Source organism: Streptomyces sp. iso_384, from assembly GCF_056172905.1.
Genome location: NZ_JBWBTT010000001.1, coordinates 2,104,462 through 2,160,933, shown reverse-complemented (window position 1 = coordinate 2,160,933; position 56,472 = coordinate 2,104,462). Strand labels below are relative to the sequence as shown.

49 protein-coding genes (2 of these 49 cut by a window edge) are annotated in these 56,472 nt (G+C 71.8%); 23 read left to right on the top strand and 26 right to left on the bottom strand.

Annotated features, from left to right (window positions below; all coding sequences use genetic code 11):
• Positions 1–73, top strand: the end of a protein-coding gene (locus tag AC0VY3_RS09425; protein ID WP_103508287.1) for an FAD-dependent oxidoreductase. 1,307 nt of this gene lie to the left of the window's left edge; the window shows 73 of its 1,380 coding nt (coding positions 1,308–1,380); the start codon falls outside the window, past its left edge; it ends in the stop codon at positions 71–73.
• 51 nt (positions 74–124) lie between these two features.
• Here the strand turns inward: AC0VY3_RS09425 and AC0VY3_RS09420 are convergent, their stop codons facing one another.
• A complete protein-coding gene (locus AC0VY3_RS09420; protein ID WP_475549406.1) occupies positions 125–1,705 on the bottom strand; it encodes a regulator in 1,581 nt (526 codons plus the stop codon).
• Positions 1,706–2,083: 378 nt separating this feature from the next.
• On the opposite strand from AC0VY3_RS09420, the gene lipB reads away from it, so the two are divergent.
• From lipB to AC0VY3_RS09400, 4 genes are all read left to right on the top strand, one after another.
• Complete coding sequence (lipB, locus tag AC0VY3_RS09415) at positions 2,084–2,923, top strand: lipoyl(octanoyl) transferase LipB (protein WP_103509092.1); 840 nt, start codon at positions 2,084–2,086, stop codon at positions 2,921–2,923.
• Between the two features lie 221 nt (positions 2,924–3,144).
• Positions 3,145–4,122, top strand: coding sequence for a lipoyl synthase (lipA, locus tag AC0VY3_RS09410; RefSeq protein ID WP_103509091.1), 978 nt, complete (start codon positions 3,145–3,147; stop codon positions 4,120–4,122).
• A 269-nt stretch (positions 4,123–4,391) separates the two neighbouring features.
• Complete coding sequence (locus tag AC0VY3_RS09405; RefSeq protein ID WP_096631684.1) at positions 4,392–4,592, top strand: SCO2195 family GlnR-regulated protein; 201 nt, start codon at positions 4,392–4,394, stop codon at positions 4,590–4,592.
• Positions 4,593–4,660: 68 nt separating this feature from the next.
• Positions 4,661–5,368, top strand: coding sequence for a DUF4191 domain-containing protein (locus AC0VY3_RS09400; RefSeq protein ID WP_103509090.1), 708 nt, complete (start codon positions 4,661–4,663; stop codon positions 5,366–5,368).
• A gap of 233 nt (positions 5,369–5,601) precedes the next feature.
• On the opposite strand, the gene AC0VY3_RS09395 is transcribed toward AC0VY3_RS09400, so the two are convergent.
• Positions 5,602–6,009 (bottom strand): RDD family protein, encoded by a 408-nt coding sequence (locus tag AC0VY3_RS09395; protein ID WP_170994575.1) that lies wholly within the window; start codon positions 6,007–6,009, stop codon positions 5,602–5,604.
• 294 nt (positions 6,010–6,303) lie between these two features.
• Between AC0VY3_RS09395 and glnA the strand changes: the two genes are divergently transcribed.
• Entirely contained in the window at positions 6,304–7,713 is a 1,410-nt protein-coding gene (gene glnA, locus AC0VY3_RS09390; protein WP_030080762.1) for a type I glutamate--ammonia ligase, read from the top strand.
• Positions 7,714–7,875: 162 nt separating this feature from the next.
• Here glnA and AC0VY3_RS09385 read toward each other — a convergent pair whose 3' ends face one another.
• Together AC0VY3_RS09385 and AC0VY3_RS09380 are read right to left on the bottom strand one after the other, a co-directional pair.
• Positions 7,876–8,268, bottom strand: coding sequence for a cupin domain-containing protein (locus AC0VY3_RS09385; RefSeq protein WP_103509088.1), 393 nt, complete (start codon positions 8,266–8,268; stop codon positions 7,876–7,878).
• Between the two features lie 151 nt (positions 8,269–8,419).
• Positions 8,420–8,836, bottom strand: a complete 417-nt coding sequence (locus tag AC0VY3_RS09380; protein WP_475549405.1) for a hypothetical protein — start codon at positions 8,834–8,836, stop codon at positions 8,420–8,422.
• Between the two features lie 188 nt (positions 8,837–9,024).
• On the opposite strand from AC0VY3_RS09380, the gene AC0VY3_RS09375 reads away from it, so the two are divergent.
• Entirely contained in the window at positions 9,025–9,441 is a 417-nt protein-coding gene (locus AC0VY3_RS09375) for a hypothetical protein (RefSeq protein WP_475549404.1), read from the top strand.
• A 48-nt stretch (positions 9,442–9,489) separates the two neighbouring features.
• On the opposite strand, the gene AC0VY3_RS09370 is transcribed toward AC0VY3_RS09375, so the two are convergent.
• From AC0VY3_RS09370 to AC0VY3_RS09350, 5 genes are read right to left on the bottom strand one after another with little or no spacing between them, the layout of a single operon-like run.
• Positions 9,490–10,056, bottom strand: coding sequence for a GNAT family N-acetyltransferase (locus AC0VY3_RS09370; RefSeq protein ID WP_103509087.1), 567 nt, complete (start codon positions 10,054–10,056; stop codon positions 9,490–9,492).
• Positions 10,057–10,111: 55 nt separating this feature from the next.
• Positions 10,112–10,645, bottom strand: a complete 534-nt coding sequence (cpt, locus tag AC0VY3_RS09365; protein ID WP_475549403.1) for a chloramphenicol phosphotransferase CPT — start codon at positions 10,643–10,645, stop codon at positions 10,112–10,114.
• Between the two features lie 57 nt (positions 10,646–10,702).
• Entirely contained in the window at positions 10,703–11,533 is an 831-nt protein-coding gene (locus AC0VY3_RS09360) for a M55 family metallopeptidase (RefSeq protein ID WP_475549402.1), read from the bottom strand.
• A gap of 35 nt (positions 11,534–11,568) precedes the next feature.
• Positions 11,569–11,880, bottom strand: coding sequence for a hypothetical protein (locus AC0VY3_RS09355; RefSeq protein WP_475549401.1), 312 nt, complete (start codon positions 11,878–11,880; stop codon positions 11,569–11,571).
• 47 nt (positions 11,881–11,927) lie between these two features.
• Entirely contained in the window at positions 11,928–12,233 is a 306-nt protein-coding gene (locus AC0VY3_RS09350; protein WP_030080781.1) for a hypothetical protein, read from the bottom strand.
• Positions 12,234–12,352: 119 nt separating this feature from the next.
• Here AC0VY3_RS09350 and AC0VY3_RS09345 point away from each other — a divergent pair, with 119 nt between their 5' ends.
• Positions 12,353–12,718 (top strand): ArsC/Spx/MgsR family protein, encoded by a 366-nt coding sequence (locus tag AC0VY3_RS09345; protein WP_103509084.1) that lies wholly within the window; start codon positions 12,353–12,355, stop codon positions 12,716–12,718.
• Positions 12,719–13,386: 668 nt separating this feature from the next.
• Here the strand turns inward: AC0VY3_RS09345 and AC0VY3_RS09340 are convergent.
• Positions 13,387–13,911 (bottom strand): carboxymuconolactone decarboxylase family protein, encoded by a 525-nt coding sequence (locus AC0VY3_RS09340; RefSeq protein ID WP_475549400.1) that lies wholly within the window; start codon positions 13,909–13,911, stop codon positions 13,387–13,389.
• A gap of 47 nt (positions 13,912–13,958) precedes the next feature.
• Between AC0VY3_RS09340 and pdxR the strand changes: the two genes are divergently transcribed.
• On the top strand, positions 13,959–15,431 hold the full coding sequence (gene pdxR / locus AC0VY3_RS09335; RefSeq protein ID WP_475549399.1) for a MocR-like pyridoxine biosynthesis transcription factor PdxR: 1,473 nt from the start codon (positions 13,959–13,961) through the stop codon (positions 15,429–15,431).
• Between the two features lie 22 nt (positions 15,432–15,453).
• Here pdxR and AC0VY3_RS09330 read toward each other — a convergent pair whose 3' ends face one another.
• Positions 15,454–16,368 (bottom strand): Gfo/Idh/MocA family protein, encoded by a 915-nt coding sequence (locus AC0VY3_RS09330; protein ID WP_103509081.1) that lies wholly within the window; start codon positions 16,366–16,368, stop codon positions 15,454–15,456.
• A 295-nt stretch (positions 16,369–16,663) separates the two neighbouring features.
• Between AC0VY3_RS09330 and AC0VY3_RS09325 the strand changes: the two genes are divergently transcribed.
• The 4 genes from AC0VY3_RS09325 to AC0VY3_RS09310 all read left to right on the top strand — a co-directional run bounded on the left by AC0VY3_RS09325 (position 16,664) and on the right by AC0VY3_RS09310 (position 21,551).
• Positions 16,664–18,184 (top strand): hypothetical protein, encoded by a 1,521-nt coding sequence (locus AC0VY3_RS09325; protein ID WP_475549398.1) that lies wholly within the window; start codon positions 16,664–16,666, stop codon positions 18,182–18,184.
• Positions 18,181–19,320 carry an ARPP-2 domain-containing protein gene (locus tag AC0VY3_RS09320; protein WP_475549397.1) on the top strand — a complete coding sequence of 380 codons (1,140 nt, stop codon included), beginning with the start codon at positions 18,181–18,183 and terminating at the stop codon, positions 19,318–19,320. Before AC0VY3_RS09325 ends, AC0VY3_RS09320 begins: the two co-directional genes overlap by 4 nt.
• A gap of 164 nt (positions 19,321–19,484) precedes the next feature.
• A complete protein-coding gene (gene glnII, locus AC0VY3_RS09315) occupies positions 19,485–20,519 on the top strand; it encodes a glutamine synthetase (RefSeq protein ID WP_103509078.1) in 1,035 nt (344 codons plus the stop codon).
• Positions 20,520–20,891: 372 nt separating this feature from the next.
• On the top strand, positions 20,892–21,551 hold the full coding sequence (locus tag AC0VY3_RS09310; RefSeq protein WP_475549396.1) for a winged helix-turn-helix domain-containing protein: 660 nt from the start codon (positions 20,892–20,894) through the stop codon (positions 21,549–21,551).
• Positions 21,552–21,651: 100 nt separating this feature from the next.
• Here the strand turns inward: AC0VY3_RS09310 and AC0VY3_RS09305 are convergent, their stop codons facing one another.
• Positions 21,652–23,769, bottom strand: coding sequence for an MMPL family transporter (locus AC0VY3_RS09305; protein ID WP_475549395.1), 2,118 nt, complete (start codon positions 23,767–23,769; stop codon positions 21,652–21,654).
• A gap of 244 nt (positions 23,770–24,013) precedes the next feature.
• On the opposite strand from AC0VY3_RS09305, the gene AC0VY3_RS09300 reads away from it, so the two are divergent.
• The gene (locus AC0VY3_RS09300; protein WP_475549394.1) at positions 24,014–25,282 is read left to right on the top strand and encodes a sensor histidine kinase; all 1,269 of its coding nucleotides are present in this window, start codon (positions 24,014–24,016) and stop codon (positions 25,280–25,282) included.
• Positions 25,267–25,914 carry a LuxR C-terminal-related transcriptional regulator gene (locus AC0VY3_RS09295; RefSeq protein ID WP_103509075.1) on the top strand — a complete coding sequence of 216 codons (648 nt, stop codon included), beginning with the start codon at positions 25,267–25,269 and terminating at the stop codon, positions 25,912–25,914. The genes AC0VY3_RS09300 and AC0VY3_RS09295 overlap by 16 nt, the downstream gene beginning before the upstream one ends.
• 33 nt (positions 25,915–25,947) lie before the next feature.
• On the opposite strand, the gene AC0VY3_RS09290 is transcribed toward AC0VY3_RS09295, so the two are convergent.
• Positions 25,948–26,442 (bottom strand): MarR family winged helix-turn-helix transcriptional regulator, encoded by a 495-nt coding sequence (locus tag AC0VY3_RS09290; protein ID WP_103509074.1) that lies wholly within the window; start codon positions 26,440–26,442, stop codon positions 25,948–25,950.
• 32 nt (positions 26,443–26,474) lie between these two features.
• On the opposite strand from AC0VY3_RS09290, the gene AC0VY3_RS09285 reads away from it, so the two are divergent.
• Both AC0VY3_RS09285 and AC0VY3_RS09280 read left to right on the top strand, forming a co-directional pair.
• Positions 26,475–27,017, top strand: a complete 543-nt coding sequence (locus AC0VY3_RS09285; RefSeq protein WP_103509073.1) for a carboxymuconolactone decarboxylase family protein — start codon at positions 26,475–26,477, stop codon at positions 27,015–27,017.
• Positions 27,018–27,138: 121 nt separating this feature from the next.
• Entirely contained in the window at positions 27,139–28,674 is a 1,536-nt protein-coding gene (locus AC0VY3_RS09280) for a DUF1996 domain-containing protein (RefSeq protein ID WP_103509072.1), read from the top strand.
• A 33-nt stretch (positions 28,675–28,707) separates the two neighbouring features.
• Here the strand turns inward: AC0VY3_RS09280 and AC0VY3_RS09275 are convergent, their stop codons facing one another.
• Both AC0VY3_RS09275 and AC0VY3_RS09270 read right to left on the bottom strand, forming a co-directional pair.
• Positions 28,708–29,196, bottom strand: coding sequence for a hypothetical protein (locus AC0VY3_RS09275; RefSeq protein ID WP_103509071.1), 489 nt, complete (start codon positions 29,194–29,196; stop codon positions 28,708–28,710).
• Between the two features lie 27 nt (positions 29,197–29,223).
• A complete protein-coding gene (locus AC0VY3_RS09270) occupies positions 29,224–29,976 on the bottom strand; it encodes a class I SAM-dependent methyltransferase (RefSeq protein ID WP_103509070.1) in 753 nt (250 codons plus the stop codon).
• A gap of 90 nt (positions 29,977–30,066) precedes the next feature.
• Here AC0VY3_RS09270 and AC0VY3_RS09265 point away from each other — a divergent pair, with 90 nt between their 5' ends.
• Genes AC0VY3_RS09265 through AC0VY3_RS09255 form a run of 3 tightly spaced genes read left to right on the top strand, consistent with a single transcriptional unit; the run spans position 30,067 to position 32,813 of the window.
• Positions 30,067–30,972: a metal-dependent hydrolase gene (locus AC0VY3_RS09265; protein WP_103509069.1), complete on the top strand. Its 906-nt coding sequence runs from the start codon at positions 30,067–30,069 to the stop codon at positions 30,970–30,972.
• 3 nt (positions 30,973–30,975) lie between these two features.
• A complete protein-coding gene (locus AC0VY3_RS09260) occupies positions 30,976–32,052 on the top strand; it encodes a PDR/VanB family oxidoreductase (RefSeq protein ID WP_475549393.1) in 1,077 nt (358 codons plus the stop codon).
• A 35-nt stretch (positions 32,053–32,087) separates the two neighbouring features.
• Positions 32,088–32,813: a TetR/AcrR family transcriptional regulator gene (locus AC0VY3_RS09255; protein ID WP_475549392.1), complete on the top strand. Its 726-nt coding sequence runs from the start codon at positions 32,088–32,090 to the stop codon at positions 32,811–32,813.
• Positions 32,814–32,826: 13 nt separating this feature from the next.
• On the opposite strand, the gene AC0VY3_RS09250 is transcribed toward AC0VY3_RS09255, so the two are convergent.
• The 9 genes from AC0VY3_RS09250 to AC0VY3_RS09210 all read right to left on the bottom strand — a co-directional run bounded on the left by AC0VY3_RS09250 (position 32,827) and on the right by AC0VY3_RS09210 (position 49,635).
• Positions 32,827–33,531, bottom strand: coding sequence for a DUF2470 domain-containing protein (locus tag AC0VY3_RS09250; RefSeq protein ID WP_103509066.1), 705 nt, complete (start codon positions 33,529–33,531; stop codon positions 32,827–32,829).
• A 115-nt stretch (positions 33,532–33,646) separates the two neighbouring features.
• Positions 33,647–35,842 carry an ATP-binding protein gene (locus AC0VY3_RS09245; protein WP_475549391.1) on the bottom strand — a complete coding sequence of 732 codons (2,196 nt, stop codon included), beginning with the start codon at positions 35,840–35,842 and terminating at the stop codon, positions 33,647–33,649.
• 181 nt (positions 35,843–36,023) lie between these two features.
• Entirely contained in the window at positions 36,024–41,342 is a 5,319-nt protein-coding gene (gene pulA / locus AC0VY3_RS09240; RefSeq protein WP_475549390.1) for a pullulanase-type alpha-1,6-glucosidase, read from the bottom strand.
• An 83-nt stretch (positions 41,343–41,425) separates the two neighbouring features.
• Positions 41,426–43,159: a carbohydrate-binding module family 20 domain-containing protein gene (locus AC0VY3_RS09235; RefSeq protein ID WP_475549389.1), complete on the bottom strand. Its 1,734-nt coding sequence runs from the start codon at positions 43,157–43,159 to the stop codon at positions 41,426–41,428.
• Between the two features lie 459 nt (positions 43,160–43,618).
• A complete protein-coding gene (locus tag AC0VY3_RS09230; protein WP_181010863.1) occupies positions 43,619–44,680 on the bottom strand; it encodes a LacI family DNA-binding transcriptional regulator in 1,062 nt (353 codons plus the stop codon).
• Complete coding sequence (locus AC0VY3_RS09225; RefSeq protein ID WP_103509062.1) at positions 44,665–46,341, bottom strand: glycoside hydrolase family 13 protein; 1,677 nt, start codon at positions 46,339–46,341, stop codon at positions 44,665–44,667. The genes AC0VY3_RS09230 and AC0VY3_RS09225 overlap by 16 nt, the downstream gene beginning before the upstream one ends.
• Positions 46,342–46,449: 108 nt before the next feature.
• On the bottom strand, positions 46,450–47,328 hold the full coding sequence (locus AC0VY3_RS09220) for a sugar ABC transporter permease (protein WP_065489316.1): 879 nt from the start codon (positions 47,326–47,328) through the stop codon (positions 46,450–46,452).
• Positions 47,325–48,344, bottom strand: coding sequence for a carbohydrate ABC transporter permease (locus tag AC0VY3_RS09215; protein ID WP_103509061.1), 1,020 nt, complete (start codon positions 48,342–48,344; stop codon positions 47,325–47,327). Before AC0VY3_RS09215 ends, AC0VY3_RS09220 begins: the two co-directional genes overlap by 4 nt.
• A gap of 19 nt (positions 48,345–48,363) precedes the next feature.
• Positions 48,364–49,635, bottom strand: a complete 1,272-nt coding sequence (locus tag AC0VY3_RS09210; protein ID WP_475549388.1) for an extracellular solute-binding protein — start codon at positions 49,633–49,635, stop codon at positions 48,364–48,366.
• 365 nt (positions 49,636–50,000) lie between these two features.
• Between AC0VY3_RS09210 and AC0VY3_RS09205 the strand changes: the two genes are divergently transcribed.
• Together AC0VY3_RS09205 and AC0VY3_RS09200 are read left to right on the top strand one after the other, a co-directional pair.
• Entirely contained in the window at positions 50,001–51,044 is a 1,044-nt protein-coding gene (locus AC0VY3_RS09205) for a LacI family DNA-binding transcriptional regulator (protein WP_103509059.1), read from the top strand.
• Positions 51,045–51,120: 76 nt separating this feature from the next.
• A complete protein-coding gene (locus tag AC0VY3_RS09200) occupies positions 51,121–52,131 on the top strand; it encodes a phosphatase PAP2 family protein (protein WP_475549387.1) in 1,011 nt (336 codons plus the stop codon).
• 316 nt (positions 52,132–52,447) lie between these two features.
• Here the strand turns inward: AC0VY3_RS09200 and AC0VY3_RS09195 are convergent, their stop codons facing one another.
• Positions 52,448–55,444, bottom strand: a complete 2,997-nt coding sequence (locus AC0VY3_RS09195) for a bifunctional [glutamine synthetase] adenylyltransferase/[glutamine synthetase]-adenylyl-L-tyrosine phosphorylase (protein ID WP_475549386.1) — start codon at positions 55,442–55,444, stop codon at positions 52,448–52,450.
• Positions 55,445–55,614: 170 nt separating this feature from the next.
• Here AC0VY3_RS09195 and AC0VY3_RS09190 point away from each other — a divergent pair, with 170 nt between their 5' ends.
• Positions 55,615–56,151, top strand: a complete 537-nt coding sequence (locus AC0VY3_RS09190; RefSeq protein WP_475549385.1) for a pyridoxamine 5'-phosphate oxidase family protein — start codon at positions 55,615–55,617, stop codon at positions 56,149–56,151.
• Here AC0VY3_RS09190 and AC0VY3_RS09185 read toward each other — a convergent pair.
• Positions 56,136–56,472, bottom strand: the 3' portion of a protein-coding gene (locus AC0VY3_RS09185; protein ID WP_103509055.1) for a putative protein N(5)-glutamine methyltransferase. 491 nt of this gene lie beyond the right edge of the window; 337 of the gene's 828 nt are visible here — the last part of the coding sequence; its start codon lies off the right edge, out of view — the gene reads right to left on this strand; it ends in the stop codon at positions 56,136–56,138. The two genes, AC0VY3_RS09190 and AC0VY3_RS09185, sit on opposite strands and share 16 nt — an antisense overlap.

Sequence of the window (56,472 nt, the reverse complement as noted above, 5' to 3'; positions counted from 1 at the left end):
GGCGGCGGAGGCGATCCTCACCGACCTGGCCGTGCCCGGCGCCCATGAGGGGAGCCTGCCCCGGGCCGCGTGAGCCCCGGGCCGCCGCGTCCCGTGAGCCCTGGGTCGCCGTGTCCCGCGGGGCTCAGCCGAGGGCGGCGACCCGGTCGCGGTAGCCGCGTACGGCGACGGCGTCCCGGTAGGGCTCCAGGCTGCGCTCGAAGACGCGTACGTACTCCGTGGCGCGCACCGAGCGCATCTCGGCCGCCTGCTGGGCCGCCTCCGCGCCCAGCTGGCAGGCCTGGTCCAGCTCGCCCAGGCCGAGGCGGGCCGAGGCGAGGACCACCCGGCAGAACAGCCTGCTCCGGGCGTACGCCGGGGCGCGCAGCGCGAGCGACCGCTCGGCGTGCTGGGCGGCGGCCCGGTACTGCTGGAGGTCGCGGTGGCAGTGGCTCAGCTCGTCGGCGAGCTGCGCCTCGTCGAAGGTGCGGGCCCAGTGCGGCACCTCGTCGCCGGGGCGGGCGGCCTCCAGGGCGTGTTCGGCCCGGGTCAGGGCGGCGGTGCAGGAGCGCGCCTCGCCGAGCACGCCGTGGCCGCGCGCCTCCACCGCGTGCAGCAGCGCCTGGACGAGGGGCGGAGCCGCCGAGCCGACCCCCTGCTGGGCGACCCGGGCGAGCTGGACGGCCTCCCGGCCGTGCCCGAGGTAGACCGCCTGCCGGCTCATCGTGATCAGCACATAGGCGCCGTAACCGCGGTCGCCGGCGGCCTGGGCGAGCCGCAGCGCCTGGACGAAGTACCGCTGGGCGAGGCCGTGGGCGGCGATGTCGTACGAGGTCCAGCCGGCCAGCCGGGTCAGGTCGGCGACCGCGGCGAACAGCCGTCGCCCGGTGGCCTCGCCGTACGTGCCCCGGAGCATCGGCTCGGCCTCGTGCTCCAGATACCGCACGAGGGCCTGCCGGGCGTGGCCGCCGCCGTACGCGTGGTCGAGGGTGCGGAAGAGCTCGCCGACCGAGCGCAGCGCGGCGACGTCCCCGCCGCCGACCCGCAGCCCGGTGCCGCTGTTGGTCTGCCGCTGGCGCGGGACCACGGGCAGCGGCCCCGCGGTCGTCGGCGGGTGCGCGGCGGGCGGATGTGTGGCGGGCGGGCCCGGGGGCGTGGGCCGCAGCGGTCCGGCGGCCGGGCGCGGCAGGCCCCGGCCCTCGGTGCGCTGCGCCCCGTCCGTACGCCCGGACGCCCCGGCCTCTCCCCCGGCCCGGCGGGCGGCGCCGCCGTCCCGGGCCACCCATTCGTCGGCCCGGCCGATCAGCCAGTCCCGGCTGGGCACGACGAGTCCGGCGGGCGTGAAGGCGATCTTGCGAAACTCCGTGTGCGTACCGGAGTCCTTGCGCCAGAGGCCGCTGACGATGTCGACCGCCTCGGTGGGCGTGGCCGCGAACTCCAGCCCCGCGTAGACGGGGGCGCAGGCGTCGAGCCCGAGATCCTGCGCGGAGAGCCGTCGCCCGAGCCGCCGGGTGAACACCTCGGCGATCAGCGCGGGCGTGGTGCCGCGCGGCTGCTGTCCCCGGAGCCAGCGGGTGACCGAGGTTTTGTCGTACCGCAGGTCGAGGCCGTGTTCGAGGCCGAGCTGATCGACCCGGCGGGCCAGGCCTGCGTGCGAGAACCCGGCTTCCGCGATGAGTGAGGCGAGTCGGCGGTTGGGCGTGCGCTGCGGGGGTCGTTCCGACATCGCTGTACGGTCTCCTGCCTTCGGGGCCGGACGGGCAGCCCTCATGGGAACGGCGCGAATTTAGCGGCCACCGGGGCGGTCACCGCCACCCTTTGCTCCACGTTCATCCGATCGTGTGAGGATTCCGGACAGAGCTGACGGAAACGTCCGACACCTGAGTGCGGGGCCGGTGCGCCCAAGAGATCCGGGCCGGCGTGCCCGCGGGTGCGGGCCGACGTGCCCATGAGTGCGGTACGGCGTATCCCGGCTGCGGCCGTTCCACCTGCCGGGGGGCCGTTCGGGCGACGGCCGTACAGTGGATGCGGGCGCGATCAGTGCAGGGCGCCGTCATCCCGGGGACACCCCTCCGGGCATGCGGGGCCACCTAGGGAGGCATCGGTGAGCGAGCTGCGGTTCGTCCGTCTGGGCTTCGGCGAACAGGCCGTCGAATACACGGAGGCTTGGCAGAAGCAGCGGGAGGTGCACGCGGACCGGTTCGAGGACCGCGTGCCGGACACCTGTCTGCTCCTGGAACACCCTCCCGTCTACACCGCGGGACGCCGCACGGCGGACAGTGAGCGGCCGCTGGACGGCACCCCGGTCATCGATGTGGACCGCGGCGGGAAGATCACCTGGCACGGCCCCGGGCAGCTCGTCGGCTACCCGATCCAGAAGCTGCCGCGCCCGGTCGACGTCGTGGCGCACGTGCGCCGGCTGGAGGACGCGCTGATCCGCACGGCCGCCGACTTCGGCGTGGAGACCACCCGGGTCGAGGGCCGCAGCGGCGTCTGGGTGCTCGGCGACCCGGTCGAACAGCGCCAGGCGCTGGGCGGCCTCTCGCTGGACTTCGACCCGCGACTCCAGGACGAGGAGTTCGACCCGCGGCTGAACGGCCCGGAGTACGCCCCGTCCAACGCCGGCCAGCGCCGCGAGGACCGCAAGCTGGCCGCGATCGGGATCCGGGTCGCCAAGGGCGTCACGATGCACGGCTTCGCGATCAACGTGAACCCGGACAACACCTGGTTCGACCGGATCGTGCCGTGCGGCATCCGCGACGCCGGGGTCACGTCCCTCTCCAACGAGCTGGGCCGGGAGATCACGATCGAGGAGGTGCTGCCGGTCGTCGAGAAGCACCTGCGGGACATCCTGGAGAACGCGGAGCTCGCTCCGCGGGCGGTGGACCAGCCGAAGGCCGCGGCCCCGGCTCCGACGCCCGCCCCGGCGCCCGCGCCCGCCTAGGGCCGACCGGCCGTACCGGCCGGTAGCCCCGACCGCCGCCATCGGCCGGGGAATAGGCCCCGCCGGCCGCAGGTTGGGCAGGCGTAGGACCGTCTGATGTACGGGCGTACCCTGGTGTTAGCCAAAGAATCCAAAGCACATCCGAACCGCGGTTCGAACCGCGAAGCGAACCGCGAAGCGAACCGCGAATCCAACGCAGCAGATAGCAAAGGGGAGCCGGAGTGTCCGCTGTCGCACCCGACGGGCGCAAGATGCTGCGCCTGGAGGTCCGAAACAGCCAGACCCCCATCGAGCGCAAGCCCGAGTGGATCAAAACGCGGGCGAAGATGGGCCCCGAGTACAAGCAGCTGCAACAGCTGGTGAAGGGCGAAGGGCTGCACACGGTCTGCCAGGAGGCGGGCTGTCCCAACATCTTCGAGTGCTGGGAGGACCGCGAGGCCACCTTCCTCATCGGCGGCGACCAGTGCACCCGGCGCTGCGACTTCTGCCAGATCGACACGGGCAAGCCGCAGGCGCTGGACCGTGACGAGCCCCGCCGTGTCGGCGAGTCGGTCGTCACGATGGACCTGAACTACGCCACCATCACCGGCGTCGCCCGCGACGACCTGGAGGACGGCGGCGCCTGGCTGTACGCCGAGACCGTCCGCCAGATCCACGCGCTCACCGCGGAGCGGGAGGCCGGCGCGACCAAGGTCGAGCTGCTGATCCCCGACTTCAACGCGGAGCCCGAGCAGCTCGCCGAGGTCTTCTCCTCGCGCCCCGAGGTGCTCGCGCACAACGTGGAGACGGTGCCGCGGATCTTCAAGCGGATCCGCCCCGGCTTCCGCTACGAGCGTTCCCTGGAGGTCATCACCCGGGCCCGCGAGGCCGGTCTGGTCACCAAGTCCAACCTGATCCTCGGCATGGGCGAGACCCGCGAGGAAGTCAGCGAGGCGCTCCAGGACCTGTACGACGCAGGTTGCGAGCTCATCACGATTACGCAGTACCTCCGCCCCTCCGTACGGCACCACCCGGTCGAGCGCTGGGTGAAGCCGATGGAGTTCGTCGAGCTGAAGGACGAGGCCGACGCGATCGGCTACTCCGGCGTGATGTCGGGTCCGCTGGTGCGGTCCTCGTACCGCGCGGGCCGTCTGTTCCAGCAGGCGATGGAGGCGCGCGGCGTCGCCGCCGGGAGCATCCAGGCCGCACCGGCCGTGTGAATCCGCTCACGAGCGGCTACCGCGCCGTAACCGCGTGACCGAAGCGGTCCGGACGCTCCCCGCAGGTGGGGGACGCGTACGGACCGCTTCGGCGTGCGCGGCACCGGAATCAAGGCTTCATTGGTGTTTGACCGCCCGGTCACGCGCTGGTAACACCAAGCAGTGACCCTAGGTACACGTGCGGCAGCGACTCCGGCAGCCGCCGCCGTCACTGCTTCCCACACTCATCCGCGCCCCCGGGGCGCATCCTTCCGAGGGGGAACACCACGATGCAGGCCGCACCGGTCCGCGCCCACGCTCTTCCGTCCGTCACCACCGCCCTGCGCGCGGTCGAGTCGCTGCTGCTGAGCGGCGGCCAGCGCACCGCCCGCCGCAACGCCTGGACGGCCGTCCTGGAGGACCGCCGCCGCGCCAAGGACCGGGTGGAGGCCCAGCACGTGCTGGAAGCCGTGGCCGACCACCGTTCCTAGGTCGCTCCCACGTTCCTGGACCGCTCCCACGTTCCTGACTCGCTCCCTCGCCACGTAAACTTCGGTACATGGCGAGGAAGGCAAAAACTGAAGGCGCGGACAGCGCCGAGAACGCAGGGCGGCTCAAGCAGATCGCCCTGACCTACAAGATGACCAAGCGGACCGACAGCAAGATCGGTCTTGTCGTCGCGGGTGTCGGAATCCTCACGTTCGGTGTCCTCCTCGGCATCGGCTTCGCGATCGGCCACCCGGTCTATCTGGGCATCCTGGGCTTCGTCCTGGCCGTCCTCGCGATGGCGATCATCTTCGGCCGGCGCGCCGAGCGGGCGGCCTTCGGACAGATGGAGGGCCAGCCCGGAGCGGCGGCCGCCGTCCTGGACCGGATCGGACGCGGCTGGACCACCACCCCCGCGGTGGCGATGAACCGCAGCCAGGACGTCGTCCACCGGGCGGTCGGCAAGGCCGGCATCGTCCTGGTGGCCGAGGGCAACCCGAACCGGGTGAAGAGCCTGCTGGCGGCCGAGAAGAAGAAGATGGCCCGCATCGTGGTGGACGTGCCGGTGCACGACATCATCGTCGGCAACGGCGAGGGCCAGGTGCCCCTGAAGAAGGTCCGCACCAAGATGCTGAAGCTCCCCCGCGTCCTGACCGGCCCGCAGGTGACCGCCACCAACGACCGGCTGCGCGCGATGGGCGACCTGATGAGCAACATGCCGCTGCCGAAGGGCCCGATGCCCAAGGGCATGCGGATGCCGCGCGGCGGAAAGATGCGCTGACGGCGGCGGCCGACGTACGCACACGACGGGGCGGCCCCGGACCGGTGAACGGTCCCGGGGCCGCCCCGTTTCTCACGCCTCCGGGCGGCCGGGGTCCCATCCGGGCCGACCGCATCGGAAGGTCACACGCCTCGCACGGCCACACGCACCGGGAGGTCACACCCCTCGGAAGGTCACACTCCTCGGAAGGTCACACGCACCGGGAGGTCACACCCCTCGGGAGGCTACGGGGGTCACATCCGCACCTGTACGGAACGCGACAGCCGGTCGTGCAGCCCACGCCCGTCGCGGTCCCAGACCAGCGCGGGGATGACGAGCAGCAGCAGTACGGTCCGCACGGCCACGCGCACGAGCCCGAGCCGCCCGCCGCCCTCGGCGACCACCCGGACGCCCAGGAGGCGCTTGCCGGGCGTGCAGCCGATGGTCCCGACGGTCAGCAGGCTCATCACGAGGAAGATCCCGAGCGCCCAGTTCCCGGCCGCCTGCTGGTCACCGCGAGCGAACAGCCCGTATGCGATCACCATGCAGAGCGACCAGTCGATGAAGAGGGCCCCGAAGCGCCGCCCGAGCGGAGCGACCGAGCCGGGCCCCTCCTCGGGCAGCCCCAGCCCCTTGCCCCGGTAGCCGAAGTCGGCGCCCATCTGTTCGGCGGCCGCGCGGGGCCCCGAGAGCCACGATCCGATTGCTTGCCTGTTGTCCACCCGTCCACGGTACTGCGCCCATGTTTGCCCCCGGCCGGGCGGGGCACGGAAACAGCCGCGCGGAGACAGCCGCTGAGATGCCGCCCACCACCGCCCCGGTTAACTTGGGCGAAACAAATGGGTCACGCTTGAGAAATCACGCCTGCCTATGGTCGGGTCCAGCGTGCGCCACCGCACTGGCCGCACCACGAGCTACAACCCCGTCCCTCCCGGGCCGGGAGTAGGAGGAGTTGGATGTTCCAGAACGCCGACGAAGTGCAGAAGTACGTAGCGGACAACGACGTCAAGTTCATCGATGTCCGGTTCTGCGACCTGCCCGGGGTGATGCAGCACTTCACGATCCCGGCAGCGACCTTCGACCCGGCCGAGGAACTGGCCTTCGACGGTTCGTCGATCCGCGGCTTCCAGGCCATCCACGAGTCCGACATGGCGCTGCGCGCCGACCTGTCGACGGCCCGGGTGGACCCCTTCCGCCGCGACAAGACCGTCAACATCAACTTCTTCATCCACGACCCGATCACGGGCGAGCAGTACAGCCGTGACCCGCGCAACATCGCCAAGAAGGCCGAGGCCTACCTCGCCTCGACCGGCATCGCGGACACCGCGTACTTCGGCCCCGAGGCCGAGTTCTACGTCTTCGACAACGTCCGCTTCCAGACGTCGGCGAACGAGAGCTTCTACCACATCGACTCCGAGGCCGGCGCCTGGAACACCGGTGCGGTCGAGAACAACCGCGGCTACAAGGTCCGCTACAAGGGCGGCTACTTCCCGGCCCCGCCGGTGGACCACTTCGCCGACCTGCGTGCGGAGATCTCCCTGGAGCTGGACAAGAACGGCCTCCAGGTCGAGCGCCAGCACCACGAGGTCGGCACCGCCGGCCAGGCCGAGATCAACTACAAGTTCAACACGCTGCTCGCTGCGGCCGACGACCTGATGCTCTTCAAGTACATCGTGAAGAACGTCGCCTGGCGCAACGGCAAGACCGCGACCTTCATGCCGAAGCCGATCTTCGGCGACAACGGCTCGGGCATGCACGTGCACCAGTCGCTGTGGCAGGGCGGCTCGCCGCTCTTCTACGACGAGCAGGGTTACGCCGGCCTGTCGGACATGGCCCGCTACTACATCGGCGGCATCCTGAAGCACGCCCCGTCGCTGCTGGCCTTCACCAACCCGACGGTGAACTCCTACCACCGCCTGGTCCCCGGCTTCGAGGCCCCGGTCAACATGGTGTACTCGCAGCGGAACCGTTCCGCCGCGATGCGCATCCCGATCACCGGCTCGAACCCGAAGGCCAAGCGCGTCGAGTTCCGCGCCCCGGACCCGTCCTCCAACCCGTACCTCGCGTTCTCCGCGCTGCTGATGGCGGGCCTGGACGGCGTGAAGAACAAGATCGAGCCGGCCGAGCCGATCGACAAGGACCTCTACGAGCTGGCTCCCGAGGAGCACGCCAACGTCCAGCAGGTCCCGACCTCCCTCCCGGCCGTGCTCGACGCCCTGGAGGCGGACAACGAGTACCTCCAGGCGGGCGGCGTCTTCACGTCGGACCTGATCGAGACGTGGATCGACTACAAGCGCACGAACGAGATCGCCCCGATCCAGCTGCGACCGCACCCGCACGAGTTCGAGCTGTACTTCGACATCTAAGCCACAGGTCGCGCCGACCGTGGGCCGTCGGCCGTACCCCTTCGGGGGTGCGGCCGACGGCCTTCTTCATGGGCCCACACGGTGAACCCCGCCCATGGCAGGACGTCGGTCCGGGTGGCCGACGCGGTCCGCGGTTCCGCCCTGAGGTGTCCGACGGTGGAGTCAGTGGGAATCAGGCATCTTGTAGTCGCCGGGCATGACCGCATAGCCCGGCACGGACGGCCAGCGGACCGTCAGGACCACCGACTCCTCCTCCGCGAACCATGAGTGATCGACTCCGCGCCCCCACACGACGTAGTCGCCCTGCTCCGCCAGCAGGACGTCACGGCCCGGCAGTTCGACGCGGAAGCGCCCGCTGATGAGAACCAGGAGAGCCGTGCGTTCCTCGCCCCTCACCCACTGCGATCGCCTGTCGGCACGGGGGTGGACGCCCCATTTGATCTCCACGGCCTCGCTGTGGCGCGGGTCGCCGGCGTCCTTGAAGTGCCCGAGGAGCCATCCTCGGTCCAGTGCCGCATCCTTGCCCGCGTTGCCCACGTACACGCTGTCGTTCACGTGAGGGACGCTAGCAGCGCCGGTCATGCGGCGGCGCTGCGCCGGGGAGCCCGCCGAAGCACGCCGTCCGTGCCGACCACGAAAGTGAACTGTTCGGTCAGCTCTGCCGCTGCCCGCCTCACGGTTCGCCTGACGGTCCGGTCCGGTCCGGTCAAGAAGCGTACGACCCTGTCGACTTGGCGTCGCTCCGGAAGTGGAACTGGTACTGCGTGTTGTCCTTGACGTTCGTGGCGATCACTTTCCAGCTGCCGGCCTTCGCGAGCTTGTAGTCGGCCTGGCAGCTCCTGCCACCACTCCGCGGGAGGAAGCAGACCTTCACGTAACGGTCCGTGCCGGTCTTGATGTTGATGTCGGCGCAGCTGCTCGTCGTCTTGAGGTAGTTGAACGTGGGGTAGTTCGGGTAGATCTGCGTGCCCGTCGCCTTCGTGTAGGTCCTGGCGTTGCCGTAGCAGGACTGGGCGGCCACCTCCCCCGGGGTGGCCGCGGTGGCGCTTCCGGTGGCGAGCAGGCCACCGCCGATGAGTGCGCCGGTCATGACGACGGTGGCGAACCGCTTGTGGAGGTTCATGGAGGGCCCTTCCCCGTTGGGTGTGCTGACGTGCGTCTCCCGCCACTGTGGCGGGCGGGCGGAGCAGGCCGTACCTACAACATTCCAGGTACCGCGCCCGGGCGCGGTCCGCCATCGTGGTCGCCGGTGGTCTTCGGCCCGGTTCAACGGGGGTTGGGTCGCAGGCATCGACAACACGGGGGTTTCTCATGCAGATCCGCAAGCGTTTCCTCGCCGTCGCCATGACCGGCGCGCTCGCCGGGGCCGGTCTCGTCGGCGGCACGGCCGGCGCGGCCGGCGCGGCAGCCCAGGGCGATGCGGGCGCCCAGTCCTGCTACGGCAACGCCTGGAGCTACAGCAAGCCGTCGGGCGCCTTCCTCCAGCCGCAGAGCGTCACGTACTTCACGACCGGCAACTGCGCCGACATCAACATCAAGACCAACACCATCCGCAGGGTGCGGGTTTGCTTCTACAGCAGCAGCGGTGGCCTCAACTACTGCCAGAGCGCCTACAAGACCACCACGGCGGGCCAGTGGAAGGTCATCGCCAGCGACGTACTGGACGGCACCCACTTCACGTTCGAGTTCGCGAGCTCCGCCGCCTCGACGGGGCAGCGGGCCCACTGATCGCCAAGGGTCCGCACGGCGGGGCGTGGGCGGGACGTGCGCGTGGTGTCAGCGCAGCGAGGGCCGTGCCCGTCCCGCCCAGTACTCGTCCGCCGTGATGCCCAGCAGGACCACGTCGTGGTACGTGCCCGCGAAGAACTCGTGCTGGCGCAGGCGGCCCTCCTCCACGAAGCCGAGTCTGCGGTAGAGGGCCAGCGACGCGTCGTTGAAGGCGTAGACCTCCACCTCGCACTTGTGGCAGCGCTGTTCGGCGAACATGTAGGTGAGGATCAGTTCGGTGGCCTCGGCCGCGTAGCCCTGGCGGCGGTGTTCGCGGGTGACCTCGATGCCCGTACGGAAGCGGCCCGCCCTCGCGTCCGTCTCGCCGACCGACACCGCGCCCACGAAGGCGTGCTCGAAGCGGGTCTCGATGACCAGTTGGTACGAGGCCGGGTTCGGGGCGCGGCCGGCGCGTTCGGTGGTCCAGGCGCGGAAGCTCTCGTCCGAACGCGGAGGTTCCACCACGTCGGCGTTACGGGCGTCCACGGTGTGCAGGGCCAGGGCCCGGAAGCCCTCCCAGTCCTGCGGTTCGATGCCCCGCAGGCGTACCCTCTCGCCGGTCCACAGGTCGCTCATCGGGGCTCCAGACTGGTGTGTGTGCAGGCAGGGGGTATTCAGGTCGGGCGGGCGGTCAGGTTACGTGGCGTGCGATCGTTCTCGCGACGGTCAAGGACTCCGTGTGCGTGGTGTCCACCTCCAGGTCGTACGTCACGCCCCGGTGGACCGTCTCCGCCTGTGCCGCGGCCATGCCCCTCGGGCGGTCGCCCCGGGCGATGCCGCGGGCCTCCGCGACCGCGCCTTCGCAGTGGACGCCCACCCACAGGACGTTCAGGCCCGTCAGCGCCTTGCGCCACCCTTCCCGGGAGGCCGGGCCGCCGAGGAACACGTCGTCGATGATGACCTTCGCTCCCGCCCTCGCCATCGCGGCCACGCCCTCGCGCCAGGCCGCCTCCAGCCTGCGGAACTCCTCGCCGACCGCCACGCCGCCGTCCGCCGCGAACTCGATGCCCTCGCCGCCCGACCTCAGGGACGCGGGCAGCGCGTCGGCGAACGTGTCGATCGCGGCGGCGAGCCACGGGGTCGGCAGCTCCGCCTGGAGGCAGCGGACGATGCCGGACTTGCCGGAGCTGGAGCCGCCGTTCAGCACGATCACCTGGGTTGTCACCCGGTCACAGTAGAGGCAACCCGTGCGGTGTTCGACGCGTTTTCGGCGAGCCGCTCGCTAGGCGGGCCTGATCGTGGCCAGGTGCGCGAGCAGCAGGATCAGCCGGTACGCCGCCGCGTAGTCGGGGGCCGTGAAGGTGACCGTACGGGCGCCGCCGGTGCGTGTGACGCCCGGTACGAGGGTCGCCAGGTCGACCGTGTGCGCGCCCGCGAGGTCGACCTCCACGTCCAGCGGAGCGGGGGCGAGCGTCAGGGGCGGGATCTCCGCGCGGCGCGTGATCGCGTCCGCCGCCGCCCGGCGCAGCCGGTCCCGGGCCTCCTCCGGGTGCAGGGTCACGGCGGCCGCCGCGCCCAGCGCCTCCTTGACCGGGACCGTGACCGCCGCCGGGGCCAGCTCGGTCAGCTCGGCGCAGGCCGCGTCGTCGCCGCTGAGCAGGACGACCGGTACGCCGAGGTGGCCGGCCATGGCGGCGTTGAGCCCGATCTCGCCCAGCGAGCGGCCCGCCACCCGTACGTCGAGGATCTCGCCGTTCATCGTGTGCGCCAGCACGCCCGGGCCCTCCCCCGCGCGGACGTGATAGCCGACGAACAGCGCCGCGTCGGTCTCCGCGTCGAGCCCGGCGAGCATGTTCAACGCGCGCGGCTTGCCCCGTACCAGACGGGCACGGCGGTCGAGTTGCTCCGGCAGGAGGTTGCGGAAGGTGCCGTGCGCGTCCGCGACCAGGACATCGGCCGTGGGGTCGGCGTCCAGGACGCCCGCGATCACCGCGTTCGCGTCGGCCGTCATCAGCTCCCGGCCGCGCTGGTAGTCGTAACGCTCGGGGTTCGTCTCGGCCGGGTGGACGATGCCCGAGACGCCTTCCATGTCGACCGAGATCAGCAGCTTCATGGGCCTGGGAGCCTACCTCGCGGACGCGCGGCCGGTCAGGAGCCGGCGAGGCTCGCCCGTGCCGCGTTCATGGACGCCGTCGTGGCCTCCTCCAGGTGCTCGTTGACCTCGACGTCCCCGATATCGCGCCACACGGCGGCGTTCAGCGCGTGGCCGTACGACCTGACCGGCTCGCTCAGGGCCTCGTCGCACAGGAGCGTGACATTGCCGGACGCGGTCCACAGCGCGGTCATGACCGGGCCCGTCTGCGTCATCCAGCCGTCCTCGTCGTCGCCCCGCGGGTCGGGGCGGCGGTAGGCGGCCCGTTCCGCTTCGGCGGAGCCGGGCAGCCGGGCGCCCCCGGACACGTCGCTCGACGGTCCGGGGGCAGTGGTCGGGCTCCGGTCGGTTCGGGTCAGCGGCCGTAGCGGATCAGGGCGCGGACCATGCGGCAGGTGGTGTCGGACGGCGGGTGGATGCCCAGGCGCTCGGCGGTGATCCGTATCCGGTGGTTGCCGGCGCTGGAGGGCTGGTAGACCCCGCTGTCGAGCAGGGCGATGGCCAGGCGCATGGCCTTGAGGCGGCGGTTGTGGGAGACGTACCACTCGCGGGGGCGGCCCGCGGGCAGCCGCTTCTTCGCGGGCGGCGCGGGAAGCGGCGGGTGGAAGGGCATCGGGAGCTGTCGGTCGAGCGGCTCGGTCGTGACTGTGGCGACGGCCATCGGCATCCTCCTGGCAGCGTGGTGGAACCCTCACGAACTCCCTCCATTTTACTGCCCCCCACTGACAATCGCCCCTGGCCAGAGGCCATTTCGGTAGTCCCTCGCGTACCCTTGGCCCCATGGAGATCTGGATCAATCCCGCCTGTTCCAAGTGCCGCAGCGCGGTGACTCTGCTGGACGCCGAAGGGGCCGATTACACCGTCCGCCGCTACCTGGAGGACGTGCCATCGCCCGAGGAGATCCGGGCCGTGCTGGACCGGCTCGGTCTGGAGCCGTGGGACATCACGCGGACGCAGGAGGCGGCGGCGAAGGAGCTGGGTCTCAAGGAGTGGGCGCGCGACGCCGGTTCGCGGGAGCGGTGGATCGCAGCGCTGTCCGATCATCCCCAGCTGATCCAGCGGCCGATCATCACGGCCGAGGACGGCACGGCCGTGGTGGCGCGGAGCGAGGAGGCGGTGCGGGACGCGCTGGGGCGCGGCGCCTGAGGCGGTGGGCCCGCGGATCCGGCGGGCCTTCCCCGGGACGGGGTTCTTCACCGACTTCGTCGTCACCGGCACCGTGCGCGGCGCCGATGCCACGAATACGCCCTCCGAGGTGACCGGCCTCCTCGGTGACGGATTCGTCGAGAGCCGCACAGGACCGGGCGGCAGCCCGACGAGGCGGATGAAGCCGCGCGCTGGGGTGGTTCCTGTGGACCTCGTGCAGTCGGCTCCTGCCGGGCGAGGATGAGCGGAGATTCGGCCACGGTCGTTCTGTCCGGCAGGAGTTGGGGCTCTGGCTGCTCGGCGCGTGCGAAGGCTCCGGGAGCCTCGACCGGACGGACGCCGTCTGCGAGATCGTGCGGTACGGGCTGCTCGACCCGGATGCGGCCGTACGGGCCTGCCTGGACGCCGTCCCGGTGTCCCGGGCGGACGTGGTGACCCGGGAGTCGACTCCGTACGCACGGGGGAACCTGGTGGCGGAGTCAACGCGTCCCGGGCCGCCAAGCGGCTCTCCGTCGCGGCCGGCGAGCTGCTGCCCCGCGTACGGGACCGTGCGCTGCGGGCCGAGGTGGCGGCCTGGCTGGAGCTCCGGACCCGGCTGATGTGAGCCCCGGCCCGGTGAGCCCCTGATGCCCCCGGGCGTGAGCGCCGGCGGCGCATGCCGTACCGCCTCAGCGTTCGTCCGTGCCCGCGCGCTTGGCCGTGGACAGGGCGATGCGGTTCCACGTGTTGATCGTGAGGATCAGGGCCAGCAGGTGGGCCAGCTCGTCCTCGCCGAAGTGGGCAGCCGCCCGGTCGTAGACCTCGTCCGGCACGCCCGCGTCCGCGATCCGGGTGACCGCGTCCGTCAGGGCGAGGGCGGCCTGCTCCTTCTCCGTGAAGAAGTGGTCCGCCTCCTGCCACACCGCGACCATGTGCAGGCGCTCCTCGCTCTCGCCCGCCGTGCGCGCGTCCGTGGTGTGCATGTGCAGGCAGTACGCGCACCGGTTCAGGTGCGAGGCGCGGATCTGGACCAGTTCGACGAGGGTGGGGTCCAGGCCCTCGCGGGCCGCCGCGTCCAGCCCGATCACGGCGCGGAACGCCTTCGGGGCCGCCTTCGCGAAGTTCAGCCGGGGTGTGGTCGTGGCCGTGTTGGGCCGGACGGTGGTGGCCTCGGTGGTGGTGCGGTCGTTCGTCTTGATCTCCGTCGTCGTCATGGGTACGAATCTAGGGCTACCGGTGACTGGGCGTGGGGTGCATTTCTATGACGGATTCATGGGTCAATTCGGCGGAGATCCTGGGCAGCGATCTGCCGCTGGAGCTCTCCGGTACGGGCAATCGCCGGGCCCTCCTGATGGCCGCGCTGCGCGAGGCCGTGCGCAGCGGGCGGCTCGCTCCGGGAACCCGGCTGCCGCCCTACCGTTCGCTCGCCGCCGACCTGGGCCTGGCCCGCAACACCGTCGCCGACGCGTACGCGGAGCTGGTCGCGGAAGGGTGGCTCGCCGCCCGGCAGGGGTCGGGGACGCGGGTCGCGGAGCGGGCCGTCCCGGTGACCCCGGTGCATCGGCCGCGTACCCCCGAGCGCCCGGCCCGCCCGGTCCATGACCTGGTCCAGGGGCAGCCGGATCCCTCGGTCTTCCCGCGCACCGCCTGGCTGGCCTCGGCGCGGCGGGCGCTCGCCGCCGCCCCCGACGACGCCTTCGGGCCCGGTGATCCGCACGGGCGGCCCGAGCTGCGCCGGGCCCTGGCCGGCTATCTGGCCCGGGTGCGCGGGGTGCGGGCCGCGCCGGAGCGGATCGTCCTGTGCTCGGGGGCCGCGCACGGGCTGCGGCTGCTCGCGGAGGTGGTCGGCGGCCCATGGGCGGCGGAGGAGTACGGGCTGCCCTTCCACCGCGAGCTGCTCGCCTCCCACGGCGTCGGCACCCGGCCGCTCGGCGTGGACGCGGACGGCGCCCGGGTCGACGGGCTCACCCGCCGCGACCGCGCCGTACTCCTCACGCCCGCCCATCAGTTCCCGACCGGCGGACCGCTGCACCCCGCGCGGCGGGCGGCCGTGGTCGACTGGGCCCGGGGCACCGGCGGTCTCGTCGTCGAGGACGACTACGACGGGGAGTTCCGCTACGACCGGCAGCCCGTGGGGGCCGTCCAGGGGCTCGATCCCGAGCATGTCGTGTTGGTGGGATCGGTGAGCAAAAGTCTCTCCCCTGCGCTGCGGATCGGGTGGATGGTGCTGCCCCAGCGGCTCGTCGCCCCCGTCGTCGCGGCGAAGGGGGAGCGGGAGCAGTTCTCCAGCGCCACCGAGCAGTTGACGCTCGCGGACTTCGTCGAGTCGGGCGCGTACGACCGGCAGGTACGCCGGATGCGGCAGCGGCACCGTCGCCGCCGGGACCAGTTGGTGGCGGCGCTGGAGCAGCGGGCCCCGCACGTCCGGGTCACCGGGATCGCGGCCGGGCTGCACGCGGTGGTGGAGCTGCCGCCCGGCACCGAGCGGTCGGCGGTCCGGGCGGCGGCCTGGCAGGGGCTGGCGGTGGAGGGCCTCGCCGATTACCGGCACCCGGGGGCGGAGGCTGCGGGGCGGGCGGACGACCCGCGGGACGGGCTCGTCGTCGGGTACGCGACGCCCGCCGAATCCGCCTATCCGGAGGCGCTGGAGGCCCTGTGCCAGGCCCTGCCGCCGGGGCCCTCGCAGGAGGAGGGCCGGCGGCGTCCTCGGCGGCCGGCCCCGCCGCCGGGGTGAGCGGCGTGGACCCGGCGGGCTCTCACCCCGCCTGTGCCTGCTCCTCCGCCGCCGCCAGCAGTTCCGTGAGGTGGAGGCCGAAGCGTACGTCGCAGGCGTGCGGCACCCCCGTGCGTACCGCTTCGGCCAGGGCGTCCACCGCACCCCGGAACGCGGTCTCCGCGCCGGCCCAGCCGGGGATCGACGCCGTGCCCCGCTCGCCCCGGAACTCGATCTCGACGCCCGCCGCACCGGGCGGGGCGCTCAGCCCGAGCGTCACCGTGCTGGACGCGCCGGAGGTGTGGCGCAGGATCAGATGCGTGGTGTCGGCCGGCCCCCGGGCGGCGGTCAGGTGCTCGACGTCACCCAGGACCGGGATCAGCACGGAGAGCGCGTGCGGGCCGACGTCCCACAGGCCGCCCTTCTCGCGCCGCCACGGGGAGTCCGCGTACTCGCTGCTCGAACCCTCGGCGTAGAGCGAGCCGAGCCACTGGGCACGGGCCGTGAACCAGCCGTCCACCGCCGCCTGTTCGGCGATCCACACGGAGGTCTCGGGCGCGAACCGCAGCGTGCAGAAGACGACCGAGGCCACCCCTGACTTCTCCGCCGCCCCGGCCACCGCACGAGCCCCGGCCACCGTCGTGGCGACCGGCTTGTCCATCAGGAGGTGGCAGCCCGCCTCCGCCGCCCGGACCGCGAGCGGGGCCTGCACGTCCGGCGGCAGCGCGAAGGCCACCGCGTCGCTCGCCTCCAGGAGCGCGTCGATGCCCTCCTCACCGGTGTACGCGCGCGTCCCGTGGGCGGCGGCGAGGGCTTCCGCCGCCTCGGCGCGGCGGCCCCACACCCCGCTCAGCCCGACGCCGGGGTGGGCGGCGAGCGCGGGGGCCTGGGTGTTCCGCGCCCAGGGGCCGGTGCCGAGGAGGCCGATGCGCAGAGGGGTGGTGCCTGCAGTCGTCATGCGTGCCAGTGTGCCGGGTCCGGCGAGTGGTCGGGCAGGGGGCCGGGGCGTTCACGCGCCCGCTCGCCCGCCGGCCGGGGCAGGCACCGGGCCAGGATGCCCGGCCCGCACGCCGCCACGCCCCGGAAGGCACCCGGACCCCGAATGCGGTGGCGCGCGGCGACCTTGCCCCGCTACGTTTCCAGGGCCGGCCGCGGGACTCCGGCGCGACTCCCGAGACGTGCCTGTGAAGCGATGATTTCGTTGTTCGCGCCTCCATTCCCCGGCCGGCACTCCAGCCTCCCGGGGGACGACCATGAACACGCCCGAAAGCCGCGCCGACCGCGTCGCCGACCTCGTCGCCGCCGAGGACGTCCTGCTCTTCGTGAACGCGGCGATCACCGCCACCGGGCAGCGCGAGTTCCGCTCCGGCGCCGCCGACCAGCAGCTCTCCCTGGACTTCCTGCACACCTACGTGCGGGTCAACTACCGCCGGGTGTACGCGGCTTCGCTGGCCCTGGACATCAACCACCACAACGCGGCGCTCATCGTGCGCCGGCTGCTGGAGACGGCGGGTGAGGCGAGCTGCGAGGAGCGGCGCACCGAGGGCCGGCTCATCGCCGCCCGGCTGGCGCTGCTGCCGCCGCCGCGCGTCTACCGGCTCTTCGGCGAGCTGCGGCGGGCCGGAGTCAACAACCGGCGGACGCGCGCCATCATGCGGGACTGGCTGGCGGCCCGGCCGGATCTGGGCCATGACGCCGTGAAGTACCGGGCCGGGCTGAAGACCGCCGCCCGGCACATCCATCTGCCCTGCCCGGAGGGGGCCGCACCGCTCGCCGAGGTCGGGGCGTTCCTGTTCCGGCCGGGGCGGCTGCCCCGCTACGAGCACGGGCTGCTCGACGCCTGGCGGCGCGCCCACTACGAGCAGCGGGCGGTGGCCGAGCTGCCGTTCACCGTCGCGGAGGGGTTCGCCGCCAGGCACGGGATGAAGCGCGAGGTGTTCCTGAAGCGCGCCGCGCCCCGGATGACCCGGCTGGAGCGGCTGCGTACCCAGGAGCAGCGGGCGGCGGCCGACCGGCGGCCGAACGCTCCGGCGGCCACGCAGGTGGATCTGACCGTGATGCCGCTGACCCGGCTCGCGCTGTACGTGCTGTCGCTCGGTTTCGAGCAGCGTGCCGAGCGGCGCGCCGAGCTGACCGGCGCCCTGCGCGGGGCGGCCCGCCGGGTGGCGGGCGGACACGCGGGGAGCTGGGGGCGGGTGCACACCGTGCTGGACGACAGCTTCTCCTCGTCCGGGTCGGGGCAGAAGCGGCGGCGGCCGCTCGCCGTGGCGCTGGCCTGCCACCATCTGCTGGAGGCGCTCGCCGCGCCCGGCGCGTACCGGGGGCTGTGGACCTCGGGCGCGGGCGACGCCCTGCTCGTACGCCCGTGGGGGCCGACCCCGCTGGGGATGCGGGTGCTGGACGCGCTGGAGCCGGGTCCGGGCGGGGCGGCCCCGGACCGGCTGGTGATCGTCTCGGACGGCTGGGACAACGCCCCGGCCGGGCTCGCGGGCGAGGTGCTGCGGGTGTGGCGGCGCCGGCTGGATCCGGAGCGGCGGACGGCCGTGGTGCACGTCAACCCCGTATACGACGCCGAGGGTTTCGATGTGCGGCGGCTGGCGGCGGGGGTGGCGACGGCCGGGATCCGGGACGCGGAGGATCTGCCCGCCCTGGTGGAGATCGCCCGGTTCGCGGAGGGGCGTACGGGGCCGGCGGAGCTGTACGCGTATCTGGACCGGCGCGTGGCCCGGTTCACCGGAGAAGGAGAAAGCGGAGCGGAAGGGGTGGTCCGGTGAACCGGCTGGAGCTGACCGGGCTCACCGCCCGGCCCTCGCAGGTGTGGGGCGGCGTCCGGCTCGTCCCGCTGGTCCGTGCGGAGCCGGTGGAGGGACTGCGGCTGCACCGTGAGGTGTACGAGGGCCTGGGCGCGGGGATCGTCGAGCTCGGGCCGCGGGAGCACTATGTCTCGTACATTCCGCACGGTCTGGTCGCCGACTGGCCGGGCGAGGACGGCCGGGAACCGGAGGCGGGCCGGCAGTCGGCCGCGTACGGCACCCAGTTCGGCGGGGGCGGTGCGCCCCGGGCCGCTGTGCTGCCGCCGCTGCCGCATCACCGGATGGCCAAGCGGCGGCCCGGCGACCGGCTGCGGTTCCTGCCGCTGCATCTGGCGCTGGAGGGCTATCTCGCGCTGCACTTCGGCGGTCCGTCGACCGCATGGGAGGAGTGGTCGCGCACGGCCCTGCGCGACGGGCTCTCGCCGCGCGCCGAGGACGCCTACCTCGGGCGCTCGGTGCGCGGGCTCGCGGACGCGCTGCGGATCTTCGAGATCCACCCGGGCCAGTGCGGGGTGATGGTGTACGTCTCCGACGCGCTCGCCGCCGCCTTCGTCGTCCCGCACCCGGACGACTACCGCCTTCTGCACGCCTCGCTGGTGGAGGACCTCTACGGGGAGCTGGTGCACCAGTACGCGCTGTACGGGGCGCCGGTGCCGGAGCTGCCGGTGCGGATCGGGGGCGAGGAGCACATCCATAACCTCGGCGGGCTGCGGGCGGCCTCGCGGGCTCAGAAGCGGGTCTGGGAGGAGGCGCACGACACCGTGTTCGCGCGGGAGCTGCTGGACTCCTCGTACGCGTTCGACCAGGTGTACCGGATGAAGTCCTTCACCCTGTGGCGCTTCCTGCCGCCGTTCGTCCGGGACACGGGCGGGCAGCACATCGGGGAGACAATCACCGATCAGCGGGGGCAAGTCGCCTACCTCAAGACGTTCCGGCTCTCCGACGCGCAGATCCGCCGCGGCCATCTGCTTCGGACCGTGGCAGGGGCCGACTGGCACCTGGACACGGCGGCCGCCGTGCTGGGGTCGAGCCGGGAGGAGCTGGTGCGCCGGCTGCGGGCGGCCGGGTTCTCCGCGCTGCTCAAGGGCCATGTGTGAGCGGTCGCGGCGGCCGGTGACGGGGTGGGTCGGGAGCCCCGTTCGACATGGGCAAAACAGAGGAAACCTCGGTAACACGGGGTTCACATCCGGGCAACGGACGGGAAATCGCCTCTTGCCAAGCTGCGCTGCATAGACCGCTGCACCCGCAAAGGATGGCGTCCGTGACGTTCAAGGCTGAGTACATCTGGATAGACGGCACCGAGCCGACCGCCAAGCTTCGCTCCAAGACGAAGATCATGGACGGTACGCCGTCGGGTGACGTGGCGGATCTGCCCATCTGGGGGTTCGACGGCTCCAGCACCAACCAGGCCGAGGGCCACGCGTCCGACCGGGTGCTGAAGCCCGTCTTCACCTGTCCGGACCCGATCCGCGGCGGCGACGACGTCCTCGTGCTGTGCGAGGTCTTCAACATCGACATGACGCCGCACGAGTCCAACACCCGTGCCGCGCTGCGTCCGGTCGCCGAGCAGTTCGCGGGCCAGGCCCCGATCTTCGGCATCGAGCAGGAGTACACCTTCTTCGACGGCCACCGGCCGCTCGGCTTCCCCGAGGGCGGTTTCCCGGCCGCGCAGGGCGGCTACTACTGCGGGGTCGGCGCGGACGAGATCTTCGGCCGCGAGATCGTGGAGAAGCACCTCGACAACTGCCTGGCCGCGGGGCTCGGGATCTCCGGCATCAACGCCGAGGTCATGCCCGGCCAGTGGGAGTTCCAGGTCGGCCCGCTCTCCCCGCTGGACGTCTCCGACCAGCTGTGGGTGGCCCGTTGGCTGCTCTACCGCACCGCCGAGGACTTCGACGTCTCCGCCACCCTGGACCCGAAGCCGGTCAAGGGCGACTGGAACGGCGCGGGCGCGCACACCAACTTCTCCACCAGGGCGATGCGCGAGGGCTACGACGCGATCATCACCGCGTGCGAGTCGCTGGGCGAGGGCTCCAAGCCGCTGGACCACGTGAAGAACTACGGCGCGGGCATCGACGACCGGCTCACCGGTCTGCACGAGACCGCCCCGTGGAACGAGTACAGCTACGGCGTCTCCGACCGCGGCGCCTCGGTCCGTATCCCGTGGCAGGTCGAGCAGGACCAGAAGGGGTACATCGAGGACCGTCGTCCGAACGCCAACGTCGACCCGTACGTCGTCACGCGGCTGATCGTCGACACCTGCTGCACCGCGCTGGAGAAGGCCGACCAGGTCTGATCCCGCCGCCGGTCACGTACCGGACACGCCAAGAGGGGCCCGCCGGTTCGCCGGTGGGCCCCTCTTTCGTGGGCCGCGGCGGCCGGGCGTGAGGAACGTGACGCCAAGGGTCCGTATCGACGGGTGAGAGGAGTCTGATGCACAGCCGCAACGTCTGCTTCAATGGAGCACATGGTCGGCTACCAGCACATCGCGTCGGGTCGCAGCGACCTCGAACCGTTCTGGCCTTCCCGTCAGCACCATGATTTCGACCGGGTGTGTTGCCGCGCGTGGAACGCGCAGGCCCACTGAAGCCGCTCACCCCGGCCTTCGGTCCGCGCGCACGACGCAAGTCCGTCCCAGACGACTCCTCGCGCGAAAGAGCTGACCCTCATGGCGAACACTCGTACCTTCTCCGCCGCGTCCGCCGCCACCGCGGCGTCCCCGGCACCCGCTGCGGCCGACCCCACCGCCCGTTCCCTCCCCGCCCACCCGAACCGGCACCGGCTGCGCGCGGTCGACCGCGACGAGGTCACGGCCCCGGCCGATGTGGCGGGCTTCCTGCCGCCCGGGGCCACCTGGCTGCCGGCCCCGCCGCACACCCTGCCCGCGCTGCCGGGCCAGCCGCCGATGATCGGCTACCTGGTGCTCGTGCCGGCCGATCAGCAGCCCGCGCTCGCGGGGGCGGTCGCCGCCTCCCGGGACCGGGCGGACGGCACAGCGTTCCCCCAGCAGCCGGCGCCCGGCCCGGCCGCCGACGAGATGGCGCCCGCCGGTCCGGTCCGGATCGACGCCGCCCGGCGTACGGCCTCGGTCGACGGCGTCGCCCTCGACCTCACGTACCTGGAGTTCGAGCTGCTGGCCCATCTGGTGGCGCACCCGCACCGGGTGCACACCCGTGACCAGCTGGTGACGACGGTCTGGGGCTACGGGCATGTGGGCGACGGGCGCACCGTCGACGTCCATGTCGCCCGGCTGCGCCGCAAGCTCGGTGCGGAGTACCGCCGTTCGATCCAGACGGTCCGCCGGGTCGGGTACAAGTACACGCCCTGACGGCCCGGTCGCACCGCACAGTACGTCCGGCGGCCCCGGACCACGGTTCCTCCTCACCGTGGTCCGGGGCCGCCCCCCGTGTTCGCGTACCGGCGCGTTCTCAGACCCGTACGGTGTCGGGCGCGGGCTCGGCCGGCTCCTCGTTCTCCAGGCTCGGCAGCCGCGAAAGGCCGCGCGGGGTACGCCAGTTGCGTTCGCCCAGGAGCAGCATCACGGAGGGCAGCAGCACCATCCGTACGACGGTGGCGTCCAGCAGCACCGCGACGGCCAGGCCGACGCCCATCTGCTGCATGTCCTGCATGGACAGGGTTCCGAACACCGCGAACACCGCCACCATGATGGCCGCCGCTCCGGTGACCGCCCCGGCCGTGCGGCGGATGCCGGTCTCGATCGCGGCCCGGTTGTCCAGGCCGCCGCCGCGCGCCTCGCGGATCCGGGAGACGACGAAGACGTGGTAGTCCATGGACAGGCCGAACAGGACGACGAGAACGAACAGCGGCATCCACGCCTCGATCGCGCCGACCCCCTCCGAACCGATGAGCAAGGCGCCCCAGCCGTGCTGGAAGACGGCGGTCATCACTCCGTAGGAGGCGGCCACGGAGAGCAGGTTGAGGACGATGGACGTCACGGCGATGACGTAACTGCGGAAGCAGAGGAGCATCAGCAGGAAGGTGACCGCCGTGATGAAGGCGAAGACCGGGACGATGCCGCGGCGGAGCTGGTCGTTGAAGTCGACGGAGCCCGCGATCTCGCCGGTGACCTGGGTCTTCGCTCCCGTGCCGTCGAAGGCTGCGGGCAGGGTCCGCTCGCGCAGTTCGGTGAGGTCGGTGGTGCCGCCGGGGAGGGGGATCTCGATCTCGGCGACGTTCTTGTCCCGGTGGACGGTGACGTCCTCGAAGCCGCCGAGGGCCTTGCCGACCTCCGGGCCGGTGATGTCGGGCGCGGTGACCACGACGAGGGCGGGGGCGGGGCCGCCGGGGAAGCTGTCGGTGATGCGGGTGTGGGCGATGGAGAGCTGGGAGTCGGAGCCGAACTGCTTCTCCAGGCCGAGGGATTCGGTCTTCATGCCGAGGGCGGGCGCGGCGAGGGCGAGCAGCAGGACGACGGCGGCGACGGCGAAGGCGCGGGGGCGGGCCAGCACGGGGCCCAGAACCCGGCCGACGATGCGGCCGCTGCCGGCTTGGCCGTGCCTGGCGCGGCGGTTCAGCAGCGGGATGCGGCCCGCGTCGATGCGGTCGCCGAGCCAGGAGAGCAGGGCGGGCAGGACGGTGACCGAGCCGAGCATGGCGATGAACACGACGATGATCGTGGCGAGCGCGAAGCCCTTGAACAGCAGGAGCCCGGAGAGGAACATGCCGCCCATCGCGACCATCACGGTGAGGCCGGAGACGAGGACCGCCCGGCCGCTGGTGGCCGCCGCGATGCGCAGGGCGGTCTCGGCGTCGCGTCCGGCGGCGCGTTCGTCGCGTTCGCGGCGCAGGTAGAAGAGGCAGTAGTCGACGCCGACGGCGAAGCCCATCAGGAACATCACCGAGTAGGTGGTCTGGAACAGGTGCAGCTGGTGGCTGGCGATCGAGAGAAGGCCGAAGGCGGCCATGCACGCGGTGAGGGCGAGGCCGACCGGGAGCAGGGCGGCGACGACCGCGCCGAAGGCGACGAGGAGGATGCCGAGCGCCAGGGGTACGGCGGTGAACTCGGCCTTCTTGAAGTCCTCGGCCAGCAGATCGCCGAGCCACTTGCCCGCGCTGGCCTCGCCGAACTGGTGGATCTCGATGTCCGCGTGGTCCTCGCCGACGTCGGCGACCGCGTCCAGGACGGGCTGGATCCGGTCGGACGAGGTGGCGGCCTCGCCCTTCATCTCGAAGGTGATCAGGGCGTCCCTGCCGTCCTTCGAGGCGACGGGCGGGGCGATGTTCTGCGTCTCGCCGGTCTTGCGTACGGCGTCGGCGAGGGCGTCGGCGGCCGGCTTCCACTCCCCTGCGGCGGGGGCGGAGACCATGACGAGTTCGCCCGCGGGCTTGTCGAGTCCGGCGTCGAGGAGGATCTGTTCGGCGCGGGCGGATTCGCCTGCGCCATTCTCCGCGTTGGTCATCTCCACCATGCCGGTGGCCCCGCCGATGCCCGTGGCGAGCACGACGAAGAGCAGCCAGCCGAGAACGGCCGTCTTGCGGTGGTGGGTGCTCCACACGCCGATGCGTGCGGCGAGGTTGCGCCTCATGTGGTCTCTCCCCCAGAGGTTAGGCGTCGCGTCGGTGGATCGGGACGCTTCGAATCTAGGAATCCGGCGCGGTCCGCCCCAGCCGTCGAAGCCCCCGGTCACGGAGGTGTAGGGGGCGGATAAGGGGGTGGTGCCAGGTACACCCCCGCCGGGTGGCGGACCGGCTGACGCGGCGGGGCCGGGTCGGGTGAGACTGGCTGCGGACCGGGAACAGCCCGGGTCCGGTGAGGGGAGAGGGACCACGATGAAGGTGTTCTCGGGACGGCTGCGGCCGTCGATGGCGGCGGCGGGGCGGGGGCTGTTCCTGGCGGTCGCCGGTCTGGCGGGTTCCGTCACCCTGTTCGTCCTCGCGGTGCTCTCGATCTCCTTCATCCTGCTGGGCATCGGGGTGTTCACCACCCCGGTGGTGCTGGAGGCGGTCCGCAAGTATGCCAACCAGCGGCGGCTGTGGGCGGTGACCTGGTCGGACGTGCGGATTCCGGTGCCGTACCGGCCCTTCCCGAAGGATCTGCGGCCGGGCGTCACCGGACAGGTGGAGCGCACCACGCTGATGCTGAAGGACCCGGCGACGTGGCGGGACCTCCAGTGGCTGCTGGTCGACATGACGGCCGGCACGGTGGTGGCGTTCCTGGCGGCGGGCCTGATGATCTACCCGGTCGAGGGGCTCGTGCTCGCGGCCGGCCTGTGGCACGTGTTCCGCGACGACCCGTACTGGTACGGGTTCGTGCCGGTGGACAGCCAGCTGACCGGGCTCGCCGCGCTGGCGCTGGGGATCGTGCTGTTCCATGTCGGGCTGTGGGCGAGCCGGCCGCTGCTGCGGCTGCACTTCGTGCTCGCCCGCACACTGCTGGCGCCCACCCAGGACCAGAAGCTGGAGCAGCGTGTCCAGCGGCTGACCGAGACCCGGCACGAGGCCGTGGACACGGCCGCCTCCGAACTGCGCCGCATCGAGCGGGATCTGCACGACGGGGCGCAGGCCCGGCTGGTCGCGATGGGCATGAACCTGGGCACGATCGAGGCGCTGATCGAGAAGGACCCGGCGCAGGCGAAGAAGATGCTGGCGATGGCCCGCGAGTCGTCGGCGGAGGCGCTGACCGAACTGCGCGACCTGGTCCGGGGCATCCATCCGCCGGTGCTGGCGGAGCGGGGTCTCGGCGACGCGGTCAAGGCGCTGGCCCTGCGGCTGCCGGTCGCCTCGGAGGTGACGGTGGATCTGCCGGGGCGGGCGGAGGCCCCGGTGGAGTCGGCGGCGTACTTCGCGGTCAGCGAGGCCCTGACGAACACGGTGAAGCACGCGGAGGCGACACGGATCTATGTGGACCTGCACCACGCGGAGGGCATGCTCCGGATCTCCGTGACGGACGACGGCAAGGGCGGTGCGGTGGTCGGATCGGGCTCGGGGCTGAGCGGAATCGAAAGGCGACTGGGTACATTCGACGGCGTACTGGCCGTCAGCAGTCCCGCGGGCGGTCCCACCATGGTGACCATGGAGATCCCTTGCGTGTTGTCCTAGCCGAAGATCTCTTCCTGTTGCGCGACGGCCTGGTGCGCATGCTGGAGGCGTACGACTTCGAGATCGCCGCGGCTGTGGAGACCGGGCCCGAACTGACTAAGGCGCTCGCGGAGTTGGAGCCGGACGTCGCCGTCGTCGACGTCCGGCTCCCGCCGTCCCACACGGATGAGGGCCTGCAGTGTGCGCTGGCCGCCCGCCGGGCCCGGCCGGGGCTCCCGGTGCTGGTGCTCTCGCAGCACGTGGAGCAGCTGTACGCACGGGAGCTGCTGGCGGACGGCAACGGCGGCATCGGCTATCTGCTGAAGGACCGGGTCTTCGACGCGGACCAGTTCATCGACGCGGTACGGCGGGTGGCGGCGGGCGGCACGGCGATGGACCCGCAGGTCATCTCCCAGCTGCTGTCGCGCCGTTCGCAGGACAAGCCGATGGGCGGCCTCACCCCGCGCGAGCGGGAGGTGATGGAGCTGGTGGCCCAGGGCCGCTCGAACGCGGCCATCGCCTCGCAGCTGGTGATCACGGAGCGGGCGGTGGCCAAGCACACGTCGAACATCTTCGGAAAGCTCGGCCTGCCGCCGTCGGACGACGACAACCGCCGGGTGCTGGCGGTGCTGGCCTATCTGGACCACGGCTGATCCACCGGCGCCGCCGGGGCCCCGGGCCCGCGCTCAGTCCGTGAACCAGCCCGCCGCGTCCAGCCGGAACGCGCCGCCGGGGGCCATCGTGCGCAGATCCCGCTCCAGGGCGGCCAGCCGCTCCTCGCCAAGCGCGTGGGCCCACCCTGCCCGCAGCCGGTCGAAGCCCTCGGCGGACCGGGTGAGCAGGTCGACGCCGTGCGGGGTGAGGCGGATCAGGGTGCGCCGGCCGTCGGCGGGGTCCGGGGCACGCTCCACGTAACCGAGCGACGCCAGCTTCTCGACGGTCTTCCCGGCGGCCTGCTTGGAGACCCCGAGCCGCCGCCCGATCTCGCTGATGGCCGCGCCGTCGCGGCCCACCGCCTGGAGGGCGAAGCCGTACGCGGGGCGGGCTCCGGGGTGTCCGTGCTCGGCGAGGTCCTGGTGCAGGGCGTCGATGATCGAGCGGAAGCCCGCGAGCAGGAGCAGGGGCAGCTCGAAGCCGTTGCGAGACTCGACAACCTGGTTTACCTTTTTTTCGTCAACCATGTTGTCGACCCTATCTCCGCGAAAGGCCCGCCATGCCCTTTCCCGATCTCACCCCCGAGACCGCCCCGCCCGCGTCGCGACGCGCGATGGAGGCGGTGACGGAGCGGCTGGGCTACCGGCCCGCCGCCATCGCCCGGCTCGCCGCCTCGCCGCACGCGCTGGACGGCTTCCTGAGGATCAGCGCGACCTTCGAGGCCTGCACCCTGGACCCGCTCTCCCGCGAGGTCCTGATCATGACGATCGCCACCCGCAACGACTGTCACCTCTGCGTCGCGATGCACACCGCGAAGCTGACCGCCCTGGACGCCGGCCCGGCGCTGATCGCCGCCCTGCGCGACCGCGGCGGCAGCCCGCTGCCGGACGAACGGCTCGACGCCGTACGGCGGTTCACGCTGGAGGTGCTCGCCTCGGCGGGGGCGGTGGAGGACGCGGTCCTGCGGGACTTCCTCGCGTACGGCTACACCGAGCAGAACGCCCTCGAAGTGGTCCTGGGCATCGGCGCGTACACCCTGTCGACCCTGGCCAACCGGCTCACGGCGGCCCCGGTGGACGCCCCGTTGGCCGCCTTCGCCTGAGAGCCGGTGGTTCGGACCGCTTTCCGGCTGGAGCTTCGCACGAATCGGCCGGAGGGCTGAACGGGTCGCGGGGCCCGCGCGTATGGGACGTCACGCTTCTCCCTCGAAGCAGAGGAGTCCCATGCGACGCACATCGCGCAAGAAACGTTCCACACTGGCCAACCGGGCCATTGCCGCCTCCGCAGCCCTGATCCTGGGGGGAGGAGGGCTGGTCGCGGTCAATGTCTACGCCTCCGCGGGAGAAGGACCGTCCGGTTCTCCGCCCACCCGGACGCAGAACGCCGCCGGCCGGCAGATGTCCACCATCGACTGCCCCGAAGCCGTGAACGGGCTGCCCGAGGTTCCGGACCAGGCACGTGGGGAGGTCGACCGCGAACTCGCGGCGATGGATACCCAGATCACCGACGCCTACCGGCAGTTCGCGGACCGGAAGGAGCAGATGGCCCAGGACCCCGGGCTGGCGGAGAACGCCGTGCTGGGCCCGTTGCGCAGCAAGCGGACCGCGAGCCTCGACCGTATCGGCATCGCGATCGGACGGGTGGGCGAGCGGCCGGCGGGGCTGGAGAGCCTCGCCGGATGCAGCCTGCGCGCCGACGACGACAGCCCCGGCAACGGCGGCAACAGCGGTGGCGGTGACGGCGGTCAGGATGACGGCCAGGGCCAGGACCAAGGTCAGAATCAGGGCCAGGACGGGGGGCAGGGGCAGGACGGTGGCCAGGATCCGGGCCAGGGCGAAGACCCCGGGCAGGACCAGGGGCAGGGCCAGGGCGGCAACGGGCCCGTGGCCGCCGATTTCGTCGATATCCAGTCCGTACAGCCCAATGTCGACCGGCCCCGCCAGCGCCGCGGCGCGTCCCGGGGCACCTTCACCACCGACTGCGGCCGTAATGAGAACGGGAAGTTCAACCCGGACAACGTCATCGTCGCGCCCGGCGTGAGCAACGGCGCGCACCACATGCACGATTACATCGGCAACCAGGCCAACGACGCCTTCGCCAGCGACGACGATCTGGCGGACGGTGCGACCACCTGCCGCAACCAGGGCGACCGGTCGACCTACTACTGGCCCGTCCTGCGTCTGCAGAACGGGCAGGACGAGAACGACGTGGACGCCGACGGCGGCGGCCGGGACCAGAACGTCGGCGAGATCCAGACGCCGTCCGAGGTGACGCTGAAGTTCGTCGGCTCGCCCGTCGGCAGGGTCACCGCGATGCCCCGCTTCCTGCGGATCATCACCGGGGACGCGAAGGCGTTCACCAACGGCGACGCCAATGCCAACGCCTCGTGGAGCTGCACCGGATTCGAGGACCGCCAGCTGACGGACAAGTACCCGATCTGTCCCGAGGGCAGTCAGGTGGTGCGGACGTTCGCCTTCCAGAACTGCTGGGACGGGCAGAACACCGACAGCGCCAACCACCGCACCCATGTCGCGTTCGCCCAGGAGAACGGACGGTGCCCGAACGGGTTCCGGGCGGTGCCGCAGCTGGTGCAGCGCATCGTCTACGACGTGCCGCCGGGGCCGGGCTTCGCCGTGGACTCGTTCCCCGAGCAGTTGCACAAGCCCATCACCGATCACGGCGACTTCATCAACGTCTTCGACGACCGGCTGATGAAGAAGATGGTGCGGTGCATCAACGACGGCCGCCGCTGCCGCTGACGCGGCGCGTGCGGCCCCCGTGAACCTGCGCGGTCAGCCCGGGTGGTGACCGGAGTGCCCGTCCTCGCTCCCCCCTCCGCCACTGTCCCCCGAGTGGTGAGGCGAGGCGGTCTCCACCGTCCCCCCGAGCCGGCCGCGCAGCGCCGCGACCACGTCCGGTTCACCGACGGCCACCCACCGCCGTCCGACGAGGTACGAACCGCCGTAGTCCTTGGCCTCGTTGATCCACTCCCGCTGACCGCGGTCGGTGGCGAAGGTGGTGAGGACGTAACGCCCTTCTTCCGTCCTGCAGTTGGCCTGCCGGAGCTCGGCCGCGTCGGTCTGCACGTTCGGGTCGCAGCCGGCCTTCTCCGCCAGCTGCTCCAGCGTGCCCGTCGCGGCCGGCTTCGGCGTGGGCCGCTGCTGTCCCCTGCCGTCGTCGGCCGGTTCCGTACTGCACCCGGCCAGGAGCAGAACTCCCGCCAGGACCACCGCAGTCACCCCGCCGCGCCGCGCGCCTCGCCCTTCCGGTTCTGTCGCCATCGGGCCATCCTGCACCCGAATCCGGGCTCAGGGGTGGGCTACGGCAAGACTCACGAGATAGGCCTCCTCGACCTCGCCGTCGGGGAACAGGGCGGCCAGCAGGGCCCGTTCGCGGTCGAAGAAGTCGCGGACCTCGACCGGGTCGCCGATCAGGAAGTCGGAGTGGGTGGCCATGTTGGCGATATGGGCGTCGACCGGTACGCGGCGGCTCCAGGCCACCTGCCGGGTGCGGAAGTCGAGCCCGTCGGGCAGCGCGGCCCGGAAGCGGGCCCGGTGCGACGGGACGGCGGGAACGTCCACGCCGAAGAAGACCCGCATCCGGTTCTCCTGCTCGACCAGCCACTCCACGGACGGGTCGCCGTCGTTCCACCACAGGGCGAGCGCCCCGCCCGGCCGCAGCACCCGGCGGACCTCGGGTATCGAGCGGGCCGGGTCGGTCCAGTGCCAGGCCTGGGCGTACGTGACGAGGTCCACCGAGCCGGTCCGCAGCGGGAGGTCGTTCCCGTCGCCCCGGACCAGGGACACGTCCGGCAGACTCCGGCGGAACTGCTCGGCCATCCCGTCGCCCGGCTCCACCGCGACGACCCGGGCCCCGCGCTCGTGCAGCCGGGCCGTGCCGAGGCCGGTGCCCGCGCCGACGTCCGCGACCCGGGCTCGGGAGAGCTCCACTCCGGCCAGCTCCTCGATCGCGTCGAACAGGGCGGGCGGGTAGCTGGGGCGGTGGGCGTCGTAGGCGGCTGCGACCGCGTCGAAGGACCGGGCCTGCACAGGTTTCGTCATACAAGCAATCATCGCGCGGACCTCGCGGAACGGCACGGAAATCCGTGCACGCCTCTGGTCCCCCCGGATACCCGTCAGTACATTGACACCATGTCTAACACGCAGCCAGCGGCGGTCGCGTCGGAGCGGACGCCCCTCAGGGCCCGCAAGGTGTCCTTCGCCTGGGAGAAGACGCCCCTGCACTGGGTGCCGGGCGACCCGTTCACCACGCACACCATCAATGTGCTCCATCTGCTGCTCCCGGCCGGGGAACGCTGGTTCATCCACGTCTACCGGCAGATACTCCCGTACATCCATGACGACCAGCTCCGCGAGGACGTCATCGGGTTCATCGGGCAGGAGGCCGTGCACTCGCAGGCCCATGACGATGTGCTGCCGCATCTGCGGGAGTTGGGCCTCGATCCGACCCCGTACACCGCGCAGGTCGACTGGTTCTTCGAGAAGCTGCTCGGGGACCGGACCCTGCCGCCGGGGCGGGCGTCGAAGTGGTGGCTGATGGAGCGGGTGGCGACGATCGCGGCGATCGAGCACTACACCGCGTTCCTCGGCGACTGGATACTCAACGCCGAGGCGCTGGACCGCCGGGGCGCCGACCCGACCATGCTGGATCTGCTGCGCTGGCACGGGGCGGAGGAGGTCGAGCACCGGTCGGTGGCCTTCGACGTCTTCATGCATGTGGACGGCGGCTACCGGCGGCGGGTGCGCACCTGGGCGGCCGCCTTCTCCGCGCTGGTGTTCCTCTGGCAGCGCGGCACCCGCTTCTTCATGGAGAACGACCCCACGCTGCTGGACGGCAAGGCAAGTTTCAAGGCGTTCCACGCGAGCGGGAAGCAGGGCACGCTGCCCAGCACGGGCGCGATCCTGCGGTCCGTCCCCAGCTATCTCAGCCGGTCCTACCACCCCTCGCAGGAGGGCAGTACGGCCCAGGCCGTGGACTATCTGACCCGCTCCCCCGCCGCCCTCGCCGCCGAGGCCGCCACCACCGGAGGGTCCTGAACCATGGCGCTGCCCCGTCTGCGTACCGTCGTGCTGGTCTCCGGCGCCGCCCTGCTCACCCGGCGGGCCCTGAAACGCCGGATCGCCCGGTCGCCGCTGTGGCCGCTGCCCGCGCTGCCCGAGCCGATATCGGGCCACTCCGCACGGCGGGCGACGGCGATCCGCCGACTGCTGATCACCGGGCGGACCGTGGTCGCCGACGGTGTCGTGCAGCTCCGGCTGGAAGGCGCCGGACTGCCGTCCTGGGAGCCGGGGGCCCATCTGGATCTGGTGCTGCCGTCCGGTCTGGTGCGGCAGTACTCGCTGTGCGGCGACCCGGCGGACACCGGTGCGTACACGGTGGCGACCCGGCTGGTGGAGGACGGCCGGGGCGGCTCGCGGGAGGTGCACGAACAGCTCCAGGTGGGCCTGGAGGTGGAGGTGCGCGGGCCGCGCAACCGGTTCCCGCTCACCGAGGCTCCGGGTTACGTCTTCGTCGTCGGCGGCATCGGGATCACCCCGGTGTGGCCGATGCTGCGGTCGCTGGCCGCGTCGGGGGCCGAGTGGCGGCTGCTGTACGGGGGCCGGTCGCGGGCGTCGATGCCGTTCCTGGAGGAGGTCGAGAAGCTCGGCGCGGGCGGGGGCCGGGTCACGGTCGTCGCCCAGGACGAGGCCGGGCATCCGGACGTGGCGGGGGCGCTGGCGGACCTCGCCCCGGACACCGCGGTCTACTGCTGCGGGCCGGAGCCGCTGATGGACGCCGTCGCCGCCGCGCTCCCCGAGGGGCGACCGCTGCACCTGGAGCGGTTCTCGGCCGCGACGGGCCCCGGTGCGAGCTCCGGGGCGTTCGAGGTGGAGCTGCGGCGCAGCGGGCGTACGGTGCCGGTCGCGGCCGGTCAGTCGGTGCTGGCCGCCGTCCGCGCGGAGCTGCCCCATGTCGCGTACTCCTGCGAGCAGGGGTTCTGCGGGACCTGCCAACAGCGGGTGCTGGAGGGCGAGATCGACCACCGCGACGAGCTGCTCACCGAGGACGAGCGGGGCGACTCGATGCTGATCTGCGTCTCCCGCTGCCGGGGCGGGCGTCTCGTCCTGGACCTCTAGGCTCTGTGCGACCGCGCCCCGGATAGGCTGTTCGCATGACGACCGGGGTGCGGCGCAGGATGGGCGTCGACGAGCGCAGACAGCAACTGATCGGCGTCGCGCTGGACTTGTTCAGCCGCCGCTCGCCCGAGGATGTGTCGATCGACGAGATCGCCGCCGCCGCTGGGATCTCCCGTCCGCTGGTGTACCACTACTTCCCCGGGAAGCAGAGCCTGTACGAGGCGGCGCTGCGGCGGGCCGCCGACGAGCTGGCGGCCCGCTTCCTGGAGCCCCTGGAAGGGCCTCTGGGGGCGCGGCTGCTGCGGGTGATGGGGCGGTTCTTCGACTTCGTGGACGAGCACGGGCCCGGCTTCTCGGCGCTGATGCGGGGCGGGCCAGCGGTCGGCTCCTCGACGGCGAACGCCATGATCGACGGGGTGCGGCAGGCCGCGTACGAGCAGATCATCACGCACCTCGGGGTGAGCGAACCGCCCGCCCGGCTGGAGCTGGTGGTCCGCTCCTGGGTCTCGCTCGCCGAGTCGACGGCGCTGATCTGGCTGGACGGGCGGCGCATTCCGCGCGAGGAGCTGGAGATGCAGCTGGTGCACGACTTCGCGGCGCTGGCCGCCGTCAGCGCCGCGTACGACCAGGAGATGGCGGGCATCGTGCTGCGGGTGCTGTCCCGGGAACCGGTGGACGGCCCGTTCGGTGAACTGCTGTCCCGGCTCTCCGCGTTGGCCCCGGATGCACCCGCCGTCCCGGCACAGCGTCTGCCGCGCTGACGCCGCGATCCGCTCAGGCGGGCAGGCCGTTGCGGTGGGAGACGCGGCGGGCGGCGGCCAGCAGGGCGTGGATCTGCGGGCCCGCCTGGTCGATCTCGGTGACCGGGCGGGGGAACGGCAGCGTGACGTCCTCGTGGGTGCGGGGGTATTCGAGCCGCAGGGTCAGCCCGAAGCGGTCCATCGCCAGCGGCACGGCCCGGGTCATGCCCCGCTCGGGGCGGGGGTGGACGAGGCGCAGGAGCAGCGGGACGAGTTCGGCGTGGTCGTCCACCAGATGGGTGAGCATGCCCGCCTCGCAGGGGGCGATCGGGTCGGTCTCGACCTCCTCCAGCTCCTCCAGGGTGACGAAGGTGCGGCCCTCGGCGTCCTCCAGGACGGCCTGCCCGAACTCCATGCAGGTGCTCTCCTGCGTGTCGGTGCTGTACGGGGCGGCCAGCAGCCCGGTGACCGTGACGCGGGCGCGCAGCCGGTCGCGTACGGGAGTGGGGGCGATGTCGGTGAACTCCAGGCGGGCCGGGACGCGTTCGGTGCTCGGTGCGTGGCTGCCGTCGTTCGGGGCATGCAGGTGGATGTGGCCCATCGCGCCCGTGCCGTCGAGGCGGCGGACTTCGGTGTGCAGGCCGTCGCTGACCACCGTCATGGAGTGGGCGACGGTCAGGATCGACCGGACACGCTCGGCGCGGGTCGGCTGCGTGGCGCGTGGGCGGGAAAGGCGCATCCGAGTTCTCCAGGGAGGTCAGCGGAACCCAAGCGGCTACTTAGGTATGCCTAACCTTACCCACAAGGCGGCGGATGCGGATAGTCCGCGGCCACGAGAGACGCTCCATGCCTGGTCAGAGCTGAAGACCGGTACGCAGGGCGGCGGCGAGACCGACCTCCGCGTTGTCGGACTGGCCGCGCTCGAAGGCGCGCTGGTACGCCTCGTCACCGACCGCCGCCCGCGCCTGGAGCTCGCAGGTCTCACGGACCGGCCCCAGCTCGGGCGTGCCGCGCTGGGGGTGGCCGACCATCCGCCAGTACGCGTGTCCGGTGCCGTAGACCCGGGCGGCCTGGGCGCCCGCGCCCTGGGCGGCGATGGCGGCGGCCAGGATGTCCAGGCCGAGCGCGATGCCGAAGCTGTCGCGGAGCCGGTGCTTGCCCGCGAGCATCGACCGGGCGTGCGCGGCGGATTCCGCCGGGCGGCCCTGGAGCAGGGCGATCAGGGCGAGCTGGTAGTCCGCGTAGGAGCGGGTCCAGAACTCGCCGCCGCGTTCGCAGGCCCGGCGCAGCGCGGTGGCCGCCGCCTCGGACTCGGTGAGCCGGCCGAGCGCGGTGAGCGCGAAGACGGTGACGAGGTGACAGCGCAGCCGGTGGGCCGAGCCCGCCGGCACGCTCCCGGTCATCCGCAGGACGCGCTCGGCCGCCTCCAGGGCCGCCGCGGGCTGCCCGGTCATCAGCTGGGTGAGGCCGGAGAGATAGGCCGCGCCGAGCATGCCCTCGTCGTCCCGGTCGTACAGGGCGACCGCCGTGCAGAGCGCGCCGTACTTCTCGGCGGTCGCGAAGTCGCCCTGGAGCAGGGCCGCGACGCCCATGACCCATTGCAGCCTGGTCCGGTGGGGGCCCTCGGCGGGGCCCGCGTCCAGGGCGCGCTGGGCGTAGTCGCGGGCCTCGGAGAGGTGGCCGCAGCAGGCCCAGAAGAAGCCGACCCGGCCCGCCATCTCCTGGGCCCCGCCGACGTCGTGGGCGAGCAGGTGATCCAGGGCGGCGCACAGGTCCAGGTGGGTGTCGGACACCTTGTGGTACCAGGACACCTGGTCCGGCCCGGTCCAGCCCTCGTGGGCGCGGCGGGCGAGGCCGAGGAAGCTGCTCGCGTGCCGGTCGGCGGCGGCGCGGGCCTCGCCCAGCTCGGTGAGCCACATCCGGCCGTACTCGCGCAGGGTGTCGAGCATCCGGTAGCGGTCGCCGTCGCGCTGGACGACGGACTGGGCGGCGAGGCCCTGGAGCGCCCGGTCGACCTCATCGGCGGTGAGCGGCCCCCCGGCGCAGACCTCGCGGGCGACCTCCTCGTCGAAGTCGGTCCGCAGCGGGGTGAGGCGGGCCCACAGCAGCCGCTCCAGCGGGGTGCACAGCTCGTGGGACCAGCCGATGGCCGTGCGCAGCGTGCGGTGGCGGCGGGGCCACACCGTCGCGTCGGCGAGGAGGTCGAGGCGGGCCGTGCCCGGGTCCTCGTCGGGTCCGCCGGGCCCGGCCGGTCCGCCCGCGCCCGGTGTACCGGGGCCGAGGGCGAGGCCGCCACTCCGGCCGGGCGTGCCGAAGGACGTGCCGAAGAGGGTGCCGGAGGGTGCGCTGCGGGCGTCGAAGCGGGTGCCGATCCGGGCGGCGAGCTGGGCCACGCTGTGCCGGCCGATGCCTGCGGCGGCCAGTTCGATGGCGAGCGGGATGCCTTCGAGGCGGCGGCAGATCTCGACGGCGGCCGCCTCGTCGCCGGGGGCGTCGAGACCGGCCCCGGGGTCGGCGGCGCGCAGCCGGTCGGCGAAGAGCTGGAGTGCGTCGGGCGCGCCGTCGACCGGCAGCGGCGGCACCGCGACGACATGTTCGCCGTGCGTGCCGAGCGGCTGCCTGCTGGTGACCAGGACGGTCAGCCGCGCGGAGGTGGTCAGGACCTCTGCCAGCAGGTGCGAGCAGGAGGCGCGGAGGTGTTCGGCGGAGTCGAGGACCAGCAGGAGGTGCTTGTCGCCGAGCCATTCGCACAGTGCCTCGACCGGCATCCGCAGGGTGTGGTCGGCCAGCCCGACCGCGTCGGAGACGGTGGGGAGCAGCAGCCCGTCGTCGTAGAGCGGGGAGAGGTCGGCCCACCAGACGCCGTCCGCGTAACGGTCGGCCGCGGCGCGGGCGGCCCGGAGCGCGAGCCGGGTCTTGCCGACACCGCCGGGGCCGATCAGAGTGGTCATCCGCCGGGTGGTCAACGCGGTGTGCAGCCGGGCCAGTTCGGCCCGCCTCCCGACGAAGCTGCTCGTCTCCTCGGGAAGGTATCCCACCTTGGTCATCATCACCGTCCGCGCGCTGGGGCAGGGGGCGCCGGCGGGCCGACCGCCCCGGGCGGGGCTCCTGCCGCGCACACCGGGCCGGCCCCGCCTCCCCCGACGAGGAGAGCGGGACCGGCCCGGTGGACCAGGACGGCTGTCGCGGCACCGTTGCCGACGTCTGCCGTCACCGTAGTGCCGCCCGAGGTCAGCGCAGAGTGAAGACGGCCACCGTGCGTCCCGGGACGGTGAAAGTGGCTGATTTCCCGTCGTACCTGGCTCGTTTGACCGTAAGATCCGCGCCCTTGGCCTGCACCGGGTGCAGTGCGTACGTCTTTCCGGCCGGTGCGGTGAGCCGCTGCGTGGCGGTGTCGGGCGCGGCGTTGAGGACGACGACGTGCTTGCCGAGACGCATGGTGATCACGCCGGGCGTCTCGTCCTTGCCGGAGAGCGGGAAGGACAGGGCGGACTGCACCTGGTCCGCGGTGCTCAGGGAGAACTCCTTCTCGGTGGAGCGGATGGTGAGCAGGTCGCGGTAGGCAGCCGAAGCCCCGTTGATCTGGGCGCACTTGGGGGCGATGGTGCCGGTGGCGGCCAGCAGCGGCTCGGCGTACGGCCACTTGTCCTGGTTGTCGGCGGCGGGCGGCAGGCCCCGGCCGAAGCCGTTGCCGTCGCGGCAGTCCCAGTGCAGGGCGTTGAACCAGTCGCCGCTGTCGTAGGAGTTGCGGTCCAGCGACTTGGAGCGCAGCAGGTCGCTGCCCGCCTGGGAGAGCGAGGGCCCCTGCGACAGGACGGAGGCGGCCATCGCCACCACCTGGGCCCTGGCCCGCTCGGCGGCCGTGGTGGAGGCCGGGAGCTTGAAGGCGAGGGTGTCGAACAGGGTCTCGTTGTCGTGGGCGTCGGAGTAGGCCAGCGCGTCGCCGGGTGCGGCCGCGTATCCGGCGGGCGCCCCGTTGTAGTCGACGTCGGAGCCCTTGACCGTGCGCCCGGTGGTGTCGGTGAAGGTGTAGTCGGCGAGGTTGCCGGTGAGACCGACCTTGATCAGGTCCTGGTAGTGCAGCAGCCGGGCCTTCTGCTCGGCGCGGGTTCCGTTGGCGGGCGAGGAGTTGGGGTCGGTGTAGAGGCCGGTGGCGAAGCCCTGGACGCCGGGGTCCTCGTCGAAGGGGCCGCCGCCGCGCACGGCGTCGCGGGCCCGGTCGGAGAAGGTGGCGATGCCGGTGCCGGCCATGTTCTTCTGGGTGGCCTGGACGAAGCGGGCGTCGTCCGCGATCTCGCCGAAGTTCCAGCCCTCGCCGTACAGGATGATCTTCTTGCCGTCGACGCCGTCCTTGGCGAGCGTGAGGCCGTCGAGCGCCTTGCGGACGGCGAGGATGTTGTCCTTGGGGTGGTGGCCCATCAGGTCGAAGCGGAAGCCGTCGACCTTGTACTCCTTCGCCCAGGTGACGATCGAGTCCACGACGAGCTTGCCCATCATGGTGTTCTCGGGCGCGGTGTTGGCGCAGCAGGTGGAGGTGGCGACGGTGCCGTCCTCCAGGAGCCGCTGGTAGTAGCCGGGCACGATCCTGTCGAGGACCGACTTGTCGTCCTGCCCGGAGGCGACGGTGTGGTTGTAGACGACGTCCATGACCGTGCGCAGACCGGCCTGGTTGAGGCCCTGCACCATCTGCCGGAATTCGACCGTGCGCTCGGTGCCGTCCGGGTCGGAGGCGTAGGAGCCCTCGGGCACGGTGTAGTGGAACGGGTCGTAGCCCCAGTTGAAGCCGTCCTCGGCGGCGGCCTTGCTCACGCACTCCTGCTGCTTGTCGGAGTCGGGTGCGGGGGCGGTCAGGTCGCAGTCGGGCGTCGCCCGGTCCTTCTTCTTCTCCGGGACGGTCCCGATGTCGAAGACCGGCAACAGGTGGACGTAGCCGGTGCCGGAGTCGGCGAGCTTCCTGAGGTGCTTCATGCCCTTCGAGCGGGTGTCGGTGAAGGCGAGGTATTCACCGGGGTGTTTGGCCGTGCGGTCCGTGATGGAGAAGTCCCGGACGTGCAACTCCTGGATCTGGGCGTCCCGCAGCGGGGTGGCGGCGGGCTTCTTCAGGCCGGACCAGCCGCGCGGTGCGAGCTTCGGGTCGGTGAGGTCGACGACGAGGCTGCGGGCGGAGTCGGCGGTCAGGGCGGTGGAGTAGGGGTCGGTGACCTTGTTGGTGACCAGCTTCTGGACGGTGGGCGCCCAGACGGTCACGGCGTACCGGTAGGGCTTGCCCTGCCAGCTCTTCTTCCCGGTGACCGACCAGACGCCGGTGCGGTCGTCGCGCTTCATCGGGTGCGTACGGCCGCCGAGTTCGAGGGCGACGGTCGCGGCGGTCGGGGCCCAGACGGAGAGGGTGGGCGTCGACTTCCTGAAGACCGGGCCGAGTTCGGCGGAGGCGGCCTTGCTGCCGTACAGGTCGTCCAGGATTCCGGCCGTCTGTACGCCGGTGGCGGCGAGCAGAGCGCCGTTGGCGGCACGCTGGGTCGCGATGAGCTGGCCGCGCAGCGACTCCCGGACGCGGTCGCGGTCGCGTGCGTCGACGGTGAACGCCGGATAGTCCTTCAGATGCGGGTACTTCGCCTTCTGCGCGTCGCTCAGCGCGGACCGCGTGAGCCGCAGCCACTGCCCCTCGTCGGAGAGCGCCCCGTCCACGACGGAGATGCCGCCCTTCTTCGCGTACACGAGCTGCTGGCTGGTGGCGTCGGTGGCCTTCACCTTCCAGACGACGGTGTTCGCGTCGATCCACTGCGCCTCGGCCTTGGACAGGTCGGGGGCCGCGCCGCCGCCGGTCTGCGGGAGGAGGTAGCCGGGCCTGCCGCCGAGCATCCACACCTCGTGGCCGTACGTGGCGAGGTCGAGGGACTGGTCGGTGGGCAGGTCCTTCTCGTCGCCCTTGTGGAGGATGTAACTGAGTGTGGTGGCGCCGTCGACGAGCGGCACCTCGAAGGTGACCCCGTAGGCGTCCTTCTTCACCGGTGCCAGCGGCTTCGCCCAGTCGGTGGGCTCCTTGGCCCCGGCCCAGGTGTGCAGCCCCCAGCCGTCGTAGTCGCCGTCCGGGCGGTGGTAGTTGAGGATCGCCTTGGCGGTGTCCTGCGGCGGGGCCTCGGGGGCTTCGGCCGTCTGCTCGTCCTTGCCCTGCTCGATCCAGACCTGACCGGTCGCACCGAGGTCGACGGTCCGCTCCGGGCCGTCGGCCGTGCCGTCCTTCTCGACGGTGTACGGGAGGGTTCCCGTGCCCTCCTCCACGTCGATCCAGGCGAACGCGCCGTACGCGTCCCGGCCGATGAACTCGGCTGTCTTCTCACCGGACGTGAGCTGCCAGCCGGTGTAGTCGCCGTCGGCGCGCCGGTAGTGGACGACCGCCCGGTCGCGCTCGACGGCGACGGGCTTGCCGGGGTCCGGAGCCCGGCCGGCGGTGGTCGAGGCGAGAGCGCCGGAGGTGCGTCCCGTCCGGTCGATCACCACGGCCTTGTAGCGCAGGGGCGTTCCCGCCCGCACCGAGGCGTCCAGATACTGGGTGACCTTGTAGGGGGCGTGGTCGGCGCTGCCGAGCGTCTTCCACTCGCCGTCGCCGGTCTGCGCGGCGAAGACGACCCGGTTGAGCTGTCCGCCGTCCACGTCGGCGGTGATCTCGACGGTGCCGGTGGCGCCGGCGGCCGGGGCCTTCAGCGAGATCGTGGGCTCGGCCGCGGGGGCGCCCACGGTCCGGTCCGCCTTCAGCACGATGCTGGAGAGGGCGGGCACGGTGACGGTGACCTTCTTGTCCTCGCCGCTGCGGACCTGGCCGGAACCGCCGTAGACCGTACGGAAGTTCATCCCCGCTGACTCGGCGGCGAGCTGGACCGTCCTCGGGCTCGTGCCGTTGTTGGAGGCGACGAGGTACTCGTACGGCCGCTCGGTCGCGATGCGCGAGGTGGCGTACACCGAGCCGTCCGCGAGCCGCTCGGTCTGGGTGCCGTCGCGCAGTGCCGGGTGCTCCTCGGTGAGCCGGGAGAGCGCGGCGATGGAGCGGTAGACGGGGTGCTTCGTGTCGTACGCGTCCGAGGCATGGGTGCGGTCGGTGCCGAGCTGGTCGTCGTCGAGGTAGTCGGCGGTCCTGGAGGCGAAGAGGGTCTGGCGGGCGTCCTTGTCACCGCCCGCGCCGGTGAAGCCCTGCTCGTCGCCGGAGTAGATCACCGGGTTGCCCCGGCCGAGGAACATCAGCTCGTTGGCGAGCCGGGCGCGCTTCAGCAGCTCTGCGTCATCGGCCTCGGGGTTGTCCTGCTTCAGGAAGGTCCCGATGCGGCCCATGTCGTGGTTGCCGAGGAAGGTGACCTGCTCGTAGGCGTTGGCCTTGTCGGTGGTGTAGCGGAAGTCGTTGCCGTACACCGAGGCCAGCTTGTCGGCGGGCGCGCCCTGGGAGGCGAACTGCCGGGCGGCCTCCTGGAACGGGAAGTCCAGCGTCGAGTCCAGGCGGCCCCGGGTGACGTAGGGCGCGGTGATCTCGGGGTCGGCGGAGTAGACCTCGCCGAACATGAAGAAGTCGTCCCGGCCGCGCTTCGCCGCGTAGTCGTCGAGCGCGGTGGCCCACTGGGTCCAGAAGTCCAGGTCGACGTGTTTGACGGTGTCGATGCGGAAGCCGTCGATGTCGAAGTCGCGGACCCACTTCTCGTAGATCTTCTCCATGCCCTTCACGACCTCGGGACGCTCGGTCCACAGGTCGTCGAGCCCGGAGAAGTCGCCGTACTCGTTGGACTCGCCGGCCCACGTCGAGTCGCCCCGGTTGTGGTACATGGTCGGGTCGTTGAGCCAGGACGGCACCTTCTTCTCCGTGCCGGGAGCCTGCACCGGGGTGTACGGGAAGGAGTCCCGGTCGACCTTCTTGACGCCCTCGCGGTCGTCGAAGGGGCGGCCGGTCCTGTCGAGGTAGGGGAAGGCGCCCTTGGGCTTGTAGCCGTAGGCCTTCTCGGCGTGGTCGACGGTGTCGGCGGTGTGGTTGGTGATGACGTCGAAGAAGACCTTCATGCCCTTGGCATGGGCCTTGTCGATCAGCTTCTCCAGGTCGGCGTTGGTGCCGAAGTGCGGGTCGACCTGGGTGAAGTCGGTGATCCAGTAGCCGTGGTAGCCCGCCGAGGCGTCCTTGCCGGTGCCCTGGACGGGCCGGTTCTTGAAGATCGGCGCCATCCAGAGGGCGGTGGTGCCGAGGCCCTTGATGTAGTCGAGCTTCTGGGTCAGGCCCTTGAGGTCGCCGCCCTGGTAGAACCCCTTGTCGGTGGGGTCGTAGCCGTGGTCGAGCCGTGAACCGGTCAGCCCGCCCCGGTCGTTGGAGGCGTCGCCGTTGGCGAAGCGGTCGGGCAGCACGAAGTAGAACTGCTCGCGCGTGAGGTCGTGCCGGGCCGCCTCGCGGGCCAGCCTGGCGTCCGAGGGCGGGGCGGGCGGCCGGGGCGACGCGGCGGCGGTGGCAGCCGGGACGACGGGCAGCAGCGCCGCGCACAGGGCGGCCACCGCCCCTCGTCTCAAGGTGGTTCGGGACACGGAGGGTGCTCCTCGGCTGGTGTCAGGAGGGTGGGCTGCGGGCCGGTGGCGCTGCCACCGGCCCGCGGAGAAGGGGGTACGGGTCAGCCGCGCCAGACGTCGGCGGTCAGCGTGACCTTCCCGGAGGCCGGGACGGTCGCGGTGCGGTTCGCCCCGCTCTCCCAGGTGACGTTGCCGTTGCCGTCCTTGCGGACGTACTTGTACGCGAACGTGGTCCCGGCGGGCAGGGCCACGTCGAGCTTCCACACGGGGTACGCGGCGGGGTCGAGCTTCGGCGCGTTCGCCGGGTTCCAGTTGCCGAGGGCCGCCTGGTCGCCGGTGACGTGGATGTTCTGGCCGGGCTGGGTGGTGGCGTTGACCCCGAAGGTGGCGCCGGAGGAGCCGTCACCGGGGCCCGGGCCGGGGTTCGTGCCGCCGCCTGAGGAGCACGTACGGGCATGCACGTGCAGGGCGACGGCGGTGCCGGCCGGGACGGTGGCGGTGAACCGGCCGGAGCCGTCGACCGTGACGCCGTTGCCGGACTGGACGTCGCAGTAGTCGCCTGCGGGCAGCGAGGTCTGGAAGGTCCGGTTCAGCGCGGAGCTCTCGTGGTTGATGGCGACGTACGCCTTGCTGCCCCGGCCGAAGGCGATCTGGTCGCCGCCGTTGTCCCACCAGTCGCTCACGGCCTGACCGCGTGCCGCGTTGCGGAAACCGACCATGGAGGAGATCTCGCGCCAGGCGTGCTGGCACTTCCAGCCGTCGGTGTAGCAGGCGTTCACCTGGCCGCCGTTGGGCGGTCCGGCGTCGTGGTCGCCGAACTCGTAGCCGGAGTGGACGTCCGGGGAGCCGTAGGGGTAGGCCAGCATGAAGACGTTGGCGAGGGTGTAGGCGGAGCCGTTCTTGTAGGTGAGGGTGTCGCCGCCGCGCTCGGTGTCGTGGTTGTCGACGAAGACGCCGGACCTGCCGGACTCCATGAAGCCCCAGCCCTCGCCGAAGTTCTTCAGGTGGGCGAGGTTCTCGTTGAGGAAGACCTGCTTGAGGCTCCGCCCGTAACGGAACTCCTGGACGTCGCCGGTGCCGAGGTACTCCGAGGGCGAGACGGCCTCGCCCGCCCCGTGGATCGCCTCCTGCTTCCAGTAGACGTTCGGGTTGCTCAGCCGGGACTTGATGTCGGCCAGGTCGCCGGCGGGCATGTGCTTGGCGGCGTCGATGCGGAATCCGTCGACGCCGAGCGAGAGCAGGTCGTTCAGGTAGCCGGCGATCCTGCCGCGTACGTAGTCCTCACCGGTGTCCAGGTCGGCGAGGCCGACCAGTTCGCAGTTCTGGACGTTGGCACGGTCGTTGTAGTTGCTGATCTGGGACCGGCAGTCGTCCATGTCGGCGCCGGAGTAGATGCCCGGGTAGTCGTACTTGGTGTACGTGGAGCCGCCGGTGCCGGTGCCGTTGCCCGCCGCCATGTGGTTGATGACGGCGTCCGCGACGACCTTCACGCCCGCCGAGTGACACGTGTTGACCATGGCGGAGAAGGCGGCACGGTCACCGAGGCGGCCGGCGATCTTGTAGCTGACGGGCTGGTAGGACGTCCACCACTGGCCGCCCTGGATGTGCTCCTGGGGCGGCGAGACCTGGACGTAGCCGTAGCCCGCCGGACCGAGGGTGTCCGTGCAGGCCTTGGCGATGGAGGCGAACTTCCACTCGAACATCACGGCGGTGACGTCCTTGTCGCCCGGAGCGGCGGCCTGCGCGGGTGACGCGGCGCCGAATCCGGTGGGGATGACGAGGGCGGCGGCGCCGGCCACGAGGGCGAGCGCGACAGACAGGGGTCTGCGTGCCATGTCTTTCCTCCTGCGGGTGGGGGAAACGCGGGTGACGGTGCAGCCTCAGCCGGCAACGCGCCATGCCCTCAAGGCTCCTGAAGGTTCTTGCTGCAAGAATGCAAACCTTGCCGCAGCGCAGACCGTACGAGCCCGCCAGGCACCGGTCAACCCTTTGGACATCAGCCGCTCACATCCGTGAAACAACGGCGTTCTCTTCCTGACATCCGCTCGATTTCTTGCTGCAAGGTCTTTCGCAAGATATTGCGCGCCTGTTACGTTTCATCCGACTCCGGTCCGGTCGGCCGGGGGTTCCGGCGTCGCTCACGCGGTGGCGGACCCCACGCGCCCGGCCGGCCGGGCCGGTCACGACAAGAGAGGCACCCGGAGTCGCTACAACTCCCCGCCGGCCCTTCCTGGGCCGACTCCTGGTGCCTCTCCTGTGCGTGCTTCCCCTGCTTCCCGTGTCCCCGGGGCTCGTCAGCCCTGGGTGCGCACCGCCGCCGTCGAGCCCCGGACGACCAGCTCCGGCTGGAAGACGTACTCCGTGCGCTGCACCGGGTTTCCGCCTATCTCCTCCAGCAGCGCGCCCACGGCGGCCGCCGCCATCGCCTGCACGGGCTGGCGCACCGTCGTCAGCGGCGGGTCCGTGAACGCGATGAACGGCGAGTCGTCGAAGCCCACGACCGAGACGTCGCGCGGCACCTCCAGGCCCCTCCCCCGGGCGGCGCGCACCACGCCGAGGGCCATCAGGTCACTGCCGCAGACGATGCCCGTGCAGCCCGCGTCCAGCAGGGCGCCGGCCGCCACCTGGCCGCCCTCGACGCTGAACAGGGTGGAGCAGACCAGTGATTCGGCCTCCGGCCGGTCCATGCCGAGCACCGAGACGGCCGCCTCCACGAACCCGTCGCGTTTGCGGCGGGAGGGGACGTAGCGCTGCGGGCCGATGGCCAGGCCGATCCGGCGGTGGCCGAGGTCGGCGAGATGACCGAGGGCCATCCGTACGGCAGCGTTGTCATCGGGCGAGAAGAAGGGGGCGCTGATGCGCTCGTTGTAGCCGTTGATCAGGACGAACGGTATGCCGCGCTCGGTGAGCGCGGCATACCGTTCCGGGTCGGCGGAGGTGTCCGCGTGCAGCCCGGACAGGAAGACGATGCCGCCGACGCCCCGCTCCACCAGCTGCTCGACGAGTTCGTCCTCGGTGGCCCCGCCGGGCACCTGGGTGCAGAGCACGGGGGTGTAGCCGTGTCCGGCCAGCACCTGTTCGACGGACTGCGCGAACGCCGGGAAGATCGGGTTGGTGAGTTCGGGCGTCACCAGGCCGATCAGTCCGGCGCTGCGCTGCCGCAGCCGTACGGGCCGCTCGTAGCCCAGGATGTCGAGCGCCGCGAGCACCCGCTGACGCGTGGAGTCCGCGACGCCCTGCTTCCCGTTCAGGACCCGGCTGACCGTCGCCTCGCTGACCGCCGCCTGTCCGGCGATGTCGGAGAGGCGGGGCGCGGCCGTGATCCTGGGCGACGGCAGTGTCACACCGTCCACCAGACCGTGGTGTCGGCGGGCAGCTCGGCCTCGGCGCCGTCCACGGTGACCGGGGAGCTGGCGAGCAGCACCTGGCCGCGGGCGGCGACGCGGACCGGGGCGGCGGTGGTGTTGACGGTGCAGACGAAGCCCGGGCGGGCGAAGGCGAGGACGCCTTCGGGGGCGTCCAGCCACTCGACGCCGGTGCCCGCGCCAAGGCCCGGGTGGTCACGGCGGGCGGCGATCGCGGCGCGGTACAGCTCCAGGGTGGAGCCCTCCACGCCGGTCTGCGCCTCGACGGACAGCTCGCCCCAGCCGGCCGGCTGCGGGAGCCAGCTGCCGCCGTCGCCGAAGCCGTACGAGGTGCCCTCGCGGGTCCACGGGATCGGGACGCGGCAGCCGTCGCGGAAGCCGTCCTGGCCCGCGGCGCGGAAGAACGAGGGGTCCTGGCGGGCCTCGTCGGGCAGGTCGGTGACGTCGGGCAGGCCGAGCTCCTCGCCCTGGTAGACGTAGGCGGAGCCGGGCAGGGCGAGCATCAGCAGCGAGGCGGCGCGGGCCCGGCGCAGGCCCAGCTCGCGGTCGCCGGGGGTACGGATCTGGGTGCCGAGCCCCGCCGGGTTGGCGAACCGGGTGGTGTGCCGGGTGACGTCGTGGTTGGAGAGCACCCAGGTGGTGGGCGCGCCGACCGGGCGCATGGCGTCGAGCGAGGAGTCGATGACCTTGCGGAGTTCGGCGGCGTCCCAGGCGGTGGCCAGGTACGGGAAGTTGAACGCCTGGTGCATCTCGTCGGGGCGCACGTAGTTGGCGGTGCGCTCGGCGGTGGGCGTCCAGGCCTCGGCGACGGCGATCCTCTCGCCCGGGTACTCGTCGAGGATGGTGCGCCAGCTGCGGTAGATCGCGTGGACGCCGTCCTGGTCGAAGAACGGCATGACGTCGTTGCCGAGCAGCTTGAGCTGGTCGTGGGTGCCGAGGTCGGGCAGGCCCTCGGCCTTGACGAGGCCGTGGGCGACGTCGACGCGGAAGCCGTCGACGCCCATGTCGAGCCAGAAGCGCAGGATGGAGCGGAACTCGTCGGCGACGGCCGGGTGCTCCCAGTTGAAGTCGGGCTGCTCGGGGGCGAAGAGGTGGAGGTACCAGTCGCCGGGGGTGCCGTCCGGGTCGACCGTACGGGTCCAGGCGGGGCCGCCGAAGATGGACTCCCAGTCGTTGGGCGGGAGTTCGCCGTCGGCGCCCTTTCCGGGGCGGAAGTGGTAGCGCTCGCGCAGGGCGGAGCCGGGGCCCTCGGCCAGGGCGCGCTTGAACCACTCGTGCTGGTCGGAGGAGTGGTTGGGGACCAGGTCGACGATGACGCGCAGGCCCAGGCCGTGGGCCTCGCGGATCAGCGCGTCGGCGTCCAGCAGATTGCCGAACATCGGGTCGATGGCCCGGTAGTCGGAGACGTCGTAGCCGGCGTCGGCCTGCGGGGAGGCGTAGAAGGGGCTCAGCCAGACCGCGTCGACGCCCAGGTCCTTCAGGTGGGGCAGGCGGGCGGTGACGCCGGGGAGGTCGCCCATGCCGTCGCCGTTGCCGTCGGCGAAGCTCCGCGGGTAGACCTGGTAGATCACCGCGTCCTGCCACCAGCCGGTGCGGTGGCCCGGGGCGCCGTCGGACGTGCCGGTGGAGGGGGCAGCGAGATGCTGGGTCATGTCGTCCCTGAGGTGTCTGGGTGGGGAGCGGCGCCGGGTCCGGGTCCGGTTCCGGCGCCGCCGTGACGGGTGCGGTGGTGCGTGCGGGTGCTGGGGTCCGGGAGGTGCTCAGCCCTTGACGGCTCCGGCGGACATGCCGGTGACGAGGTGCTTCTGGGCGAAGAGGAACACCAGGGCGGCCGGGATGGCGATGAGGACGGAGGCCGCGGTCATGGGGCCCCACTGGGCTCCGTACTGGTTGACGAACTTCTGGAGTCCGCCGGCCAGGGTGAGGTTCTCGTCGCCGACCAGGAAGGCGGAGGCGTAGGCGACTTCGCCCCAGGCGGTGATGAAGGAGTAGAACGCGGTGACGGCGAGGCCCGGCTTGGCCAGCGGCAGGATGAGCCGGAAGAAGGTGCCGAACGGGGTGAGGCCGTCGACCTCGCCCGACTCGTCGATCTCGCGCGGGATGGTGTCGAAGAAGCCCTTCATCATCCAGGCGCAGAACGGCACCGAGATGGTGAGGTAGGTGATGACGAGACCGGTGGGCTGGTTGAGCAGTCCGAGGGTCGACATGATGTTGTAGATCGGCACGATGAGGACGGCGACCGGGAACATCTGGGTGATGAGCAGCGTCCACATCAGCCCGCGCTTGCCGGGGAAGCGGAAGCGGCTGACCGCGTATCCGGTGGTGGCGGCGACGAAGACGCCGATCACGGTGGAGAGCGCGGAGATGATCACGGAGTTGGCGAACCAGTTGAGGAACTCGGTGTCGCGGATCAGGTTCGTGTAGTTGACGAGCGTCGTCTCGCGGAAGAAGTCCGTGGTGGTCGCGTACTTCGCGGGCTTGAGCGAGGTCAGCAGGACCCACAGCACCGGGAAGACCGCGATCACCGAGGCGACGATCAGGGTCAGGTGCAGGGCCACGGAGGCGAGCGGGGAGCGCTCGCCGCGCAGGCGGACCTTGCGGACGGCGTGCCGGGCGGGGGTGTCGGTCGCGGTGGTCACCAGTTGTCTCCCTGGGAGCGCAGGACCCGCCGGTAGACGACGGCGAAGACCATCAGGAGTGCGAGGATCAGCACGCCCCACGTGGAGGACTGCGCGTAGTCGCGCGGGCTGATCTCGAAGGAGAACTTGTACGCCTGGGTCACCAGGATCTGGGTCGCCTCACCGGGTCCGCCGCGGGTCAGCAGGAAGATCACCGGGAACATGTTGAAGGTCCAGATGGTGGAGAGCAGGACCACCGTGGTGGAGACCGGGCGCAGTCCGGGGAGCGTGATGTGGCGGAAGCGCTGCCAGGCGGTCGCGCCGTCCATCTCGGCCGCTTCGTACTGCTCGGAGGGGATGGACTGGAGTCCGCCGAGGAGGGCCACCATCATGAACGGGACGCCGAGCCAGACGTTGACGGCGATGACCGCGAACTTGGCCCAGGTCGGGTCGTTGAGCCACGGGACGGCGTCGATGCCGGCGCCACCGAGGATCTTGTTGAGCAGGCCGCGCTCCTCGTTGTAGAGGAAGCGCCAGGCGAAGACGGAGACGAAGCCGGGGATGGCCCAGGGCAGGATGAGGGCCATGCGGTAGGCGGAGCGGCCGGCGATGCGGCGGTTGAGGATGTTCGCCAGGGCCATGCCGAGGACGAACGTGATGCTCACGCAGGAGACGGTCCACACCAGCGTCCAGCCGAGCGTGCCGAGGAACTGCGAGCCGGTCAGCGCGTCGACGTAGTTGTCCGCGCCGACGAACTCGTAGGTGGCGGGGATCTCGTTGACGCCGATGGAGCGGGCGACGTTGCGCTCGTCGGCGTCGGTCATCGAGAGGTAGATGCCGCGGACCAGCGGGTAGCCGATGATCACGCCGATCACCACGACGACCGGGGCGACCATGGCCCAGGCGTACCAGTGGACCGACAGCGCCCGCCTCAGGCGGCCGGGGGTCGGCGGTGGGGTGCCAGTACCGCGGCTCCGGCCGCGGGCGGTGTTCTCGCCCGCGGCCTTCACCACCGACTGGCTGGTGTGGACAGCCATCAGTCGGCCAACCTTCCTGTTACTTCCAGCCCTCGAGGAGCTTGCGGTAGGAGTCGCCGGTGGACTTGGCGGCCTTCTCCGGCGTGGTCTGGCCGGTGAGGACCTTGGTGTACTCGACGCGCAGCGGCTCGAAGAGGCTGCCGCCCTCGGGGATCCAGGGACGCTCGACGGCGGTCTCGACGACCGGCTTGAAGAAGCCGACGATCTCGCTGTCGACCGCTTCCTTCTTGGCGTACGCGGAGGTGCGGGTCGGCAGCAGGTTCAGCTCGCCGGCGGCGGTGGCCTGGCTGTCCACGGACGTCATGTACTCGACGAAGGCGTAGGAGGCCTCGAGGTTCTTGGAGCCCGCGTAGACGGCGAGGTTGTGGCCGCCCTGCGGGGCGCCCTGGGCGGCGGAGCCGGCCGGGACCGGGGCGACGCCCAGGTTGTCCTTGTCCGTGAACTCACTTCCGGTCAGGGTGTCGGCGACGGCCCAGGGGCCGTTGATCATCATCGCGACGTCGCCGTTCTTGAACGACTGCATCATGTTCTCCCAGCCGTCCGAGGCGTCCGTCTTCGCGGTGCCGTCGTCGACCAGTTCCTTGACCGCCTTGAACGCCTTGACGCCCTCGGGCTTGTCGATGGTGATGCTCTTGGAGGAGGCGTCGACCATGTCGCCGCCCTCGCCGTACAGGAAGGAGAGGAAGTAGTACGGGTCGTCGCCGCGGAGGTAGAGGCCGGTCTTGCCGGTCTTGTCCTTGATCTTCTTGGCGACGGTCTTGAGGTCGTCCAGGTTCGCGGGCGCCTCGACACCGGCCTCCTTGAACATCTTCTTGTTGTAGAAGATGCCCATGGAGTCGATGACCTGCGGGACGGCGAAGGTCTTGTCCTCGTACTTGGTGGACGCGACGGCCTGCTTGAGGAAGTCGTCCTGGTTCTTCAGGGCGGCGGTGCCGTCCAGCGGGGCCAGGTAGCCGAGGTTGGCGAAGTCCGGCGTCCAGGCGACCTCGGAACGGATCACGTCGGGCGCGCCGTCGCCTGCCTGGGCGGCGTTCTTGAACTTGTTCTGCGCCTCGCCGAAGGGCACGTTGACGTACTTGACGTCGACCTTCGGGTGCTTCTTCTCGAAGCCCTCGGCCAGCTTCTTGAAGACCTTGTCCTCGCTGCCGACGCTGGAGGTGTCCCACCAGGTCACGGTGCCGGAGAGCTCGCCCGAGCTCTTGCTGCCGCCGGACTCGTCGTCACTGCCGCAGGCGGTCGCCGCGAGCGCCAGGGCCGCGACCAGGGCGGTGGCCGTTATGCCACGTCGCATCTGAACTCCTTCAACTGCCGTACCGCTCCGTCGCGGCGCCGGGTCGACGTGAACGTAACAAGGATGAAAGACGACCGAAAGACCTTGCGGAGGATTTCTGCAAGCCTTGGCGATCGTTACATTCGCGTGTCCTCAAGGTTGCCGTCAAGCCCCTTGACGGCGGTCGTTCATCCCTGGCAGAGGCAGACACGACACGGCATATCCGCAGTGCGACGATCTGACCGCAGTCCGCGATCCGCCGCAAGTCCTTGCAAGACGTTGCCGGAAAGCCAGCCGAAGACCTCCCCGACAGCCACGCTGCGGTGCCTCCGCACCACCCCGCGCACGGTGGGCAATCCGACACGGGCCCGGTACAGTCCCATCCCATGACCGCACGGCTTGCCGATATCGCAACTCAGGCGGGGGTCAGTGAAGCGACGGTCAGCCGAGTCCTGAACGGCAAGCCCGGAGTCGCGGCGACCACCCGCGAATCCGTCCTCGCGGCGCTCGACGTCCTGGGGTACGAGCGCCCGGTGCGACTGCGCAGGCGCAGCGCGGGGCTGGTCGGCCTCATCACCCCGGAGCTGGAGAACCCGATCTTCCCGGCGCTGGCGCAGGTCATCGGCCAGGCGCTGACCCGGCAGGGCTACACCCCGGTGCTGGCGACCCAGACCCCCGGCGGCTCCACCGAGGACGAACTCACCGAAATGCTGGTGGACCGGGGCGTCTCCGGCATCATCTTCGTCTCCGGGCTGCACGCGGACACCTCGGCCGATGTGCAGCGCTACGAGCAACTGCGCGGCCAGGGCGTCCCCTTCGTCCTGATGAACGGCTTCTCGGCCAAGGTGCAGGCACCGTTCATCTCGCCCGACGACCGGGCGGCGATGCGCCTCGCGGTGACGCATCTGGTGGCTCTCGGCCACCAGCGCATCGGCCTCGCGCTCGGCCCCAAGCGCTTCGTTCCGGTACTCCGCAAGATCGAGGGCTTCCACGCCACGATGCGGGAGCAGCTGGGCCTCGCCCCGGACGAGGTGGAGGAGCTGATCGAGCACTCGCTGTACACCTTGGAGGGCGGTCAGGCGGCCGCCTCCGCCCTGATGGAGCGCGGCTGCACGGCGGTCGTGTGCGCGAGCGACATGATGGCGCTCGGGGCGATCCGGGCGGCCCGCCGGCTTTCGAAGGACGTGCCGCGCGATCTGTCGGTCGTGGGCTACGACGACTCGGCGCTCATAGCGTTCACGGACCCGCCGCTGACGACGGTCCGGCAGCCGGTGACGGCCATGGGCCAGGCCGCGGTGCGCACGCTCCTGGAGGAGATCGGCGGAACACCGGCCCCGCACAGCGAGTTCGTCTTCATGCCCGAGCTGGTGGTTCGCGGCTCGACGGCCGCCGGACCCGCAGGCGGCTCAGGGTCCCCGCCTCGTCCTTGAGGCGCAGGATGTGCGACCCGAACCCGACCGGAGGATGATCGGGGGCAGGGGAATCTCTATGGAAGACTCTCTGCCTATGGGTGAAACACAGGTGACAGCACAGGAAGGCCGGTCGACGGCCGGTCCTTCACCCATCGTGGCCGACCGGACGGCCGAGGCCGGCTGGTCCGCCCGCTTCCGCTCGCTGCGGCTGCCCCGGCGTCCCCGGCTCTGGTTCGAGATCCTGCTCATCGCGGTCAGTTACTGGCTGTATTCACTCGTGCGCAATGCCGTTCCGGAGCAGAAGGCGGCGGCCCTGCGCAACGCGGACTGGATCTGGTCGGCGGAGAAGACGCTCGGTCTCGCCTTCGAGGAAACGGTCAATCACGCGGCCAATTCCGTGACATGGCTGATCGTGTCGATGAACTACTACTACGCGACGCTGCATTTCGTCGTGACCATCGGCGTCCTCGTCTGGCTGTTCCGCCGCCACCCGGGCCGGTACGCGGCAACGCGACTCGTCCTCTTCGCGACGACGGCGGTGGCCCTGCTCGGGTACTACCTCTACCCCCTGGCGCCACCCCGTCTGATGAACGGCGCGAACTTCGTCGACACCGTGCTGGTGCACCAGACGTGGGGCTCGATGGCGTCGGGCAACTTCAAGAACATGTCGAACCAGTACGCGGCGATGCCGTCGATGCACATCGGCTGGTCGCTCTGGTGCGGCCTGACGATCTTCGCCCTGGCCTCGGCGCCCTGGGCCCGCATTCTGGGCCTGCTCTACCCGACGCTCACCCTCGTGGTCATCGTGGCCACCGCCAACCACTTCTGGCTGGACGCGGTGGGCGGCATGGCCTGCCTCGCGTTCGGTTACGCGGTCTCCCGCGCCTGGTACGGCTCGCTGCCGCACCGGCTGCCGAAGTGGGTGCCCGCCGGGTCCGGCGACGGGAAGAGCCGGCTGACCGGACTGCGCGCCGCCAGACTGCCACGCCCGGCGTCGGAACCGGAGCCGGAGTCGGAGCCGAAGTCCGTACGGGAATCCACGCCGGGACCCGCACCGGAGGCGGAGGCGCCCGAGGCGGAAGCGGCCGGGGCGCGCAGGTCGTAAGCAGCAGGTCCTCGCCGACTCCAGGTGGGCCGACACCTCACCGAGGACCGGCGGGCGTCGTCCCATGAAGCGACCCCCCGGGCTGCGAGAGGGCAAGCCCGCTCGGTGCCCGTAGGGGATGCCCCGGGGGGGGTACCCCCTGTCCCCCCAGACATCCCTGTGAGTCGCACGCCACCGGTACGACACCCGCTGACGCCGCGCCCCCGGCCTCGCCCGGGTCGCGCGGCAACCGGCGATCCAGCCCCTCCGGCGTTCGAGGTGCGGGGTCCGGGGCGGAGCCCCGAGGGGCTCCGGGGCTCCGCCCCGGGGCGAACGCCTAGGACGCCGCCCCGTAGAACCGCTCCTCCACCACCGCCCGAGCCCTCCGAGTAATCCGCCGGTAGTCGTCCAACATGTCCCCGACATGCCCCGGCTCGTACCCCAGGTACCGCCCCACCGCCGTCATCTCCCGCGCCTCGGACGGAAACGTGTCGCCCGGCCGCCCCCGCACCAGCATCACCGCGTTGCGCACCCGCGTGGCCAGCACCCACGCCTCGTCCAGCGTCTCCGCGTCCTCCGCCGGAATCAGCCCTGCCGCACACGCGGCGGCCAGCGCCTCGCGCGTCCGCGTCGTCCGCAGCCCCGGCTCCGCCCACCCGTGCCGCATCTGCATCAGCTGCACGGTCCACTCGACATCGCTCAGCCCGCCCCGCCCCAGCTTCGCGTGGAGCGTGGGGTCCGCGCCGCGCGGTATCCGCTCGGACTCCATCCGCGCCTTGAGCCGACGGATCTCGCGTACGGCGTCCTCGCCGAGCCCTTCCATCGGATACCGCAGCGGATCGGCGAGCTCGATGAACGCGCGCCCCAACTCCGCGTCGCCTGCCACCGGTTCGGCCCGCAGCAGCGCCTGGCTCTCCCAGACCAGCGACCAGCGCCGGTAGTAGGCCTCGTACGACGCGAGCGTGCGCACCATCGGCCCGGTCCTGCCCTCCGGCCGCAGATCGGCGTCGATGAGCAACGGAGGGTCGGCGGTCGGCAGTTGGAGCAGCCTCCGCATCTCGCCCACGACCGCGTTCGCCGCCCGCCCCGCCTCCTCGTCACTCACGCCCTCGCGCGGCTGATGGACGAAGAGGACGTCCGCGTCGGAGCCGTAGCCCAGCTCGTGCCCGCCGAAGCGGCCCATGCCGATGACGGCGAACCGGGTCGGCAGCGTGTCGCCCCACCGCTCGCGGACGGCGGCCCGCAGCGCGCCCGCGATGGTGGCGGCGTTGAGGTCGGTGACGGCCGAGCCGACGCGGTCGACGAGCGCCCCGTGGTCCTGCTCGGCGGGGCTGTCCTCGGTGCCGTACGAGCCGATCAGGTCGGCGGCCGTCGTACGGAACAGCTCGCGCCGGCGCACCCCGCGCACCACCGCGACGGCCGACTCCGCGTCCCCGGCCCGCCCCACCGCGGCCAGCACCTCCTGGTCCAGGTGGGCCCGGGTGCGGGGCGTGAGCCCTTCCGGGTCGCCGAGGATCGCCACCGCCTCCGGGGCCCGCATGAGCAGGTCCGGGGCGAGGCGGCCGGCGGAGAGGACCCGGGCGAGGTTCTCCGCGGCCGCGCCCTCGTCCCGCAGGAGCCGCAGGTACCACGGGGTCTTGCCGAGCGCGTCGGACACCTTCCGGAAGCCGAGGAGCCCGGCGTCCGGGTCGGCGGAGTCCGCGAACCAGCCGAGCAGCACCGGCAGCAGGGTGCGCTGGATGGCGGCCTTGCGGGAGACCCCGGAGGAGAGGGCCTCCAGGTGCCGCAGAGCGGCGGCCGGGTCGGCGTACCCGAGGGCCTCCAGGCGGTGGGCCGCGGCCTTCGCGCTGAGCCGGGACTCGGCGGGGGCCAGCTGGGCGACGGCGTCCAGCAGCGGCCGGTAGAAGATCTTCTCGTGCAGCCGCCGCACGACGGAGGCATGCCTCTTCCAGGCCTTGTTCAGCTCGGCCACCGGGTCGGTACGCATCCCGAGCGACCGGCCGAGCCGCCGCAGATCCGCCTCGTCCTCGGGGACGAGGTGGGTGCGGCGCATCCGGTAGAGCTGGATCCGGTGCTCCATCGAGCGCAGGAAGCGGTACGCCTCGTCGAGCTGTGCGGCGTCCGCGCGTCCGACGTAACCGCCCTCGGCGAGCGCCCGCAGCGCCTCCAGGGTGGAGCCGCTGTGCAGCGAGGCGTCACTGCGGCCGTGCACCAACTGGAGCAGCTGGACCGCGAATTCGACGTCCCGCAGGCCGCCGGGTCCGAGCTTCAGCTCCCGCTCGATGCGGTCGGCGGGGATGTTGTCGACGACGCGGCGGCGCATCTTCTGTACGTCGGGGACGAAGTTCTCCCGGTCGGCGGCGCCCCACACGAGCGGCGACACCGCCTCGACGTACTCCGCGCCCAGCTCGGGGTCGCCGGCCACCGCGCGGGCCTTCAACAGGGCCTGGAACTCCCAGGTCTTGGCCCAGCGCTGGTAGTAGGCGAGGTGCGAGCTGAGGGTGCGCACCAGTGGCCCGTTGCGCCCCTCGGGGCGGAGGTTGGCGTCGACCTCCCAGATGGTGCCCTCGGCGGTGGTCTCGGAGCAGATCCGCATCATGTGGGCGGCCAGCCGGGTGGCGGCCTGCATGGCCTTGGTCTCGTCGCCCCCGTCGCGCGCCTCCCCGACGAAGATCACGTCGACGTCGGAGACGTAGTTCAGCTCCCGCCCGCCGCACTTGCCCATCGCGACGACGGCGAGCCGGCACTGCGCGGCGTCCTCGGGCGCGGCCGTGCGGGCGATGGCGAGCGCGGCGCGCAGGGTGGCGGTGGCGAGGTCGGCCAGTTCGGCGGCGGTCTGGGCGAGGTCGGTGGTGCCGCACACGTCCCGGGCGGCGAGGGTGAGCAGGCACCGGCGGTAGGCGACCCGCAGCGAGTCCGGGTCGACCGCGTCGGCGAGCCCCCGCTCGAACTCGGCGACCCCGGGGTGCAGGTCGATCGCCTCGTACGTGACGAGCGCCTGCCAGTCGCGCGGGTGCCGGGCCAGATGGTCGCCGAGCGCCTCCGACGCACCGAGCACCCCGAGGAGCCGGTCGCGCAGGGGTTTGGCGGTGACGAGGGTGTCGAGCAGCACCTGCCGCTCGTCCGCCGCCTCGGCCTCCACGATCCGGACCAGTCCGCGCAGGGCCAGATCCGGGTCGGCGGTGGCCCCGAGCGCCTCCAGGAGGACCGGATCCGACCGTACGGAGGCGAGCTCGTCCAGGTCGAGGAGCTGCTCGGCGGCGGACGGGTCGGTGAATCCGTGCCGCAGCAACCGGGTGAACGTACTGCTCCTGCGCCCCGGCACCGTCGTCATTGCACGCTCTCCCGCCGCCCGAACCGATCTGCGTAACTGCTCGGCCGCTTCGTCTGCCGGCGTCACAGCACTCCGAGCCTAGTCCTGTGCCGATGAATTCGGGGCGGGGGCGGAGTCCACCTACGGGGAAAGCACCTGACGGCACCCCTTGACGCCCTCCCGGAGGAACCATGTCCACGACCGAGCGCCCCCAGCCCGCCCGTCTCCCGGCGACCGAGCTGCACTCCGGCTACAGCAGCGAGGGCGCCACGGTCCGCCCGTGGCCGGAGGCGGCCGCCGTGCTCACCGATGCCCCGCTGTACTGGCTGTCCACGGTCCGCCCGGACGGCCGCCCCCATGTCACCCCGCTGATCGGCATCTGGTCCGACGGCGCCCTCCACTTCTGCACGGGCCCGCAGGAGCGCAAGGCACACAATCTGGCGGCCAACCCCGAGGTGGTCCTGACGACGGGCGCGAACACCCTGGACTCCGGCTTCGACATCGTGGTGGAGGGCCGGGCGGACCGGGTGACGGACCACGAGCGGCTGACCGCCCTGGCCCGGGGGTGGGAGGCGAAGTACGGCGCGGACTGGCACTTCGACGTCGAGGACGGCAGCTTCGTCCAGGCGGAGGCGGGCCACGCCCACGTGTTCGCGGTCCACCCCCGTACGGCCTTCGGCTTCGGCAAGGGGGAGCCGTACAGCCAGACGCGCTACCGCTTCGGGTGATCCTCCGAGGAGCTGTTCGCCGCCGTCCCGACGAGGACGGTGGCGTACAGCTCCTCGGAGACCAGGACCCGCGGGCTCAGCCCGGCGGCGCGCAGGACCCCGACCGCCGTGTCCCGCTGCCGCTCGCTCGCCTCCACCAGCAGGCTCCCGCCGGGCGCGAGCCATTCGGGCGCTTCGGCGGCGACCCGGCGCATGACGTCGAGGCCGTCGCCGCCCCCGTCCAGGGCGACGCGCGGTTCGTGGACGCGGGCCTCGGCGGGCAGCAGCTCGACGTCGTCGGTGGGGACGTAGGGGACGTTGGCCAGCAGCACGTCGACCCGG

Bases quoted from the DNA above. Each gene is read 5' to 3' on its own strand.
- AC0VY3_RS09290 (WP_103509074.1), bottom strand. From the start codon at position 26,442: ATGGTTGACGAAAAAAAGGTAAACCAGGTTGTCGAGTCTCGCAACGGC.
- AC0VY3_RS09200 (WP_475549387.1), top strand. From the start codon at position 51,121: ATGGGTGAAACACAGGTGACAGCACAGGAAGGCCGGTCGACGGCCGGT.
- AC0VY3_RS09375 (WP_475549404.1), top strand. From the start codon at position 9,025: ATGCAGATCCGCAAGCGTTTCCTCGCCGTCGCCATGACCGGCGCGCTC.
- AC0VY3_RS09225 (WP_103509062.1), bottom strand. From the start codon at position 46,341: ATGACCCAGCATCTCGCTGCCCCCTCCACCGGCACGTCCGACGGCGCC.
- AC0VY3_RS09395 (WP_170994575.1), bottom strand. From the start codon at position 6,009: ATGGGCGCCGACTTCGGCTACCGGGGCAAGGGGCTGGGGCTGCCCGAG.
- AC0VY3_RS09275 (WP_103509071.1), bottom strand. From the start codon at position 29,196: ATGGCGACAGAACCGGAAGGGCGAGGCGCGCGGCGCGGCGGGGTGACT.
- AC0VY3_RS09215 (WP_103509061.1), bottom strand. From the start codon at position 48,344: ATGGCTGTCCACACCAGCCAGTCGGTGGTGAAGGCCGCGGGCGAGAAC.
- AC0VY3_RS09305 (WP_475549395.1), bottom strand. From the start codon at position 23,769: ATGAGGCGCAACCTCGCCGCACGCATCGGCGTGTGGAGCACCCACCAC.
- AC0VY3_RS09380 (WP_475549405.1), bottom strand. From the start codon at position 8,836: ATGAACCTCCACAAGCGGTTCGCCACCGTCGTCATGACCGGCGCACTC.
- AC0VY3_RS09330 (WP_103509081.1), bottom strand. From the start codon at position 16,368: ATGACGACTGCAGGCACCACCCCTCTGCGCATCGGCCTCCTCGGCACC.
- AC0VY3_RS09345 (WP_103509084.1), top strand. From the start codon at position 12,353: ATGGAGATCTGGATCAATCCCGCCTGTTCCAAGTGCCGCAGCGCGGTG.
- AC0VY3_RS09210 (WP_475549388.1), bottom strand. From the start codon at position 49,635: ATGCGACGTGGCATAACGGCCACCGCCCTGGTCGCGGCCCTGGCGCTC.
- AC0VY3_RS09350 (WP_030080781.1), bottom strand. From the start codon at position 12,233: ATGGCCGTCGCCACAGTCACGACCGAGCCGCTCGACCGACAGCTCCCG.
- AC0VY3_RS09245 (WP_475549391.1), bottom strand. From the start codon at position 35,842: ATGATGACCAAGGTGGGATACCTTCCCGAGGAGACGAGCAGCTTCGTC.
- AC0VY3_RS09205 (WP_103509059.1), top strand. From the start codon at position 50,001: ATGACCGCACGGCTTGCCGATATCGCAACTCAGGCGGGGGTCAGTGAA.
- AC0VY3_RS09195 (WP_475549386.1), bottom strand. From the start codon at position 55,444: ATGACGACGGTGCCGGGGCGCAGGAGCAGTACGTTCACCCGGTTGCTG.
- AC0VY3_RS09325 (WP_475549398.1), top strand. From the start codon at position 16,664: ATGAACACGCCCGAAAGCCGCGCCGACCGCGTCGCCGACCTCGTCGCC.
- glnA (WP_030080762.1), top strand. From the start codon at position 6,304: ATGTTCCAGAACGCCGACGAAGTGCAGAAGTACGTAGCGGACAACGAC.
- AC0VY3_RS09260 (WP_475549393.1), top strand. From the start codon at position 30,976: ATGGCGCTGCCCCGTCTGCGTACCGTCGTGCTGGTCTCCGGCGCCGCC.
- AC0VY3_RS09255 (WP_475549392.1), top strand. From the start codon at position 32,088: ATGACGACCGGGGTGCGGCGCAGGATGGGCGTCGACGAGCGCAGACAG.
- AC0VY3_RS09250 (WP_103509066.1), bottom strand. From the start codon at position 33,531: ATGCGCCTTTCCCGCCCACGCGCCACGCAGCCGACCCGCGCCGAGCGT.
- AC0VY3_RS09310 (WP_475549396.1), top strand. From the start codon at position 20,892: ATGGCGAACACTCGTACCTTCTCCGCCGCGTCCGCCGCCACCGCGGCG.
- AC0VY3_RS09235 (WP_475549389.1), bottom strand. From the start codon at position 43,159: ATGGCACGCAGACCCCTGTCTGTCGCGCTCGCCCTCGTGGCCGGCGCC.
- AC0VY3_RS09270 (WP_103509070.1), bottom strand. From the start codon at position 29,976: ATGACGAAACCTGTGCAGGCCCGGTCCTTCGACGCGGTCGCAGCCGCC.
- AC0VY3_RS09360 (WP_475549402.1), bottom strand. From the start codon at position 11,533: ATGAAGCTGCTGATCTCGGTCGACATGGAAGGCGTCTCGGGCATCGTC.
- AC0VY3_RS09405 (WP_096631684.1), top strand. From the start codon at position 4,392: ATGCAGGCCGCACCGGTCCGCGCCCACGCTCTTCCGTCCGTCACCACC.
- AC0VY3_RS09265 (WP_103509069.1), top strand. From the start codon at position 30,067: ATGTCTAACACGCAGCCAGCGGCGGTCGCGTCGGAGCGGACGCCCCTC.
- AC0VY3_RS09285 (WP_103509073.1), top strand. From the start codon at position 26,475: ATGCCCTTTCCCGATCTCACCCCCGAGACCGCCCCGCCCGCGTCGCGA.
- AC0VY3_RS09420 (WP_475549406.1), bottom strand. From the start codon at position 1,705: ATGTCGGAACGACCCCCGCAGCGCACGCCCAACCGCCGACTCGCCTCA.
- AC0VY3_RS09190 (WP_475549385.1), top strand. From the start codon at position 55,615: ATGTCCACGACCGAGCGCCCCCAGCCCGCCCGTCTCCCGGCGACCGAG.
- AC0VY3_RS09300 (WP_475549394.1), top strand. From the start codon at position 24,014: ATGAAGGTGTTCTCGGGACGGCTGCGGCCGTCGATGGCGGCGGCGGGG.
- AC0VY3_RS09370 (WP_103509087.1), bottom strand. From the start codon at position 10,056: ATGAGCGACCTGTGGACCGGCGAGAGGGTACGCCTGCGGGGCATCGAA.
- pdxR (WP_475549399.1), top strand. From the start codon at position 13,959: ATGACGGATTCATGGGTCAATTCGGCGGAGATCCTGGGCAGCGATCTG.
- AC0VY3_RS09280 (WP_103509072.1), top strand. From the start codon at position 27,139: ATGCGACGCACATCGCGCAAGAAACGTTCCACACTGGCCAACCGGGCC.
- AC0VY3_RS09400 (WP_103509090.1), top strand. From the start codon at position 4,661: ATGGCGAGGAAGGCAAAAACTGAAGGCGCGGACAGCGCCGAGAACGCA.
- AC0VY3_RS09340 (WP_475549400.1), bottom strand. From the start codon at position 13,911: ATGACGACGACGGAGATCAAGACGAACGACCGCACCACCACCGAGGCC.